The organism is Streptomyces sp. CNQ329 (genome assembly GCF_000482585.1).
In genome coordinates this window covers 1-57671 of sequence record NZ_AXVU01000034.1, presented here as the reverse complement: position 1 = coordinate 57671, position 57671 = coordinate 1, and the positions used below count along the sequence as shown (strand labels likewise).

General features: G+C 74.1%; 46 protein-coding genes and 2 pseudogenes (1 of these 48 running past the window's edge). 29 read left to right on the top strand and 19 right to left on the bottom strand.

Features of this window, described 5'->3' with window-relative positions; all coding sequences use genetic code 11:
• On the bottom strand, positions 1-1039 hold the 5' portion of the coding sequence (locus I003_RS0121910) for a PhoH family protein (protein ID WP_027773470.1). It extends 1013 nt beyond the left edge of the window; 1039 of the gene's 2052 nt are visible here — the first part of the coding sequence; its start codon is at positions 1037-1039; the stop codon falls past the left edge of the window.
• A gap of 245 nt (positions 1040-1284) precedes the next feature.
• Complete coding sequence (locus I003_RS0121905; RefSeq protein ID WP_027773469.1) at positions 1285-2193, bottom strand: LysR substrate-binding domain-containing protein; 909 nt, start codon at positions 2191-2193, stop codon at positions 1285-1287.
• A gap of 61 nt (positions 2194-2254) precedes the next feature.
• Here I003_RS0121905 and I003_RS0121900 point away from each other — a divergent pair, with 61 nt between their 5' ends.
• Both I003_RS0121900 and era read left to right on the top strand, forming a co-directional pair.
• Positions 2255-3265, top strand: coding sequence for an aldo/keto reductase (locus I003_RS0121900; protein ID WP_027773468.1), 1011 nt, complete (start codon positions 2255-2257; stop codon positions 3263-3265).
• A 121-nt stretch (positions 3266-3386) separates the two neighbouring features.
• Positions 3387-4316, top strand: coding sequence for a GTPase Era (gene era / locus I003_RS0121895; protein ID WP_027773467.1), 930 nt, complete (start codon positions 3387-3389; stop codon positions 4314-4316).
• Positions 4317-4355: 39 nt separating this feature from the next.
• Here the strand turns inward: era and I003_RS0121890 are convergent, their stop codons facing one another.
• Both I003_RS0121890 and leuA read right to left on the bottom strand, forming a co-directional pair.
• The gene (locus tag I003_RS0121890; RefSeq protein ID WP_078564251.1) at positions 4356-5105 is read right to left on the bottom strand and encodes a TerB family tellurite resistance protein; all 750 of its coding nucleotides are present in this window, start codon (positions 5103-5105) and stop codon (positions 4356-4358) included.
• Positions 5106-5212: 107 nt separating this feature from the next.
• The gene (gene leuA / locus I003_RS0121885) at positions 5213-6979 is read right to left on the bottom strand and encodes a 2-isopropylmalate synthase (protein WP_027773465.1); all 1767 of its coding nucleotides are present in this window, start codon (positions 6977-6979) and stop codon (positions 5213-5215) included.
• A gap of 286 nt (positions 6980-7265) precedes the next feature.
• Here leuA and I003_RS0121880 point away from each other — a divergent pair, with 286 nt between their 5' ends.
• The 9 genes from I003_RS0121880 to I003_RS0121840 all read left to right on the top strand — a co-directional run bounded on the left by I003_RS0121880 (position 7266) and on the right by I003_RS0121840 (position 17902).
• The gene (locus I003_RS0121880) at positions 7266-8393 is read left to right on the top strand and encodes a M4 family metallopeptidase (protein ID WP_027773464.1); all 1128 of its coding nucleotides are present in this window, start codon (positions 7266-7268) and stop codon (positions 8391-8393) included.
• Positions 8394-8403: 10 nt separating this feature from the next.
• Positions 8404-8670 (top strand): protealysin inhibitor emfourin, encoded by a 267-nt coding sequence (locus I003_RS0121875; protein WP_027773463.1) that lies wholly within the window; start codon positions 8404-8406, stop codon positions 8668-8670.
• A gap of 215 nt (positions 8671-8885) precedes the next feature.
• Positions 8886-10958 carry an MMPL family transporter gene (locus I003_RS0121870; protein WP_027773462.1) on the top strand — a complete coding sequence of 691 codons (2073 nt, stop codon included), beginning with the start codon at positions 8886-8888 and terminating at the stop codon, positions 10956-10958.
• 165 nt (positions 10959-11123) lie between these two features.
• On the top strand, positions 11124-12509 hold the full coding sequence (locus I003_RS0121865) for a histidine kinase (protein WP_027773461.1): 1386 nt from the start codon (positions 11124-11126) through the stop codon (positions 12507-12509).
• Entirely contained in the window at positions 12506-13210 is a 705-nt protein-coding gene (locus I003_RS0121860) for a response regulator transcription factor (protein ID WP_027773460.1), read from the top strand. The genes I003_RS0121865 and I003_RS0121860 overlap by 4 nt, the downstream gene beginning before the upstream one ends.
• A gap of 101 nt (positions 13211-13311) precedes the next feature.
• Positions 13312-14004 carry a FadR/GntR family transcriptional regulator gene (locus I003_RS0121855; RefSeq protein WP_027773459.1) on the top strand — a complete coding sequence of 231 codons (693 nt, stop codon included), beginning with the start codon at positions 13312-13314 and terminating at the stop codon, positions 14002-14004.
• Positions 14005-14180: 176 nt separating this feature from the next.
• Complete coding sequence (locus tag I003_RS32855; RefSeq protein WP_486584329.1) at positions 14181-16094, top strand: exo-alpha-sialidase; 1914 nt, start codon at positions 14181-14183, stop codon at positions 16092-16094.
• A 100-nt stretch (positions 16095-16194) separates the two neighbouring features.
• Entirely contained in the window at positions 16195-16941 is a 747-nt protein-coding gene (gene recO / locus I003_RS0121845) for a DNA repair protein RecO (protein WP_027773458.1), read from the top strand.
• 121 nt (positions 16942-17062) lie between these two features.
• Positions 17063-17902, top strand: a complete 840-nt coding sequence (locus tag I003_RS0121840; RefSeq protein WP_027773457.1) for an isoprenyl transferase — start codon at positions 17063-17065, stop codon at positions 17900-17902.
• Positions 17903-18012: 110 nt separating this feature from the next.
• Here the strand turns inward: I003_RS0121840 and I003_RS0121835 are convergent, their stop codons facing one another.
• The 4 genes from I003_RS0121835 to I003_RS0121820 all read right to left on the bottom strand — a co-directional run bounded on the left by I003_RS0121835 (position 18013) and on the right by I003_RS0121820 (position 21228).
• Positions 18013-18432: a Fur family transcriptional regulator gene (locus tag I003_RS0121835; RefSeq protein WP_027773456.1), complete on the bottom strand. Its 420-nt coding sequence runs from the start codon at positions 18430-18432 to the stop codon at positions 18013-18015.
• Between the two features lie 98 nt (positions 18433-18530).
• Positions 18531-19430 (bottom strand): metal ABC transporter permease, encoded by a 900-nt coding sequence (locus tag I003_RS0121830; protein ID WP_486584334.1) that lies wholly within the window; start codon positions 19428-19430, stop codon positions 18531-18533.
• Positions 19430-20203 carry an ATP-binding cassette domain-containing protein gene (locus I003_RS0121825; protein WP_027773454.1) on the bottom strand — a complete coding sequence of 258 codons (774 nt, stop codon included), beginning with the start codon at positions 20201-20203 and terminating at the stop codon, positions 19430-19432. The genes I003_RS0121830 and I003_RS0121825 overlap by 1 nt, the downstream gene beginning before the upstream one ends.
• A 26-nt stretch (positions 20204-20229) precedes the next feature.
• Positions 20230-21228, bottom strand: coding sequence for a metal ABC transporter solute-binding protein, Zn/Mn family (locus I003_RS0121820; protein ID WP_199784336.1), 999 nt, complete (start codon positions 21226-21228; stop codon positions 20230-20232).
• 197 nt (positions 21229-21425) lie between these two features.
• Between I003_RS0121820 and I003_RS0121815 the strand changes: the two genes are divergently transcribed.
• Complete coding sequence (locus I003_RS0121815) at positions 21426-22808, top strand: glycine--tRNA ligase (protein ID WP_027773452.1); 1383 nt, start codon at positions 21426-21428, stop codon at positions 22806-22808.
• 176 nt (positions 22809-22984) lie between these two features.
• A complete protein-coding gene (locus I003_RS0121810) occupies positions 22985-23221 on the top strand; it encodes a hypothetical protein (RefSeq protein ID WP_027773451.1) in 237 nt (78 codons plus the stop codon).
• On the opposite strand, the gene I003_RS0121805 is transcribed toward I003_RS0121810, so the two are convergent.
• Both I003_RS0121805 and I003_RS0121800 read right to left on the bottom strand, forming a co-directional pair.
• Entirely contained in the window at positions 23210-23929 is a 720-nt protein-coding gene (locus I003_RS0121805; RefSeq protein WP_027773450.1) for a TetR family transcriptional regulator, read from the bottom strand. The genes I003_RS0121810 and I003_RS0121805 overlap by 12 nt on opposite strands.
• A 182-nt stretch (positions 23930-24111) precedes the next feature.
• Positions 24112-25149: an aldo/keto reductase gene (locus I003_RS0121800; protein WP_027773449.1), complete on the bottom strand. Its 1038-nt coding sequence runs from the start codon at positions 25147-25149 to the stop codon at positions 24112-24114.
• Positions 25150-25270: 121 nt separating this feature from the next.
• Here I003_RS0121800 and I003_RS0121795 point away from each other — a divergent pair, with 121 nt between their 5' ends.
• From I003_RS0121795 to I003_RS0121775, 5 genes are all read left to right on the top strand, one after another.
• Positions 25271-26416 carry an MBL fold metallo-hydrolase gene (locus I003_RS0121795; protein ID WP_037721397.1) on the top strand — a complete coding sequence of 382 codons (1146 nt, stop codon included), beginning with the start codon at positions 25271-25273 and terminating at the stop codon, positions 26414-26416.
• A gap of 330 nt (positions 26417-26746) precedes the next feature.
• A complete protein-coding gene (locus I003_RS0121790; RefSeq protein ID WP_486584328.1) occupies positions 26747-28564 on the top strand; it encodes a protein kinase domain-containing protein in 1818 nt (605 codons plus the stop codon).
• Entirely contained in the window at positions 28548-28907 is a 360-nt protein-coding gene (locus I003_RS32850; RefSeq protein ID WP_486584327.1) for a hypothetical protein, read from the top strand. Before I003_RS0121790 ends, I003_RS32850 begins: the two co-directional genes overlap by 17 nt.
• A gap of 80 nt (positions 28908-28987) precedes the next feature.
• Positions 28988-30121: a tRNA dihydrouridine synthase DusB gene (dusB, locus tag I003_RS0121780; RefSeq protein ID WP_027773446.1), complete on the top strand. Its 1134-nt coding sequence runs from the start codon at positions 28988-28990 to the stop codon at positions 30119-30121.
• 57 nt (positions 30122-30178) lie between these two features.
• Entirely contained in the window at positions 30179-30655 is a 477-nt protein-coding gene (locus I003_RS0121775) for an NUDIX domain-containing protein (protein WP_027773445.1), read from the top strand.
• Here I003_RS0121775 and I003_RS32845 read toward each other — a convergent pair.
• The 3 genes and pseudogenes from I003_RS32845 to I003_RS0121760 all read right to left on the bottom strand — a co-directional run bounded on the left by I003_RS32845 (position 30652) and on the right by I003_RS0121760 (position 32267).
• Positions 30652-31215, bottom strand: a pseudogene (locus I003_RS32845) (dihydrofolate reductase family protein). The gene I003_RS0121775 and the pseudogene I003_RS32845 overlap by 4 nt on opposite strands.
• A 154-nt stretch (positions 31216-31369) precedes the next feature.
• Positions 31370-32005: a DUF6879 family protein gene (locus I003_RS0121765; protein ID WP_027773444.1), complete on the bottom strand. Its 636-nt coding sequence runs from the start codon at positions 32003-32005 to the stop codon at positions 31370-31372.
• The gene (locus I003_RS0121760; protein ID WP_027773443.1) at positions 31998-32267 is read right to left on the bottom strand and encodes a hypothetical protein; all 270 of its coding nucleotides are present in this window, start codon (positions 32265-32267) and stop codon (positions 31998-32000) included. Before I003_RS0121760 ends, I003_RS0121765 begins: the two co-directional genes overlap by 8 nt.
• Before the next feature lie 231 nt (positions 32268-32498).
• On the opposite strand from I003_RS0121760, the gene I003_RS0121755 reads away from it, so the two are divergent.
• A complete protein-coding gene (locus I003_RS0121755) occupies positions 32499-32909 on the top strand; it encodes a hypothetical protein (protein WP_027773442.1) in 411 nt (136 codons plus the stop codon).
• Between the two features lie 8 nt (positions 32910-32917).
• The gene (locus tag I003_RS0121750) at positions 32918-35059 is read left to right on the top strand and encodes a tetratricopeptide repeat protein (RefSeq protein WP_027773441.1); all 2142 of its coding nucleotides are present in this window, start codon (positions 32918-32920) and stop codon (positions 35057-35059) included.
• 29 nt (positions 35060-35088) lie between these two features.
• Here I003_RS0121750 and I003_RS0121745 read toward each other — a convergent pair whose 3' ends face one another.
• Positions 35089-37176: a glycogen debranching N-terminal domain-containing protein gene (locus I003_RS0121745; protein WP_027773440.1), complete on the bottom strand. Its 2088-nt coding sequence runs from the start codon at positions 37174-37176 to the stop codon at positions 35089-35091.
• Between the two features lie 620 nt (positions 37177-37796).
• Between I003_RS0121745 and ppdK the strand changes: the two genes are divergently transcribed.
• Positions 37797-40565 carry a pyruvate, phosphate dikinase gene (gene ppdK / locus I003_RS32840; RefSeq protein WP_486584333.1) on the top strand — a complete coding sequence of 923 codons (2769 nt, stop codon included), beginning with the start codon at positions 37797-37799 and terminating at the stop codon, positions 40563-40565.
• Positions 40566-40663: 98 nt separating this feature from the next.
• Here the strand turns inward: ppdK and I003_RS0121735 are convergent, their stop codons facing one another.
• Positions 40664-41395, bottom strand: coding sequence for an SDR family oxidoreductase (locus I003_RS0121735; RefSeq protein ID WP_027773439.1), 732 nt, complete (start codon positions 41393-41395; stop codon positions 40664-40666).
• A 308-nt stretch (positions 41396-41703) separates the two neighbouring features.
• On the opposite strand from I003_RS0121735, the gene I003_RS0121730 reads away from it, so the two are divergent.
• Entirely contained in the window at positions 41704-44046 is a 2343-nt protein-coding gene (locus I003_RS0121730) for a protein kinase domain-containing protein (protein ID WP_027773438.1), read from the top strand.
• Positions 44047-44200: 154 nt separating this feature from the next.
• On the opposite strand, the gene I003_RS0121725 is transcribed toward I003_RS0121730, so the two are convergent.
• On the bottom strand, positions 44201-45097 hold the full coding sequence (locus I003_RS0121725) for a CbiX/SirB N-terminal domain-containing protein (RefSeq protein ID WP_027773437.1): 897 nt from the start codon (positions 45095-45097) through the stop codon (positions 44201-44203).
• A gap of 159 nt (positions 45098-45256) precedes the next feature.
• On the opposite strand from I003_RS0121725, the gene I003_RS0121720 reads away from it, so the two are divergent.
• Positions 45257-47350 carry a molybdopterin oxidoreductase family protein gene (locus I003_RS0121720; RefSeq protein WP_027773436.1) on the top strand — a complete coding sequence of 698 codons (2094 nt, stop codon included), beginning with the start codon at positions 45257-45259 and terminating at the stop codon, positions 47348-47350.
• A gap of 36 nt (positions 47351-47386) precedes the next feature.
• Here the strand turns inward: I003_RS0121720 and cutA are convergent, their stop codons facing one another.
• Positions 47387-47707: a divalent-cation tolerance protein CutA gene (cutA, locus tag I003_RS0121715; protein ID WP_027773435.1), complete on the bottom strand. Its 321-nt coding sequence runs from the start codon at positions 47705-47707 to the stop codon at positions 47387-47389.
• Positions 47704-48483: a sulfite exporter TauE/SafE family protein gene (locus tag I003_RS0121710; RefSeq protein ID WP_027773434.1), complete on the bottom strand. Its 780-nt coding sequence runs from the start codon at positions 48481-48483 to the stop codon at positions 47704-47706. The genes cutA and I003_RS0121710 overlap by 4 nt, the downstream gene beginning before the upstream one ends.
• Positions 48484-48592: 109 nt before the next feature.
• Between I003_RS0121710 and I003_RS0121705 the strand changes: the two genes are divergently transcribed.
• The 6 genes from I003_RS0121705 to I003_RS0121680 all read left to right on the top strand — a co-directional run bounded on the left by I003_RS0121705 (position 48593) and on the right by I003_RS0121680 (position 57335).
• A complete protein-coding gene (locus I003_RS0121705; RefSeq protein ID WP_486584332.1) occupies positions 48593-49339 on the top strand; it encodes a SanA/YdcF family protein in 747 nt (248 codons plus the stop codon).
• A 321-nt stretch (positions 49340-49660) separates the two neighbouring features.
• Positions 49661-51085: an FAD-dependent oxidoreductase gene (locus I003_RS0121700; RefSeq protein ID WP_027773432.1), complete on the top strand. Its 1425-nt coding sequence runs from the start codon at positions 49661-49663 to the stop codon at positions 51083-51085.
• A gap of 2 nt (positions 51086-51087) precedes the next feature.
• Entirely contained in the window at positions 51088-53763 is a 2676-nt protein-coding gene (nirB, locus tag I003_RS0121695) for a nitrite reductase large subunit NirB (protein ID WP_027773431.1), read from the top strand.
• The gene (gene nirD, locus I003_RS0121690; protein ID WP_027773430.1) at positions 53760-54131 is read left to right on the top strand and encodes a nitrite reductase small subunit NirD; all 372 of its coding nucleotides are present in this window, start codon (positions 53760-53762) and stop codon (positions 54129-54131) included. The genes nirB and nirD overlap by 4 nt, the downstream gene beginning before the upstream one ends.
• A gap of 223 nt (positions 54132-54354) precedes the next feature.
• Positions 54355-55623 (top strand): deoxyguanosinetriphosphate triphosphohydrolase, encoded by a 1269-nt coding sequence (locus I003_RS0121685; protein WP_027773429.1) that lies wholly within the window; start codon positions 54355-54357, stop codon positions 55621-55623.
• 446 nt (positions 55624-56069) lie between these two features.
• Entirely contained in the window at positions 56070-57335 is a 1266-nt protein-coding gene (locus I003_RS0121680) for an FAD-dependent oxidoreductase (RefSeq protein ID WP_027773428.1), read from the top strand.
• A gap of 105 nt (positions 57336-57440) precedes the next feature.
• Here I003_RS0121680 and I003_RS0121675 read toward each other — a convergent pair.
• A pseudogene (locus tag I003_RS0121675) lies at positions 57441-57671 on the bottom strand (IS110 family transposase); the annotation flags it as partial.

Below are 57671 nucleotides of genomic sequence, written 5' to 3'. Positions count from 1 at the left end.
GCAGCGGGAGTTCGTACCGGCGGGCGTGCGCGCCGCGCAGGTTGCCGATCATCTCCCGGGTCTCCAGGACCCGCCACGGCTGGTTGCGACCCTTGTCTGCGGCCGTCCGGACCGTCCACAGGTGCTCGCCGCAGCACAGCGTCCACGCGCCGTCCTGTGCGGAAACACGGTAGATGTCCTTCTCACCCTGCGGGTAGACCCCGAGCACCGGAGTCGGCTCGCCATCGGAGCCGATCACCAGGTCGCCGACCTGGAGGTCGCCGATGGGACGCCAGCCCTCGGGCGTCAGCACGGGCGTGAAGACAGCGTGCGCGCGGCCACGCATGTACGCCAGCGGGGCCACCTCGATCGTGCCGGCGGCCATCAGCCGCGGGATCGAGTCGGGGTCCAGCATGTCGTGCAGCGCGTCGTAGAGCGGGCGCAGGTACGGGTCGATCTTCTCGTACAGCGTGCCGGGCAGGAAGCCGAGCCGTTCGCCGGCCTCGACCGCGGGCCGGGTCAGGATGATGCGGTTGACCTGCTTGGACTGCAGGGCCTGGACCGCCTTGGCCATGGCGAGGTAGGTCTTGCCGGTGCCGGCGGGGCCGATGCCGAAGACGATGGTGTGCTTGTCGATGGCGTCGACGTAGCGCTTCTGGTTCAGCGTCTTCGGGCGGATGGTCTTGCCGCGGTTGGACAGGATGTTCTGCGTCAGGACCTCGGAGGGGGCGTGGTGGCCGCCGGCCTCGTCGTCGCGGTCGGACTTGAGCATGGCGATCGTCCGCTCCACGGCGTCCTCCGTCATGGGGGCGCCGGTGCGCAGCACGAGCAGTATCTCGTCGAAGAGCCGCTGGACGAGGGCCACTTCCTCGGGGGCGCCGACGGCGCTGACCTCGTTGCCCCGCACGTGGATGTCGGTGCCGGGGAACGCCTTCTCGATGACCCGCAGGAGGGCGTCTCCGGAGCCCAGCACGGTCACCATGGGGTGCTTGGCCGGGATGGTGATGTGCGCGCGGGCCTGTCCCTCGTCGGGGGTGCGGCTTACGGGTGTCTGTGTCATGGGCCGGCCCTGGGGCCTGAATCTCATCCCACTTCTTCGCTCGCGGAACTGTGAGGGCCCGCCGGACGGACCACGCCCGGGGTCCCGGCGCCTGCTCCATACGCAGGCCCTGACGCCATCGTAACGGGGCGGGGTGCGGCTGTGGCCAGTGAGTTTCGAGGACGGTACGCCAGACGTGGAGGAGACGGCGCGGCGCCTGCTCACGGGCTACCGCGGTACCGGGGTAGCCCCGAGTGGCGGTGCCGTCACGCCGGCGGCGGGCCCCCGGCGTCCGTGCCGCCCTCCGCCTCCTCGAACGCCGCCGCGAACTGCGCGACCTCCCGGCGCCCGTCGTCCGTCCGCCACACCAGCGCCAGCTCGCACGGCGCCAGCCCCCGTACCGGTACGGACACCACGTCCGGCCGCGGGTACAGCTTGGCGTTGCCCTCCGCCAGCAGCACCACGCCCAGCCCCGCGCCCACCGCCTCGAAGACCTCCTCCGGCGACGACGCCTCCAGCGCCACCACCGGCTCCCGTCCGCCCCGCTCCGCCGTGGCCAGCCAGAAGTCGCGCAGCGGCCCCGCCGACCGCGGCAGCGCCACGAACGGCTCGCCGAGCAGCTCCTCGAACGCCACCTCCGCCCGGCCCGCGAACCGGTGCCGCCGCGGCAGTGCCACCCAGCGCTCCTCCCGGACGAGGACCTTCGCCGTCAGCTCCGCGCCCACCCCCGGCACCGGCAGCCAGCAGAACGCCGCGTCGGCGCCCCCGCCGGCCAGCCCCGCCGTGGGGTCCTCCCACGTGACCAGCCGCAGCGAGATCCGCCAGCCCTTCCGGCGGAACCGGCCCAGCACCTCCCGTTGCAGGTCACGCCCGACCGCCGTCTGCATGCCCACCGCCAGCGACTCCACCGGCCCGGCCCTGCGCGCGGCCCGTACCGCCTCCGCCCAGCCCGCCGCCAGCTCCCGGGCCGCCGGCAGCAGCGCCGCGCCCTGCGGGGTGAGGGCGATCGCCCGGGGCCGCCGCTCGAAGAGGGGGAAGCCGAGCTGCCGCTCCAGCGCCCGGATCTGCTTGGACAGCGCGGGCTGGGAGACGTACAGCCGCTCGGCCGCGCGGGTGAAGCTCAGCTCTTCCGCGACCGCCGTGAAATAGCGCAGATCGCGTACGTGGACGTCCATAGCCACTGGTTATAGCCGTAGGTCTTGGACGCCGCCACGCAATTCCGCGGAGGCTGCGGGCATGACCACAGCTTCGGACACCGCCCCCTTTCGCACCCTGGGCGCCCTCGCATCCCCGGCCATCGGCTACGGCGCGATGGTCCTCTCACCCGGCGTGTACGGCGAGACCGACGACGACCGCGGGGTCGCGGCGGTGCGCGCCGCGCTCGACGCGGGCGCCACCCACATCGACACCTCCGACGCCTACGGCCCCGACGGCCACAACGAGCGCCTGGTCGGCCGGGCCCTCACCGGCCGGCGCGACGAGGTGGTGGTGGCCACGAAGTTCGGGCTGCGCCTGCCCGAGGGCGCCCAGGGGCGTACGCATCCCGTCAGCTACGCCTTCGGCCACCTCACCGTCAACGCCGAGCCGCGGTACGTGCGCGGCTACGCCGAGAGCTCGCTGCGCAATCTGCAGACCGACCGCATCGACCTGTACTACATGCACTACCCCGACCCCGCGGTGCCGGTCGAGGACACAACCGGTGCGATGGCGGAGCTGGTCGCCGAGGGCAAGGTCCGTCACCTGGGCCTGTCCAACGTCACCGGGGAGCAGTTGCGCCGGGCGCATGCCGTCCACCCGGTCGCGGCGGTGCAGACGCAGTGGTCGATGTGGACGCCCGTCGACCCCGGCCTGTATGCCGCGGCGCGCGAGCTGGGTGTCGGTCTCGTCGCGTGGGGGCCGCTGGGCGCGGGCTTCCTCACCGGCTCCGTGACGGACGTCGCGGAAAGCGACTTCCGCCGCAACATCGGCGCCTTCGACGCCGCCAACCTCAGGACCAACCACGACCGCTTCGCGCCGCTGCGCGCGGTCGCCGCCGACGTGGGGCTCACGCCCGGTCAGCTCGCGCTGGCGTGGCTGCTGCACCAGGACGACCACGTGGTGCCCATCCCGGGAAGCAGGACCCCGGCGCACATCGAGGAGAACGTGGCGGCGGCCGGCGTCGAACTGCACCCGGACACCCTGGCGCGGATCGACAAGATCCTCACCGGTCTCACCCCCGAGGGCGGGGCGCGGCTGCTGGGCGGGTAGCGCCGCGGGCGCCCGGCACCGGGGCGGGGGCGCCGTCCGCGGGGACCCGCGGCGTGCGCCCGGGAGCGCGGGTGCCGGAGCGGCGGTCGGCGTCCGCCGGCGGTCGGGGAGAATGCTCCCCATGACCACCCCTGACACCGGGCACCGCTCCGGCTTCGCCTGCTTCGTCGGCCGGCCCAACGCCGGCAAGTCGACCCTGACCAACGCGCTGGTCGGCCAGAAGGTGGCCATCACCTCCAGCCGGCCGCAGACGACCCGGCACACCGTGCGCGGCATCGTCCACCGCCCCGACGCGCAGCTCGTGCTCGTCGACACCCCCGGCTATCACAAGCCGCGCACGCTGCTGGGCCAGCGGCTCAACGACGCGGTGCGCGCCGCCTGGGCCGAGGTCGACGTGATCGGCTTCTGCGTACCGGCGAACGAGAAGATCGGCCCGGGGGACCGGTACATCGCCGCGGAGCTGGCCGCCCTGCGGCGTACCCCGAAGGTCGCCGTCGTGACCAAGACGGACCTGGCCGACTCCGACACGATCGCCGCGCAGCTCATGGCCGCGGACCGGATGGCGAAGGACCTGGGCTTCGAGTGGGCGGAGGTGGTGCCGGTCTCGGCCGTCGAGGGCAAGCAGGTCGGCCTGCTCGCCGATCTGCTGGTGCCGCTGCTGCCGGAGGGCCCGGAGCTGTACCCGGACGGGGAGCTGACCGACGAGCCGGAGCAGGTGATGGTCGCCGAGCTGATCCGGGAGGCGGCTCTGGAGGGCGTACGGGACGAGCTGCCGCACTCGATCGCGGTGGTGGTCGACGAGATGGAACCGCGCGAGGACCGCCCGGAGGACCGGCCGCTGCTGGACATCCACGCCAACCTGTTCATCGAGCGCGACAGCCAGAAGGGCATCGTCATCGGGCCCAAGGGCAAGCGGCTGAAAGAGATCGGCACCCAGGCCCGCGGGCACATCGAGGCGCTGCTGGGCACGCCGGTGTACCTGGACATCCATGTGAAGGTCGCCAAGGACTGGCAGCGGGACCCGAAGAAACTGCGCCGGCTGGGCTTCTAGCCGGGGGCGCACGGGGGCACGCGGGTCCCGCGCGCCCCCTCAGGACGGCGTGCGCGCCGACGTCAGCAGCCGGTCGATGTCCGAGGCGGGCAGCAGCAGCGCGTCGCCGACGACGACCAGGGTCTCCCACTCCGGGGGCGTGTACGCCCCGTCCGCGAGGGCGATGCGCGCCCCGCTCAGCAGGATCGACTCCCGCCCCTCGGGCACCAGGTGCGGCGCGAGCGGCGCGAGCGTCTCGCGCAGCTCCGCCTCGAAGTTCCGCTGCTCGGGCGGCTGGTCGGGGCAGAGGTCGGGCATCCGCCCGGAGTCGGCCTCGATGGCGGCCAGCAGCGTGAGCAGTTGCTCCTCGGTGCAGTCGTCGTAGCCCGCGGTGCGCACCGCGGTGACGGCGGCGCAGCGGACGGCGGACGAGGAGGTGCCGCCGGCGTGCAGGACGGCGAGCGCGACGGCGTGGGTGGCGTCGCGCAGCAGCAGCGCGAAGCGCGTGGAGGTGGGCTCCGCCAGGGACGTGAGGCCGAAGTGCCCGCCGCAGTCGGCGCATGCGACGACGGGTCCCGCGGCGCCGCGCGGCAGCACCGGCACGCCCAGCACCGTGAACCGCCGTCTGCCGGTGCGCCGGCTGTAGTTGCGGTCGCCGCCGCAGCCGGGGCAGAAGAACTCACCGTCGGACTCGGTGTGCCAGGACGTCCGCACGCCGGCGAACCGGCGGAGGAATCGCGTCACGTCGACCTCCCTCACGCTTCGGCAACGCTGCCGCGCTGACGTGATGCTAACCACACCGGCCGACATCGTCAGCCCTCGTGCACGTCAAGACGGTGCGAACGAGCCGCGCCCCGCGCCCCGTCCGCGGCCGGACGGGGCGCGGTGCGGCGGGCGCTCCCCGGGTGCGGCGGGCGTCAGCGGGCGGCGCGGTTGACCGCGGACACGACGGCCTTCAGGGACGCGCGGGTGGTGTTGGCGTCGATGCCGATGCCCCACAGCACCTTGCCGTCGACGGCGACCTCGATGTACGAGGCGGCCTGCGCGCTGGCGCCCTCGCTCATCGTGTGCTCCTGGTAGTCCAGGAGCCGGGCGTCGATGCCGATGCCCTGCAGGGCGTGGAAGAACGCGGAGATGGGGCCGTTGCCGGTGCCGACGAGGGTCGTCCGGTCGCCGTCGACGTCCGCCTGGACGGTGAGGGTGTCGATGCCGTCGCGGTCGGTCGTCGTCTGCCCGCCGCGGAGCTGGATGCGGCCCCAGGCGTTGGCGGGGTTGGGAAGGTACTCGTCGCGGAAGACGTCCCAGATCTGCGCGGGGGTGACCTCACCGCCCTCGGCGTCGGTCTTGTTCTGGATGATCCGGGAGAACTCCACCTGCATGCGCCGCGGCAGGTCGAGGTGGTGGTCGTGCCGGAGCACGTACGCCACGCCGCCCTTGCCGGACTGTGAGTTGACGCGGATGACGGCCTCGTAGGAGCGGCCCACGTCCTTGGGGTCGATGGGCAGGTACGGCACCGCCCACTCCAGCTCCTCGACGGGCTTGCCGGCCTGCTCGGCCCGGGTCTCCATCGCCTCGAAGCCCTTCTTGATGGCGTCCTGGTGGGAGCCGGAGAAGGCGGTGTAGACGAGGTCGCCGACGTAGGGGTGGCGGGGGTGGACGCCCATCTGGTTGCAGTACTCGTAGGTGCGCCGGATCTCGTCGATCTCCGAGAAGTCGATCATCGGGTCGACGCCCTGCGAGAACAGGTTCATGCCCAGCGTGACGAGGTCGACGTTGCCGGTCCGCTCGCCCTGCCCGAACAGACAGCCCTCGATGCGGTCGGCGCCGGCCATCAGCGCCAGCTCGGCGGCGGCGACGGCGGTGCCACGGTCGTTGTGCGGGTGGACGGAGAGGCAGATGTGCTCGCGGCGGGTCAGGTTCCGCGACATCCACTCGAAGCGGTCGGCGTGCGTGGAGGGCGTGGAGCGCTCGACGGTGGCCGGCAGGTTGAGGATGATCTCGCGGCCGTCCTCGGGCTGCCAGACGTCCATGACGCCTTCGCAGACCTCCAGCGCGAAGTCCAGCTCGGTGTCGGTGAAGATCTCCGGGCTGTACTGGTAGCCGAAGACGGTGCGGTCGTCGAGCAGCTTCTCGGCGTACTCCACGACCAGCCGGGTGCCGTCGACCGCGATCTGCTTCACCGCGTCGCGCGAGCCGCGGAAGACGACCTCGCGCCAGACGGGCGCGGTGGCGTTGTACAGGTGGACGGTGGCGCGGTGCGCGCCCTTCAGCGACGCGACGGTGCGTTCGATCAGCTCCTCGCGCGCCTGGGTCAGGACGGAGATCGTCACATCCTCGGGGATGGCGCCGTCTTCGATGATCGAGCGTACGAAGTCGAAGTCGGTCTGCCCGGAGGAGGGGAAGCCGACCTCGATCTCCTTGTAGCCCAGGCGTACCAGGAGGTCGAACATGGCGCGTTTGCGCGCCGGCGACATGGGGTCGATCAGGGCCTGGTTGCCGTCGCGCAGGTCGGTGGAGAGCCAGCGGGGGGCGCGGGTGATGCGGTTGCCGGGCCACGTGCGGTCGGGGATGTCGACGGCGTCGTACGGGCGGTAGCGGTGCACGGGCATGCCGGAGGGCTGCTGGCGTACGGTCGCGGCGGTGACGGGCGTACCGCGGCCGACGGTGTTACCGGGGTGGGACATGGTGGCGTGGGCTCCTTCGCGCGAGCTGGTCGTCGACCGACGGGTGGCAGCACCGGACTCCGCGGGGAGGGGGTCGGTCTACGACAGCAGGCCCTCGCCGCGGCGGCTAAGAAGAAGCAGCCCGTAACGCACGATGCCGACCAATGTAGCCCAGCCGCGGTGCGCCGGCCGATCAGTATCACGATGCGAGATCCCGCGCCGGGCCCGTCCCGGGCCCTCCCACCCGAAATCGCGAACAATCGATGCGGGGAGTGACAAGTCGATTACTTAGTGCCACATTGCGGTCATGGACACCATCCCACGTACCCCCGTGTTCTGCACGATCGTGCCGCCGCACATGCTCGACAAGCTGGCGCGTACCGGCGACCCGGCGCTGTCCACCCGCGCCCGCCGCACCCTGGAGCGCGACGCGCTGCAGCGCACCCGCCGCCGTATCACCACCGTGCGGGGCCTGGTCGCCCCGCCGGCCGCACGCCCGGCGCGGGAGGACGCGAAGCCGGAGCGCACGGTCCACGACGCGGAGAAGACCCAGGACCTGCCGGGCACCGAAGTCCGCAAGGAGGGCGAGGAGGCCGTCGAGGACGCCACCGTCAACCGCGCCTACGACGGGCTCGGCGCCACCTTCGGGCTCTTCCTCAGCGGCTTCGCGCGCGACTCCATCGACGGCGCGGGCCTGCCGCTGGACGCCACCGTCCACTACGGCGAGGACTACGGCAACGCCTTCTGGGACGGCGAGCAGATGGTCTTCGGCGACGGCGACGGCGAGGTGTTCCTCGACTTCACCCTCGCCGTCGACGTCATCGGCCACGAGCTGACGCACGGCGTCACGCAGTACACCGCCAACCTGGAGTACTTCGGCCAGTCCGGGGCGCTCAACGAGTCGGTCTCCGACGTCTTCGGCTCCCTCATCAAGCAGTACGTCCTCGGCCAGACCGCAGCCGACGCCGACTGGCTCATCGGCGCCGAGCTCCTGGCCCCCGGCGTGTCCGGCGAGGCGCTGCGCTCGATGAAGGCGCCCGGCACCGCCTACGACGACGACGTCCTCGGCAAGGACCCGCAGCCGGCGACGATGGCCGACTACGTGCACACCTCCACCGACAACGGCGGCGTCCACATCAACTCCGGCATCCCCAATCACGCCTTCCACCTGCTGGCCACCGACCTCGGCGGCCACGCCTGGGAGCGCGCGGGGCGCATCTGGTACGACGTGCTGACCGGCGGCACCCTGACCGCCACGGCCGACTTCGCCGCGTTCGCCGCGGCGACCGTCGCCGCCGCCGAAGCCCGCTACGGCGACGGTGAGGAGCGCGCCGCGGTGCTCTCGGCGTGGTCGCGGGTCGGCGTGGACGCCGCCGGGGCCACCGTGCCGCGGCAGACCCCGGCCCGGGAGGGTGCCGCGCCGCAGGCGGGGTAGGCGTGGGGGCATGCGCATCACCGTCACCCGCACCGGGGGCTTCGCGGGCCTGACCCGCGAGGCGACCCTGGACACGGCCGGCCGCGCGGACGCGGCCGGCCTGGAGGCGCTGGCCCGCCGGGCGCTCGCGGAGGGCGGCGCCGACCCGCCCGCGGGCGTACCGGACGGCTTCGCGTACCGGGTCACGGCCGACGGCCGCACCGCCCACTTCGCCGATCCGCGGCTGACCGCCGCCCAGCGCGCGATCGTGCGGACCGTGCTGAAAGAGGGCGCGTGATACTCCCCGGGGAGCAAGGCCGGGCGAAGGACACCCCCCGCAGTAGGCGAGGTTTCGCACCCCGGAGCGAAGCACGGCGCCCGGGTCCCGGGGGAAGCTGGGGCGAGTCCAGTTGCTTCCCGGAGGGAGAGCCCGCCATGGGCGCCGTATCCGCACCACCCGATGCACCACCCGGCCCGGCGACGAGACCGGGGCGCCGCTGGCTGCCCTGGGCCCTGGTCGGCCTGTGGCTCGCGATCCTCGCCCTCGCCCTGCCGTTCGGCGGCAAGCTCGGCGACGTGACCCGCGACCGGGCCGTCGACTACCTGCCGGGCAGCGCCGACTCGACCCAGGTGTCGCAGATAGCCGAGGAGCTGCCCGGCGGCGACACCCTCGCCGGGATCCTCGTCTACCAGCGTGACGGAGGCATCACCGCGGCCGACCGCGAGCTCGCCGCCGAGCACGCCGGCGAGCTCGCCGACCGGTACGACCTGGCGAAGGACGGTACGCCGCAGGCCGTGCCCGCCGAGGACGGCAGCACCCTGATGGTGCCGTTCTCCGTCGTCGGGCTGCCGGACGAGGACGCCCAGCTGGAGGCCGTCGAGGAGATCCGCGAGCAGATCGTCGCGGATCCCCCCGAGGGCCTGTCCGTCGAGCTCGGCGGGCCAGCCGGCATCCAGGCCGACTCCGAGGCGGTCTACGAAGAGGTCGACGGCACGCTGATGTACACCACGGCGGGCATCGTGACGATCCTGCTGATCCTCACCTACCGCAGCCCGTTCCTGTGGCTGCTGCCGCTGGTCTGCGTCGGCGTGGCGTCGCTGAGCGCCATGGCCGTGGTCTACGGCCTCATCCAGGCGTTCGACCTGACGGTCAACTCGATGAGCTCCGCGGTGATGACGGTGCTCATCTTCGGCGCGGGCACGGATTACGCGCTGCTGCTCGTCGCCCGGTACCGCGAGGAACTGCGCCGCAGGACGGATCCGCAGGAGGCGATGCTGGCGGCCGTACGCAACTGCGGACCGGCGATCCTCGCCTCCTCCGGCACGGTCGCGGCGGGCCTGATCTGCCTGCTGGCCGCGGACCTCAACTCCAGCGCGGGCCTCGGCCCGGTCGGCGCGGTCGGCGTGGTGTGCGCACTGGCCGTGATGACCACGCTGCTGCCGGCGCTGATGGTGCTCTTCGGCCGCCGCATCTTCTGGCCGCTGGTCCCCACCTACGGCAGCGAACCCAAGCGGCGCGGCTTCTTCGACCGGATGGGCTCCTCGGTGGGCCGCCGCCCGGTGGCGATCCTCGCCGGCGGCGTGGTGCTGCTCGGCGCGCTGGCGCTCGGCGCGTTCAACCTGCCGGGCAACCTGAAGCAGGAGGACGCCTTCACCGACAAGCCCGAATCGATCACCGCGATGGAGAAGGTGAAGGACGCCTTCCCCGAGCAGAGCGCCCAGGCGATCGTCGTCGTCGCGAACGAGGCACGCGCGGACGCGGCGCTGTCGGCGGCGCAGGGCGTGGAGGGCGTCGCCTCGGCGGAGATCGCCCGCTCCGGCAACGGGTTCAGCGAGATCACCGTCTACGCCTCCGATCCGCCGGAGTCGGCGGGGGAGGACCGTACGATCGCGGGCCTGCGCTCGGAACTCGGCGCCCTCGACGGCGCGGACGCCCTCGTCGGCGGACCCAGCGCCGAGGCACTGGACCTGGCGGAGGCCAACTCCAGCGACCGCAAGCTCGTCATCCCCCTCACCCTGGCCGCCGTCCTCGTCATCCTCATCGCCCTGCTGCGCAGCCTCGTCGCGCCGCTGGTGCTGACGGTCGCCGTCGTGGCGTCGTGGGGCGCGGCGATGGGCATCGGCGGCCTGGTCTTCGAGCCGGTCATGGGCTACCCGGGCATCGGCGGCGAACTGGCGCTGCTGACGTTCGTCTTCGGCGTGGCCCTGGGTGTCGACTACGGGATCTTCCTGCTGCACCGGATGCACGAGGAGGCCACCAACGGCGCCGACACCCGCACCGCGTCGCTCACCGCGCTGCGCCGCACCGGCGGCGTCATCGCCTCGGCGGGCGTGGTGCTGGCGGCGACGTTCGGCGTGCTGATGACGATGCCGATGGTGACGATCTTCGAGCTGGGTTTCGTCGTCGCGGTCGGCGTCCTGCTGGATACGTTCCTCGTCCGCACCTATCTGGTGACGTCCGCGAGCTGGCTGCTGGGCAAGAAGGTCTGGTGGCCGGGGCCGCTGTCGAAACGCGAGGAGGCCCCGCCCGCGGCGGGGGAGGGGCAGCAGGAGCCGGAACCGGCGGGCGCGACGGCGGCGCGCTAGCACCGCACCGACACGGCCGTACCCGGCGTACGGCCCCCGACCCGGCCGGTGCGGCGGCGGCCTTCCCGCCGCCGCCCGGCCGGGCCCGGCCGTTGCGGCGCCCTCCGGGGGCGCGCGGACGGCCTGCCCGTACCGGGGATTCCGCCCCGGGAGCCGTAGGCGAGGATGGTTGTCATGCAGTCAGCGAGGATCCGGCTGGGAGGGCTGAAGAAGCCGACCCGCCGGGACGTTCTGGTCACCGCCGTCGTCGGCGCCGTCGTCGCGTGCCTGGCGCTGTTCGGCAGCGTCGAGAGCACCGCCCACCGGCCGGACACCGCGGGCTGGCTGCTGCTCTTCGTCATGGTGGCGGCGCTGGCCTGGCGCCGCCACTACCCGATGGGCGTCTTCCTGCTGTCCCTCGTCCCCGAGGCCCCGTACCACATCCTCGACAACATCCACAGCGCGCCGACGCCCGCGGTGGCGGTCGCCGTCTACTCCCTCGCGGTGGCCGGGCCCCGGCTGCGGACCCTGCTGGTCACCTGCGGTCTCGTCGTCGCCGGCGTCACGATGCTGACGCTGCGCAGCGCCGACCAGGGCGCTGAACTGCTGCGGACGTCCGGCTGGGTCATCTCGCTGGCGCTGCTGGGCGAGGCGGTGCGGGTGCACCGCAACTACGTCGGCGCCATCGTCGAGCGCGCCGAACGCGCCGAACGGACCCGGGAGGAGACCGCCGCCCGCCGGGTCGCCGAGGAGCGGCTGCGCATCGCCCAGGATCTGCACGACCTGCTGGCCCACAGCATCACCCTCATCGGCGTGCAGACGTCGGTGGCCGCCCACCTGCTGGTCGCCGACCCGGGCCGGCTGGACCGCGCGGCGCTCGCCGACGCCCTCGACGGCATCGCCGGCACCTGCCGCGACTCCCGCGCCGAACTGCGCACCACGCTGCAGGTGCTGCGCGGCGGCGACGCGCTGGACGGCACCCGGCCGCCCCCGGGCCTCGCGGGGCTGCCCGACCTGGCGGCGACGGCGCGCTCCGGCGGCGCCGAGGTGCGCCTCGACGTCGCCGACGCGGCCCTCGACGTGCCGCGGGGGGTGGGGGCGGCGGCGTACCGGATCGTGCAGCAGTCGCTGACCAACGCCGTGCAGCACGCCGGGTCCGCGGTGCACGTGCGGATCTGCGTCACCTACGACGAGGGGGCGGGCGCGCTGCGTATCAGCGTCGTGGACGACGGACCGGCCGGGGCGCCGGAACCGGCGGCGCCGGCGAAGGCCGCCGGGCCGGCCGCGGGCGGGAACGAGCGCCCCGGCTACGGCATCATCGGCATGCGCGAGCGGGCCCGCAGCGTCGGCGGCACCCTCCAGGCGGCCCCCCGCACGGACGCCCCCGGCTTCGCGGTCACCGCCGTGCTGCCGTGCGCACCCGCGGAGCCCGAGGACGTCGAGACCGTGGAGGCGGACCCGGCCCGCGCGGCCGGCCCCGCCGACCCGGCCGGCGCCCCCGCCGCCGACCCGTCCCCCGCCGACCGTCCCGGGGCCCGCCCGGCCCTCACCGACAGGAGCCGCACCGCATGACCGCGCAGCCCATCCGCGTCCTGCTCGCCGACGACCAGACCCTGGTGCGCAAGGCGTTCGCGATGCTCGTGGACTCCGCCGCCGACATGGAGGTCGTCGGCGAGGCGGGCAACGGACGCGAGGCCGTCGCGCTGACCCGCAGCGAGCGCGTCGACCTGGTGGTGATGGACCTGCGGATGCCCGAACTCGACGGCATCGAGGCCACCCGGCTCATCGCCGCCGACGAGGACCTGGCGGGCGTACGGGTCCTGGTGCTCACCACCTACGACACCGACGAGCACATCATGGCCGCGCTGCGCGCCGGCGCCTCCGGCTTCCTGGTCAAGGACACCCAGCCGGCGGCGCTCCTGGAGGCCATCCGCACCGTCGCCGCCGGTGACGCGCTGCTCTCGCCCGGCCCCACCGCCCGCCTCATCGAGCGGCTGGTGCGGCTGCCGGTGGCGCCGCAGCCGTCCGCGACGCAGGACGGCGGGGAGGCGCTGGACGCGCTGTCGGAGCGGGAGCGGCAGGTGCTGACGCTGGTGGCGCGGGGGCTGAACAACACCGAGATCGCCGAGTCGCTGGCCTTGTCGCCGCTGACGGCCAAGACCCATGTGAGCCGGATCATGGGCAAGGTGAGGGCGCGTGACCGTGCGCAACTGGTCGTCATAGGCTATGAATCGGGGCTCATCACTCCCGGATCTTCCTCTTCTTCCGGATGAAACCCCCGTACCACACGTAGGATGTCCCTCCTTGTGCGTACGATACCGCCATGCCCCAGGAGCTGAAGCACCCCCAGCCGCGTTCGGACCGCAGGAAGCGCATGGGCGGCCAGATCCAGCGCGAGATCATGCAGCTCATCCTCGACCGGGGGCTGCGCCCCGGCGCGGTGCTGCCCACCGAGACCGAGCTGATGGACGACCTGGGGGTGAGCCGCAACTCGGTGCGCGAGGCGCTCAAGGCGCTGCAGGCCCTCGACATCGTCGAGATCCGCCACGGCTACGGCACCTATGTCGGCGAGGCGTCGCTGACGCCGCTGGCCGACGGGCTGACGTTCCGCACCCTGCTGCAGCTCGGCGGCGACGACGCCCACGCCCTCACCGAGATCCTCCAGGTCCGCGAGATACTCGAAGAGGGCCTGGTCAGCCGAGTGGTGGAGAGCATCCCCGACGCCGACCTCGACGCGCTGGACACCATCGTCGCGCGCATGGAGGCCCGTGCCGGGCAGGGTGAGGTCTTCCCCGAGGAGGACCGCGAGTTCCACGAGGTCCTCTACCGCTCGACGGGCAACACCCTGGTCCCGCAGCTCCTCGGCGCGTTCTGGAACGTCTTCCACCGCGTCGCCGGCGCCCGCGGCTGGGCCGACGACCCCTCGCCCCTGGGCACCGCCCGCCGGCACAAGGAGATCGTCGCCGCCCTGCGGGCCCGCGACCGCGAGCACGTACGGGCCGCGATGACCACCCACTTCCGCGGCATCGAGGCGCGCGCGGGGAAGGCGATGCGCGGCGTCGGGTGAGCGGCGCACGCATGAGCCCCAGGTGAACCGCAGGTAGCTGCCGACGGAACCCTTGACCGCACGGAGGGCGGCCTCTACGTTACGCGATGGACATCCCACGTCCTACGTAGGACATGGGCTATCCAGCTCACGCCACCCCGTCTGCCCGACGTATCGCGACGAAAGCGAGACGCACCATGCAGCCACGCCTCGCACCTGCCCCAGGCCGCACGCGGCGAAGAAACCCCCGCCCCCGCCGCGCCACCGCGCTCGCGGCGTGCGCCGCGGTCCTCGGCGCCGGCCTGACCGCACTCGCCCCCCACGCCAGCGCACAGCACCCCGGGAAAGCCGCGGCGGCACCGGAGTTCAGCCAGGAAGTCCTCTTCCAGGGCGGCACCGGCGGCTACTTCTGCTACCGCATCCCCGCCGTCGTCGAAGCCGCCGACGGCACCCTGCTGGCCTTCGCCGAAGGCCGCGTCGACAGTTGCGGCGACAAAGGCGACATCGACATCGTGCTGCGCCGCTCCACCGACAACGGCGCCACCTGGACCGCCCCGCAGGTCGTCCTCGCCGGCGACGGCGACACCCGCGGCAACCCCGCCCCCGTCGTCGACCGCGACACCGGCCGCATCTCCCTGCTCAGCACCCACAACCCGGGCGACGACGACACCGTCCGCACCCCCTACCTCCAGCACTCCACCGACAACGGCCGCACCTGGAGCGCCGCCCGCAACATGGCCGGCGAGCTGTCCAGGCCCGCCTGGGACCGCTGGTACGCCACCGGCCCCGGCCACGGCCTCCAGCTCACCACCGGCGAGCACGCCGGCCGCCTCCTCGTCGGCGGCAACCACCAGGGCCTCGACGGCCGCCAGGGCGCCCACCTCGTCTACAGCGACGACGGGGGCCTGACCTGGCAGCTCGGCGCCGACGACACCCGCGCCACCCAGCCGCCCGACGTCAAGCCCCAGGAACTCAGCCTCTTCGAACGCCGGGACGGCTCCGTGTACGCCGCCGCCCGCGACGAACGCGGCACCGACCCCGGCAACCGCGCCGCCGCCGTCAGCAGCGACGGGGGCACCGGCTTCGACGCGCCCTTCGCGATCACGCCGGATCTCGTCAGCCCCGTCGTGCAGGGCGCCACCCTCCGCCACGGCGACCAGGTGCTCGCCTCCCTGCCCGCCCACCCGGCCGACCGCAAGGTCATGGCGGTACGCGCCTCCCGCGACGACGGCGCCACCTGGGAGCCCTGGCAGCAGGGCCGCGTCATCCACTGGGGCCCCACCGCCTACTCCGACATGGTCGGACTCGGCGAGGACCGCGTCGGCCTCCTCTACGAAGCCGGCACGGCAAGCCCGTACGAGACGATCCGCTGGGCCCGCTTCAACGACGCCTTCCTCGACCAGCCCAACGACGACCCGCCGCAGGCCCCGGCGCCCGACCCGGGAGCGACCACCCCCGACGTCTCCCGCAGCGACAACACCGCCTACGTCCGCGGCAGCTCCCACCTGCGGCCCGGCCGCTTCGGTCAGTCCCTCTTCCTCGACAACGCCGACGATCACGTCGACGCCCGCGTCGAGGTGCCCTGGAACGACTCCCTCGACGTCGGCGACGGCGACTTCACCTGGACCGGATGGTTCAAGTACGGCCGCACCAACGGCGCCCACGCGATCATGTGGGCCTACGGGGTCGGCAGCAACGCCCCTTCCGTCTGGCTGCGCGCCGAACCCGAACAGAACCGCATCATCGCCCGCATGCAGATGGAACAGGCCGCCGTCAGCGTCCAGACCACCGGCGCGTACAACGACAACGCCTTCCACTTCGTGAGCCTGAAGCGCGCCGGCGGCAGACTCACCCTCAGCGTCGACGGCACCTCCTACGCCGTCGACGCCCCGCCCGGCTCACCCACCGCCGGCAAGGAGTTCGGCATCGGCGGCATCGACATCGGCCAGCGCCTCGACGGTGCCAACCGTTTCCACGGCTACCTCGACGACATGCGCGTCTACGGCCGCGCCCTGAACGCCGGCGAACTCACCGCCCTCCGCAAGGACAACGCCGCCATCCCCAGGGGCCAGCGGCTCCGCCTGCCCCTCGACACCGTCGAGGGGCGGTAGCACCCCCCGCGACCGGCCGGCCCGGGCAGCCACGTCCCGGGCCGGCCCCCGTCCGCCCCGCGCCGGGCGCGACACCGGCGGCGTAGGCAAGAATGGGCCCATGACCCTGTTCCGCGACGACGGCATCGTGCTGCGCACCCAGAAACTGGGCGAGGCGGACCGGATCATCTCCCTGCTCACCCGCGGCCACGGCCGTGTCCGCGCGGTCGCCCGCGGCGTACGGCGCACCAAGTCGAAGTTCGGCGCCCGCCTCGAACCCTTCAGCCACGTCGACGTCCAGTTCTTCGCCCGCGGCAGCGACCTCGTCGGCCGCGGTCTGCCCATGTGCACCCAGACGGAGACGATCGCCCCCTACGGCGCCGCCATCGCCGGCGACTACCCCCGCTACACCGCCGGCACCGCCATGCTGGAGACCGCGGAGCGCTTCACCGACCAGGAAGGCGAACCCGCCACCCAGCAGTACCTGCTGCTCGTCGGCGCCCTGCGCACGCTCGCCGGCGGCGCCCACGCCCCCCAGCTCGTCCTCGACGCCTACCTGCTGCGCTCCCTCGCGGTCAACGGCTACGCCCCCAGCTTCGGCGACTGCGCACGCTGCGGCCTGGAGGGACCCCACCGGTTCTTCTCCGTCAACGCGGGGGGAGTGCTGTGCGGCGATTGCCGCGTGCCCGGTAGCGTCGTACCGTCACCCGAGGTACTCGCGCTGCTCGGCGCGCTCCTGACCGGCGACTGGCACACCGCCGACCGCTGTGGGGCACACCACACCAAGGAAGGCAGCGGCCTCGTCGCCGCCTATCTGCACTGGCACCTGGAGCGGGGCCTGCGCTCGCTGCGCCACGTCGAAAGGTAGCCGGCCGGAGAAGGACATACGGCCCGTCATGAGACGGGCCGTATGCGGGCAGAAGCCGGGCAGCAGACGAAAACGGACGGGAACGACACGGCCCACGCCGAGGAACGGGAGAGCACGGCACATGGCACGACGAGGGATCCGCGGCACCTCCCTGACGCGGCACCGCCGCTCCTACCAGGCCCCCGAGCCGCACCCCTCCGGCGCCCGCGCGCCGAAGCTGCCGGGCGAGCTGGTCCCGGGGCACGTCGCGATCGTCATGGACGGCAACGGCCGCTGGGCCAAGGAACGCGGCCTGCCGCGCACCGAGGGCCACAAGGTCGGCGAAGCCGTCGTCCTCGACGTCGTCAGGGGCTGCCTCGAAATCGGGGTGAAGAACCTCTCCGTGTACGCCTTCTCCACCGAGAACTGGAAGCGCTCACCCGACGAGGTGCGCTTCCTCATGAACTTCAACCGCGACGTCATCCACCGCCGCCGCAGCGAACTCGACGCCATGGGCGTACGCATCCGCTGGGCCGGCCGCATGCCCAAACTGTGGAAGAGCGTCGTCCAGGAACTCCAGGTCGCCGAGGAGCAGACCCGCGGCAACGACGCCATGACCCTCTACATGTGCGTCAACTACGGAGGACGCGCCGAGATCGCCGACGCCGCCGCCGGCATCGCCCGCGACGTCGCCGCCGGCCGTCTCGACCCCAAGAAGGTCAGCGAGCGCACCTTCGCCAGGTATCTCTACCACCCGGACATGCCGGACGTGGACCTGTTCATCCGGCCCTCCGGCGAGCGACGCACCTCCAACTACCTCATCTGGCAGAGCGTCTACGCCGAGATGGTCTTCCAGGACATCCTGTGGCCGGACTTCGACCGCCGCGACCTGTGGCGCGCCTGCGTCGAGTACGCCTCGCGCGACCGCCGCTTCGGCGGCGCCCTCCCCAACGACCTCGACCACGACACGCACACGAGCTGACAGGGGCCGCGGCCGGGCGCGGACGAAGGGCCGGACGCCTCCCGCGGCGGGTGCGCCCTCGCCCGGCGGGCCGCCGCGCACACGGCGCCCCCGGCCCGTACCGCCCCGCTTCAGTCCCGCTGCGCCGCGGCGCAGTCCGCGCAGGTGCCGAAGACCTCCACCGTGTGCGCCACGTCCACGAAGCCGTGCTCCGAGGCGATCGACTCCGCCCAGCGCTCCACCGCAGGACCGTCGACCTCCACCGCCTTGCCGCACACCCGGCACACCAGGTGATGGTGGTGCTCACCGGTGCTGCACCGGCGGTACACCGCCTCGCCCTCGGTCGTCCGCAGCACGTCGACATCGCCCGCGTCAGCCAGCGACTGCAGCGTCCGGTACACCGTCGTCAGCCCCACCGACTCGCCACGATGCCGCAGCATGTCGTGCAGCTCCTGGGCGCTGCGGAACTCGTCGACCTCCGCGAGCGCCGCGGCCACCGCCGCGCGCTGACGCGTCGACCGGCCGCGTACCGGGGGACCTGCGGTCGTCACCCTTGCCTCCTGCTGCTCGCTCGAAGCGCTGTCCGCCCCACGAGCGGCCATTGTGCCAGCAGCACCCCGGGAATCGGACACAGCCGCGAGAGCCGTCCTCACCGCGCCTCACCGCCCACCCGTTCACCGGCCCCCGCGGCCTGCGGTCCCCCGGATCCGGCGCCCGCGGCGGCGGCCGGGCGCGACCGCAGCCGCGCCAACGGCACCGCCAGCGCCGTGACCAGCAAGAACAACCCCAGAGCGAAGAGCACGATCGTCGCGCCCGGCGGCACGTCCACGTAGTACGAGAACACGGTTCCCGACAGCGTCGTCACCACCCCCATCGCCACCGCCGCCGCCAGCGTCGCGGCGAACGCGCGGGTCGCCTGCTGCGCCGCCGCCACGGGGATCACCATCAGCGCGCTGACCAGCAGCAGCCCGACCACCCGCATCGCCACCGTGACCGTCACCGCCGCCGTCACCGCCAGCAGCAGGTTCAGCGACCGCACCGGCAGCCCCATGACCTTCGCGAACTCCTCGTCCTGGCAGATCGCGAAGAACTGCCGCCGCAGTCCCAGCGTCACCAGCAGCACGAACACCGACAGCCACACGATCGCCACCACGTCGGAGTCCGACACCGTCGTCACCGACCCGAACAAATAGGTGGTCAGATTCGCCGTCGAACCGTTCGGCGCCAGATTGATCAGCAGCACACCCCCGGCCATGCCGCCGTAGAACAGCATCGCCAGCGCCAGATCACCGCGCGTGTGCCCGTACGAGCGGATCAGCTCCATCGCCACCGCGCCCGCCGCCGCCACCAGCACCGCCGTCCACACCGGGCTCGTGTTCAGCAGGAAACCCAGCGCCACGCCGGTCAGCGCCACGTGCCCGATGCCGTCACCCATGATCGCCTGCCGGCGCTGCACCAGGTAGATGCCCACCGCGGGCGCCGCGATCCCCACCAGCAGTGCCGCCAGCAGGGCCCGCTGCATGAACGGCGGCTCCAGGAACTCCAGCATCATGTCAGCAGCCCCGTCCGGTCCGTCGCGGCCGGTTCGCCCGCCCCGCCCGGGTGCGGATGGCACGCCAGATCGTGCACCCGTGCCGCCTCGTCGGTCTGCCCGCGCCCGTACTCCCGCGCCACCAGGCCGTCGCCGAGCACGACCGTGCGGTCGATCAGCGGCTGCATCGGCCCCAGCTCATGCAGGACCACCAGCACCGACGCACCGCCCTCGACCTGCCCGGCCAGCGCCTCCGCCAGAATCCGCTGGCTCGGCAGATCCACCCCGCCCAGCGGCTCGTCCATGATCAGCAACTCCGGCTCGGCCACCAGCGCCCGCGCGATCAGCACGCGCTGATGCTGTCCGCCGGACAGGCGGTTCACCGACTCCCCGGCCCGGTCCGCCAGCCCCACCACCGCAAGGGCCCGTTCCACCGCCGCCCGGTCCGCCCGCCCCAGCGGCAGCAACCGCGACCGCGACAGGCGCCCCGACGCCACGACCTCCCGCACCGACGCCGGCACCCCGGACGCGGCGGTCGACCGCTGCGGCACGTACCCGATCCGGTGCCACTGGCGAAAACGCCCCAGCGGCGTTCCGAACAGCTCCAGCTCACCCGAGGTGAGCGGCACGCGGCCCACCACGGCCCGTACCGTCGTCGACTTGCCCGAACCGTTCGCCCCCAGCAGCGCCACCACTTCACCGCGGCCCACCGTCAGATCCACGCCGCCCAGGACCGCGCGCCCGCCCAGCGCCGCGTGCGCGCCGCGCAGACTCACCACCGGCTCCGCCACGCCCGCTCCCTCGGCCGAGACCCCGCTCACTTCGCCCCCAGTGCCCGCTGGAGCGCCCCGAGGTTCGCCTCCATGACCGAGAAGTAGTCGTCACCCTTCGACTCGTCCGTCACGCCCTCGATCGGGTCGAGCACGTCCGTGCGAAGGCCCAGGTCACCCGCGAGAGTGCGGGCCGTTTTGTCGCTGACCAGCGTCTCGAAGAACACCGTCGTCACCCCGTCGTCCTCCGCGATGTCCTGCAACTGCTGCATCCGCGCGGCGCTCGGCTCCGACTCCGGGCTCAGCCCCTTGATCGACTCCTGCACCAGGCCGTAGCGGTCGGCGATGTAGCCGAAGGCGGCGTGCGTGGTGATGAAGGTGTCCGTCCGCCTGTTCTCCAGCCCCGCGGCGAACTCCCGGTCCAGCGTGCGCAGCCGCTCCGCCAGCTTCGCGGCGTTCTTCTCGTACGCGGCGGCGTGGTCCGGGTCCGCCTCGGCCATGGCCTCGCCGACGCCCTCGGCGACCTCCGCGTAACGCACCGGGTCCAGCCAGAGATGCGGATCCGGCCCGTCCTCGCCGCCGTGGTCGTGCCCCTCGTGGCCCCCGTCCGCCTCCTCCTGTGCGTGCCCGTCGGCCCCCTCCGCGCCGTGCTTCTCCAGCGACGTGAACTCCGACGCCTCCACGACGTGCTCCGCACCCGACTGCTCGATGGCCTCGTCGACCGCCGGCTGCATGTCCTTCAGGTAGACGATCAGTCCCGCGTCCGCCAGCTCCCCCGTCTGCCGCGGGCTCAGCTCCAGGTCGTGCGGTTCCGTCCCCGGCTTCGTCAGCGTGGAGACCTCCGCGTTCGCCCCGCCGATCTCCTCGGCCAGGAACTGCATCGGGTAGAACGACGCGGTCACCCGCAGCCTGCCGTCCTCCGTCGTGGTGCCCGAAGCCCCGTCGCCGCAGGCGGACAGGGTGAGCGCCGCGGCCGCGGACAGCGCCGCCGCGGCGATGGGGGTGAGACCGGATATCGACCGGCGGGAAGCTTTCATGACACTCATTTTCATCAAAGATGGAAACGATTGTCAAAATATATGTCCGGGTGCCGGCCCTCCGGTGACCCGGTACCCGCCCCCGTGCCACCCCGGGGCGAGCCCGCCGGCCCGCCTCCCGCCCCGCCCGCCCCCCGATTTGAAACCAGGGGCACCGCCGCCGGTAACCTGGAGCACCGCTTCGTCGTCGTAATGAAGAGAGCACCGTGGCCGCCGACAAGATCGACACCATCGTCAGCCTGAGCAAGCGCCGTGGCTTCGTCTATCCGTGCAGCGAGATCTACGGTGGCCAGCGCGCCGCCTGGGACTACGGCCCTCTCGGCGTAGAGCTCAAGGAGAACATCAAGCGCCAGTGGTGGCGCACCATGGTCACCTCCCGCGACGACGTCGTCGGCCTCGACTCCTCCGTCATCCTCGCCCGCGAGGTCTGGGAAGCGTCCGGCCACGTCGCCACCTTCACCGACCCGCTCACCGAGTGCACCTCCTGCCACAAGCGCTTCCGCGCCGACCACCTCGAAGAGGCCTACGAGGCCAAGCACGGCCACCCGCCGGCCGGCGGCCTCGCCGACATCAACTGCCCCCACTGCGGCAACAAGGGCGGCTTCACCGAGCCCAAGCAGTTCTCCGGCCTGCTCTCCACCCACCTCGGCCCCACCCAGGACGCCGGCTCGGAGACCTTCCTGCGCCCCGAAACGGCCCAGGGCATCTTCACCAACTTCATGCAGGTCCAGACCTCGTCCCGGAAGAAGCCCCCCTTCGGCATCGCCCAGACCGGCAAGTCCTTCCGCAACGAGATCACCCCCGGCAACTTCATCTTCCGCACCCGCGAGTTCGAGCAGATGGAGATGGAGTTCTTCGTCAAGCCGGGCGAGGACGAGACCTGGCACGAGTACTGGCTCCAGCAGCGCTGGAACTGGTACACCGGCCTCGGCATGCAGGAGAGCAACCTCCGCTGGTTCGAGCACCCCAAGGACAAGCTCTCCCACTACTCCAAGCGCACCGTCGACATCGAGTACCGCTTCGACTTCGCCGGCAGCCAGTGGGGCGAACTCGAAGGCATCGCCAACCGCACCGACTTCGACCTCAAGGCCCACTCCGCGGCCTCCGGCCAGGACCTCTCCTTCTTCGACCAGGAGGCCGGCGAGCGCTGGACCCCCTACGTCATCGAGCCCGCCGCCGGCGTCGGCCGCGCCATGCTCGCCTTCATGCTCGACGCCTACGTCGAGGACGAAGCGCCCAACGCCAAGGGCAAGATGGAAAAGCGCACCGTCATGCGCCTGGACCCCCGCCTCGCCCCCGTCAAGGCCGCGGTGCTCCCCCTCTCCCGCAACCCCGAACTCTCCCCCAAGGCCAAGGGACTCGCCGCCGATCTGCGCGGCCACTGGAACATCGAGTTCGACGACGCCGGCGCCATCGGCCGCCGCTACCGCCGCCAGGACGAGATCGGCACCCCCTACTGCATCACCGTCGACTTCGACACCCTCGACGACAACGCCGTCACCGTCCGCGAACGCGACACCATGAAGCAGGAGCGCGTCTCCCTCGACCAGGTCGAGACCTACCTCGCCGGGCGCCTCATCGGCTGCTGACCGACCCGCTCCACCACGACGGCGCCCCCGGCCGGGGGCGCCGTCGCCGTGTAACGAAGACCGCACGCAATACGCGCAGCGGGCTGCGGCAGGCGCGCACCTTGCTGCACACTGTGCCCCACCGCCAGGCCAGAAGGAGCCACGCACGGCACGAGGCAGAAGCAGCAGGAGGCGTCATGCACGCGAGGGCCACCAGCCGGGTCACCGCCACCGACCCCGACGGCCGCGAGCACACCGTTCACGTCACCGGCGCCGGCGCCCGGCGCACACTGCAGTGCGAAAGCTGTGACTGGAACAGAGCGGCCCAGTTCCTGCCCCGGCTCAAGGCCGAAGAGCACCTCGCGGAAGCACACCGGGCCGCCGGCGGCACCGGGCGCAGCGACTCCGGAACGGCGCCCGCCTCAGGGGCGTAGCCCCCGCACCACCACGTCCACCAGCAACGCGAACTCCCGCTCCACCCCCGGCGTCTGCCAGCCCGGCGCGAACGCCGGATCGTGGAACCTGCGCGTCGCGTCGAACACCGCCCGCGCCAGCCCCTCCACCGAGCGCCGTGCGGCGTGCGCCACCGCCGCTTCCTCCGCATCCCCCGCCGCCACCGCGGGCGGCACCGACAGCACCCCCTGGCGCACCCCGTCCTCCAGGATCAGCGTCAACTGCCCCGTCAGCTCCGCGATGTGCCGCGCCACCACCCCGGCCACCGTCGCGGAACCGGCTGCCGCGTCCGCTTCCGAGCCGGACGCCGCTCCCGCGGCCGTACCTGCGCGGGCCGCCCGGGCGCCGTCGCCTATCAGGTCCATGTACGCCGCGAACATCTCCGGATCGTCATGCGCCTTGTGCCGCTTGGCGTCGAACAGCTCGGCCAGCCACCGCCGCAACCGCACGTCCGCGGGCCCCTCCGCCGCCGTGATCCCCTCCAGCACCGCCGACGTCCGGTCCAGCCACCGCGCCGCCACCGCCGCGTGCAGCGCCGCCTTGCTCGGAAAATGCCGGTACACCGAACCGTGGCTGACACCCAGCACCCGCGCCACGTCCACCACCGTGGCCTTCGCCGGACCGTAGCGGCGCAGCACCTCCTCCGTGGCTTCGAGGATGTGCTCGGAGGTCAGGGTCTCGGGCGGCATCGGCGCTCTCCGGCTCTTCGGGCTCTCCCGACTGGCGTCGGCTCTCCTACCAGCTTCCCAGGCCCCGCCTGCAACGACACGGCCACCCGTCGGGGACGGCCCGGCCTGAACGGGCGGCCCGGGCGGGTGGCGCGGTACCGGCGGGTGCGCGGGCCGGGCCGCGCACCCGCCGTCGTCCCCCTTTACGCCGCGGACTTCCCGTCCGACCTCTCGCTGTCCAGCGTCGCCATCTGCTCCGGCGCGTACCGCTCGCCCGCCGCCGCGCCGGCCGGCACCGCCTCTTCGATCGCGGCCAGATCCGCCGCGTCCAGCTTGACGTCCAGGGCGCCGAGGGACTCGGCCAGCCGGTCGCGGGTCCGCGCGCCCACGAGCGGCACGATCTCCTCGCCGCGGCCGAGCACCCAGGCGATGGCGATCTGCGCGACCGTCACACCCTTGCCGTCGGCCACCTGCCGCAGGGCGTCGACCAGCGCCAGGTTCCGGTCGATGTTGCCGGCGGCGAACCGCGGGCTGTGCGCCCGGAAGTCCTGCGCGCTCAGCTCCCGGACACGCTCACGGGTCATGTGCCCGCTGATCAGACCGCGGGAGAGCACCCCGTACGCGGTGACGGAGATGCCCAGCTCACGGCAGACGGGCAGGATCTCGTCCTCGATGCCGCGGGAGATCAGCGAGTACTCGATCTGCAGATCGGTGATCGGTGCCGTGGCCGCGGCCCGGCGCAGGGTCTCCGCGCCGACCTCGGAGAGCCCGATGTGCCGCACGTGGCCGGCGTCGATCAGCTCCTGCACGGCGCCGACGGTCTCCTCGACGGGGACGTCGGGGTCGAGCCGGGCGAGCCGGTAGACGTCGATGTGGTCGGTGCCGAGGCGCTGCAGCGAGTACGCGGCGAAGTTCTTCACGGCGGCGGGACGGCCGTCGACGCCGAGGAAGCCGCCGTCCGGGTCGCGCAGAGCGCCGAACTTCACACTGACGACGGCCTGGTCGCGGCTGCCGGGGCGGGTGTCGAGGGCCTCGCGGATGAGCAGTTCGTTGTGGCCCATGGCGTAGAAGTCGCCGGTGTCGAGGAGCGTCACGCCGGCGTCGAGGGCGGCGTGGATGGTGGCGATGGATTCCGTGCGGTCCGCGGGCCCGTAGAGCGCGGACATGCCCATGCAGCCGAGGCCGAGGGCGGAGACGCGGGGGCCGGAGGTGCCGAGAGGGCGGGTCGGAAGGGTAGTCATGGCGACAAGTATGGAATGACGAATGACAGATGTCAAAATCTGTCAGCACAATAATCCCGCGCGGCGGAACACCGCCGTCCCCGCCGCCGTTCACCTCACAGTCCGAGACCAAGGAGTAGCCATGCGTCGAGTTCGTCCCGCGTCCTTCGGTGCCGAGCCGGCGGGAGCCCGGCTGACGCGGATTCTCCACTCGCCGAACTACGACCCGGAGGCCGGCGCGTTCCGCAACCCGGTCCCCGCCGCCATCAGCCCGCAGCCCGGCGGCGGCTCCCGCGGCGAGATGATCCGCGCCCTGCTCCGCCGCGACGGCCGCAGACCCGCGGGAGCCGTCCCCGTGCAGCGCCCGGACCTGTCCGCCCCGCCGGCCGACGGGCTGCGCCTGACCTGGCTGGGCCACGCCACCGTGCTCGCCGAGATCGACGGCCGGCGGGTCCTCTTCGACCCGGTCTTCGGCGAGCGCTGTTCGCCGTTCTCCTTCGCGGGCCCGCGCCGCTTCCACCGCGTACCGCTGCCGATCGGCGAACTCGGCCCGCTCGACGCGGTCGTCATCTCCCACGACCACTACGACCACCTCGACATGGGGACCGTCCGCGAGCTCCGCAGGGCGGTCGCCCCCGACGTGCTCTTCGCCGTGCCGCTCGGCGTCGGGGCCCACCTGGAGCGCTGGGGCGTGCCGCAGGACCGCATCGCCGAGCTGGACTGGCACGAGTCGGCCGAGGTCGCCGGCCTGACCCTCACCGCGACGCCCGCCCGCCACTTCTGCGGTCGCGGCATCCGCAACAAGCAGCGCACGCTGTGGGCCTCCTGGGCCGTGCGCGGCCCGGAGCACCGGGTGTTCCACAGCGGCGATACCGGCTACTTCCCCGGCTTCGCCGACATCGGCGCCGGACACGGCCCGTTCGACGCGGCGATGGTGCAGATCGGCGCGTACAGCGACTTCTGGCCGGACATCCACATGACCCCGGAAGAAGGCGTCCAGGCCCATCTCGACCTGCGCGGCGGGGTGCTGCTGCCCATCCACTGGGGCACGTTCAACCTCGCCCCGCACCGCTGGGAGGAGCCCGCGGAGCGCACCGCCGCCGCGGCGGCGGCAGGCGGCGTGCGCGCCGCGATCCCCCGGCCGGGCGAGCCCTTCGAGCCGTCGGCGCGGACGCTGCCGACGAGGCCGTGGTGGCAGGAGATCGCCGCCCCCGAGCGCAGCCCGCAGCCGGGGGGAAGCGGCGGCCGGCGGGCCCCGGCGAAGCCGAGCCCGGCCACGGAGCAGTAGCGGCGCCGGCGCCGGCACGGCGTACGCCGGCGGGCCCGCGGGCCTGCGCCCGGGGGAGCGCACTCCGTGGGCCCGCGGGCCCGCCTTCGCGGTGCCACGGGGCGGCGGTCGCCGGAGGCGGGTCGGGCCGCGTTTGCCGGAGCATGGGCGCACGCCCGGCGCGTGTGCCCGCGCGCCGGGGCACCGCCCCGCCTGCGCCCCCGCCGTGGGTGCCCTGCACCGTGGGCGGATGCGACTCCCTTGTCACCGGGGCCCGTTAGGCTGCCCTTGAGGCACGGACAGAGCGTGCGCATCGGACACGGTGCGTGCGGCGAACGGCAGAGGGCGGCTGTGGGGGAGAGCGAAGCGGGGGTCGGCCGGCGGCTCGCCGGGCGGTATCGCGTGGTGGGGCGGCTCGGGCGGGGCGGCATGGGCACGGTGTGGCGTGCCGTGGACGAAGTCCTGGTCCGCGAGGTCGCGGTGAAGGAACTGCGCGCGTTCGGGGAGGGCGTGGCGCACGACCCGGCGGAGCTGCGACTGCGGATGCAGCGGGAGGCGCGGGCCGCGGCCCGGGTCGGCCACCCGGGCGTGATCGCCGTGCACGACGTCACGGAGCACGAGGGCCGGCCGCTGATCGTGATGGAGCTGGTCGACGGGCCGTCGCTGGATGACGTGATTCGTGAACGGGGCGTGCTGGACCCCGCGGAGGCCGCCGGGATCGGCGCGAAGGTCGTCGACGCGCTGGCCGCGGCGCACCGCGCGGGGATTCTGCACCGGGACGTCAAGCCCGCGAACATCCTGCTGGCCCGCGGGGGCCGCGTCGTCCTCACCGACTTCGGCATCGCCGCGATGGACGACCCGGGCGACGACGGTACGACGCGGCTGACGGCCCCCGGCGAGATGGTTGGCTCCATCGACTATCTGTCGCCCGAGCGGGCCCGCGGTGACCTGCCGGGGCCGCCGTCGGACGTGTGGTCGCTGGGCGCGACGCTGTACGCGGCGGTGGAAGGCATCTCGCCCTTCCGCCGGTCGTCGACGTGGTCGACGATCAGCGCGATCGTGGTGGATCCGCTGCCGGAGCCGCGGCGTGCGGGCCCGCTGGCAGGCGCGCTGCGGGAGTTGATGGACAAGGACCCGGGGCGCCGCGCGGACGTGCTGCGCGCCGGGCGGCTGCTGGCGGCGGTGGCGGCGGGCGAGCCGCCGCCGGACGCGGCGGAGACGATGCGGCTGGGCGGCGCGGGCCCGGGCGCGGCTGCCGCGGGGGCGGCGGCCGGTGCGGGCACGGGGGCGGGCGGGTTCGGTCCGGCGCCGGAGTCGCACACGCCGTCGATGCCGCCGGAGGCGCTGAACGCGGCGGCGGGGCTCGCGCCGGGCCCCGCGGGCGGCCCCGGTGGCGCGGCCGGTGCGGCCGGACCGGGAGCACCGGGGGCGGCGGGCCCGTACGGGCCGGGCGGACGGCCGCCGGGAGCGCCCCCGGGACAGGCCACGCCGCAGGGGGCGTTCACCCCGTATGCGCAGGGCTCTCCCGGCCCCGCCGGGACTCCGTCCGCCCGCCCTCCGTCGCGGCGCCCCCGCCCGCTGATGCTTGCCGGTGCCGCGGTCGCGGTGGCGGCCGTGGCGGCGCTGGCGTTCACCGTGCCGGGGTGGGTGGGCGACGGCGACGGCGACGAGGCGAACGCGCGCGGGGCGGACCGGAGTGCGAGCGCCCCGGCCGGGCAGAGCGGACAGCCGGGCAGCGTGAAGCCGTCGAAGGAGAAGGACGACGGCGAGGAGAGCGCCGCGTCGTCCCCGAGCCCCACCGTCGCGGGCACCTCGCAGCCGGCCGGGAGCCCCGGCGGGAGCGCCCGCGCCACCCCGGAGCCCACCCGCCCCGACGCCACGTCGGCGAAGCCGACGACCCCGGCCACGACGTCGGCGCCGCCCGCGGAGCCGTGGAAGTCGTGCACGTACTACTCGGGCACCGCCCTCACCCAGAGCGGCGACACCGGCGAGCGCGTGGTCCAGGTCCAGTGCATCCTCCGCGCCCGCGGCTACGACCTCGGCGACGGCGGTGTCGACGGCATGTTCGGTCCGAGCACGGAGGCGGCGGTCAAGACGTTCCAGTCCGCGAAGGGGCTGGCCGTCGACGGTCAGGTGGGCCCCGACACCTGGGGTGCGCTGCGGAGCTGACGCCGCGCCCGGGAACCGGCTGACCGGCGGTGGCGCCGGCGACCGCAACGACCGGCTGCGGGAGCTGGTGCGGTCGATGGACGACGAGGCGGTGGAGGCGCCGATCGTGGAGCTGTTCCGCCACCCGCACCTGGGCAACGGGCTGCGCGCCATGCGTTACTTCACCGACTCGGACGACGGCACCCTCGGCTGCTCCCTGAACTACGCCTTCCGCTCCGAGCCGCACGGCGTGGACGTGCTGGTCCGCGCCGTCAGCTCCGACGTGGGCCGGCTCGCGGCGGCGGCGCAGGACATGGACGAGCTGACGCTGGCGGTCCGGGTCCGCCGCGACGAGGACCGCTGAGGGCGCAGCGGTGCGCGACCGCGCCCGGGGTGAGGGACAATGGACGGTCCGTCCCCGTACGCAACGAGGTAATCCGCCGCATGTCCGAGCTGCAGATCGGCCCGCACACCGTCTCCCCGCCCGTGGTGCTCGCGCCCATGGCGGGGATCACGAACGCGCCGTTTCGCACGCTGTGCCGCGAGTTCTCCGGCGGCCGGGGCCTCTTCGTCAGCGAGATGATCACGACGCGGGCGCTGGTCGAGCGGGACGCGAAGACGATGCGGCTCGTGCACTTCGACGGCACGGAGAAGCCGCGGTCGATCCAGCTCTACGGCGTGGACCCGGTGTACACCGGCCGCGCGGCCCGCATGATCGCCGACGAGGACCTCGCCGACCACATCGACCTCAACTTCGGCTGCCCCGTCCCCAAGGTGACCCGCAAGGGCGGCGGCTCGGCGCTGCCGTACAAGCGGAACCTGCTGCGGGCCCTCCTCCGCGAGGCGGTGGCCGGCGCGGGTGACCTGCCGGTGACGATGAAGATGCGCAAGGGCATCGACGACGACCACCTGACGTACCTGGACGCCGGCCGGATCGCCGTCGAGGAGGGCGTCACGGCCATCGCGCTGCACGGCCGCACGGCGGCCCAGCACTACGGCGGCACCGCGGACTGGGACGCGATCGCGCGGCTGAAGGAGCACGTGCCGGAGATCCCGGTGCTGGGCAACGGGGACATCTGGTCGGCGGACGACGCGCTGCGGATGGTGCGCGAGACGGGCTGCGACGGGGTGGTGGTCGGGCGCGGCTGCCTGGGGCGGCCGTGGCTCTTCGGCGACCTGGTGGCGGCGTTCGGTCCGGAGCCGGAGGCGTCGTACGCGCGCCCCGCGCTGAAGGAGGTCGCGGGCGTGATGCGGCGGCACGCGGAGCTGCTGGGGCAGTGGCTCGGCGACGAGCGGCGGGGCGTCATCGACTTCCGCAAGCACGTGCCGTGGTACACGAAGGGTTTCGCGGTCGGCAGGGAAGTGCGCCACCGGATGGCGATGGTCGGCTCCCTCGCGGAGCTGGACGACCTGCTGGGCACCCTGGACCTGGACCAGCCGTGGCCGCCGGGTGCCGACGGCCCGCGGGGGCGCACGGCGGGCCGGAACAAGGTGGTGCTGCCGGAGGGCTGGCTGGCGGACCCGTACGAGCGCCCGCGGGTGGACGCGGACGCGGAACTGGACACGTCGGGCGGCTGAGGGAGCCCGCCACCCCCGGTGCTTTCTGCCCGCACCCCCGCGGCTAGCCTCGGAGCGGTGGACACGACGCACCGGCCCGCCGCGCGGGTCATCTGTCTCGACGCCGCCGAGCGCGTGCTGCTGCTGCGCTGGCGCGACCCCTTCGACGGCGCGCTGATCTGGGAGCCGCCCGGCGGCGGCGTGGAGCCGGACGAAACCCCGCTCGCCGCCGCCCGCCGCGAACTCGCCGAGGAGACCGGCCTCGACCCCGCCGCGGTCCAGGACCGCGGCGTGCCCGTCGCACGGGACTTCCACTGGAAGGGCACCCACTTCGTGGGCACCGAGCACTTCTTCCTCGCCCGCTACCCCGCCGAGCGCCCTCCGCTGCGCCGCACGGGCCTCCTCCCGGACGAGCAGGTCACCCTCACCGGCCACGCATGGGTCTCCTGGTCCGGGATCCCCGCCCTCCCGGACCCGCTGGAACCCCCGCACCTGAGGGCCGTCCTCACCGAACTCGCTCCGGACGGCCCCTGGGCCACGGCCGCGGACGGCTAGCGCACCACGCGGTGCCGGAGGAAGACGACTCCCGAGGCGAAGGTGCGGGTCTCGACGAGTTCGAGGTCCACCCGGCGCTCGTTCCGGGCGAAGTACGGAGCGCCGCCGCCGAGCAGCACCGGGCACACCCTGGCCCGGTACTCGTCGATCAGCCCGAGCTCCGCCGCCTCGGCGGCGAGCACCGCGCCGCCGATCGCGATGTCGCCCTCACCCGGCTCCTCCCGCAGCCGCCCGATCTCCTCGGCCAGACCGCCGGAGGCCAGGCGTGCGTTGCCCTCGACCGCGGTGAGCGTACGGGAGAACACCACCTTCGGCAGGGGGTTCCACAGCCCGGCCCACTCCCGCTCGGCGTCGCGCAGCGACGGGTCCTGCACGGCGGTCTCCCAGTACAGCATCGTCTCGTACAGCCGCCGCCCCATGACATAGACGCCGACGCCACGGATCTCCTCGATGGAGAACCGGAAGACCTCCTTACTCGGCACCGTTTACTGGAAACTGCCGTCCGGGTCGGTGACGAAGCCGTCGAGTGAAGCGGCCATCGAGTAGGTCACGCTGCGCATGGGAAGTCCTCCTGGCTGGGGTCCGACGACGGTAAGACCGGCGCCCCCCCCCGAAACTCATCGCCCCCCGGCCCTCACCCTCCGCCGCCAGCCGACCGCCCGCCCCCAGCCCGCCAAGCCCCGCCCCTGAGGGTCCGGAAGTCCTCCGCGGCCGCTACCGCGTGGAGAGCCCGCCGTCTCCGTAGGCGACTGCGGGCGGGGCGAGAGGGGCGATCTCCCTGCCGAAGAACCCGTGGAAGTCCTCACCGCGTTCGTACAGTGCGTCGAACCCGGCCGAGGTCTCCTCGATCAGGGCACGGTCGGTGAAGCGGTGGGACCCCCTCGCATTCCCGTCGTCGTCATAGAGAACCTCGTACATGGCGACGTCGCCGAGAATGACCACTTCGGGAACGGGACGGTCCTTTTCGATGTCCGAGATCTCACGAGCGTCCAGCACTCGGATCGGGTCTCCCAGTTCCACGCGTACGCGCAGGACGTGAAACTCCCACTGCACGTACGGGGTCACCGGAAACTCCACTACACGAAGGCGGCGCTGCGCAATCCCGAGCTGGGCGGCCTGCTGGAACTGCTGCGCATAGGAGTCGCGTCTTTCGTCGGCGAGGGAGAGCGCACGGTCCCATTCACCTGCCGCGAACGCTTCCCAACTGGCGAATCCGCGCTCTTTGAAGTTCTGTCCGCGTTCGAGCTTGTTCATGTGACGGATTCCGCTGGCGAAGACCCGGCGAAAGTCAGCGTGGTACGTGGGCCGGTCCAGGCGTTCCGAGACGCCGGAGGGGAAGGAGTCAAACACTCGGGATGTCCTGTTTCGCGGCGATCAGCATGTTCCTGGGGATGACGACGAGGCGCTCGTCCGCACCGACGGAGACGCCCGACGGCAGCTTTCGGCCCAGTGCCCCCGTGAGGTCGCGGCCGATGACGACGATGTCGCCGTTCTCGAGTTCCCAGATGTCGGGGCAGTCAGGACTGTCGGTCGTATGACCTAACTCCTGCGGCGATTTCCCCAGACGTCGTTTGAACGTCGTCCCCGGATCGGCTTCCCACGGCCTGGCCATGACGATCTCCCCTCGCTGTACCGGAGTCGAGCGAAGGGATCTTAGCACCGGACGCAAGGGCCCAGTGAGGCTGTAACCGGACAAATGAACGGCGCCTGGTCGGTCTCCTGTTGCCCCGTACGGTCAAGGCGCGCGATGATGAATGCTCGGGAAAACGGCACGGCCCGCGACCGCAACTATCTGCTATTTGTCATAAAGTCCCAAGGCTTGACGTCCGAGGCAGGGAGAACTGTGGACCCGGAGGCAGCCTTACTCGCACAGAGCGCCGGAATCACGCTGGTCACGCTGATGACGACCGACGCCTGGCAGCGCACCCGCGAGGGGATCACGCAGCTCTGGCGCCGCCTGCAGCCGCACCGTGCCGAGACCGTGGCCGCCGAACTCGAAGCCGCCCGTGACGACGCCGTCGCCGCCGAGGCGGCCGGGGACCAGCAGACCGTCGGCGAACTGCAGGCCGAGTGGCAGGGGCGGCTGCGGCGCCTTCTTGTCGCTCACCCCGGCGCCGTCGCGGAACTGCGCGCGCTTCTCGACGAGCTCGAACCCACGGGCGGGACGGGTCCTGTGACCCACCTGCACGCCCGGGCGTCCGGGAGCGCCCGTATCCAGCAGGCAGGACGCGACCAGCACCTCACAGAGCGATGACAGGCGGCATGGACGGCCGCGCCGAGGACCGTGGCCGGGTCTACCAGGCGTCAGGTGATCAGCACATCACCGAACACCACCACCACGGGGGCGGGACCGCCGTGCCCGGCGGCCCCGACTCCGTCCGCCGGCCGGCGGTCGGCCGTCCTCCGGCCGTCCTGCGTGACCGTGCCGAGGTGCTCGCGCGGTTGCGTACGAGTGTGGAGGGGGAGCGGGGCGGCGAGCTCTACGTGCTGTACGGCATGGGCGGGTGCGGCAAGACGGCGGTCGCGTACACGCTCTTCCAGACGGCCACCGGCGAATGCGGCCGGGTCGGCCTGTGGGTCAGCGCCTCCGACCGGTCGAGCCTGCGCGCCGGGATGCTCGCCGTCGCCGCCGACCGGGGCGCCGCCGACGGCGAACTGCTGGCCGCCCGCGGCGGTCTCCGCCCGGCCGCCGACCTCGTCTGGCAGTACCTCGACCGCTCCGCGGAGCCCTGGCTGCTCGTCCTCGACAACGCCGACGAACCCGACATCCTCCGCGACGGCAGTTGGCTGCGCACCAGCCCCCGCGGCACGGTCGTGGTGACCACGCGCCGGTCGGCCGCCCGGTGGTGGCCGGGGGCGGAGTTGCAGCACATCGGCGTGCTGCCGCGCGCGGATGCCGCGCGGGTGCTGCGGGACCTCGCCCCGCACAGCGGCACGCAGCAGGAGGCCGACCGGATCGCGGAGCGGCTCGGCCGGCTCCCGCTCGCCCTCACGCTGGCGGGCGGTTTCCTGTCCCAGCAGGTCCTCGACCCCTGGTCGATGGAGACGTACGGGCGTCGCCTCGACGAAACGGAAGGAGTCGATCTCATCGACGAGGGCGCTGATCCCCTGTCGCCGGAGGACCCCCGGCACCTGGTGGGCCTCACCTGGCAACTGACACTCGACGCCTTCGAGGCCCGGGGCCTGCCGGAGGCGACCGCGCTGTTGAGGCTCCTCGCGCGGTTCTCGCCCGATCCGCTGCCGCTGTCCCTGCTCGACCGCGGCGAGATCGGCGGCGTCCTGCCCCGTGACCGCTGCGAAACCGCGCTGAGGGCGCTGCTCGACCAGTCGCTGACCGAACTCGTCGATGTGGGCGTGCGCTGTACGCAGAGCCACGGAGTGCTGCTCGACAGCGTCGCCGCGGCGACCCCGGCGGAGAAGCTGCCGTCCCTCGACGCCACGGCGGTCCGGCTGCTGGACGCGGCCGTGCCCGTGGTGCCCGACGCGGGCCCGTACGAACCGCGTTACCGGCTGCTGGTGCCCCACGCCCTCGCCCTGCCGCGGCGTGTCGGCGACCCGCGCACGTCCGCGCACGCGCTGGCCGCGGCGACGCGGTTGTCCGTCGCCCTGCACCGCACCGGCGACTACCAGGCGGCCTGGGAAGCCGCCCGGACCGCCGCGGACCTCGGCGAGCGCCGGCTCGGCGCGGGCCACCGTCTCGTTCTGGCGGCCCGCTCCCGGTCCGGCCGGGCGCTCTTCCGGCTGGGCCGCTATGCCGAGGCCGAGCGGCTTCTCAGCCGCATCCGTGCGGCCCAGGAGGTGCTGCTCGGAGCCGATGACCCCGACACCCTCGACAGCGGCCACGGCCTTCAACTCGTCCTCGGCAATCTCGGGAGACGCGACGAGGCCGTCTCCCTGCTGCGCTCCACGGCGGCCGGCAGGCGCCGGGTCCTGGGTCCCGAACATCCCCTGACACTGCGCTCCCGCGCAAGCCTTCTGGTCCTGCTGCCCGCAGTGGACGTCGCCGCCGAGGACGACGGCTCGCTGCCCGCCCTGCCCGAGGAGTGCACCCGGATTCTCGGCCCCGATCACACCGTGACGCTCGGTGCCCGCCAGAACCACGCCTGGGTGCTGTACCGGCTGGGCCGTCTGGACGAGGCGGAGCAGCAGATACGGGCGGTTACCGAGGCGTACCTGCTGCGCTTCGGGCCCGACTACCCGATCACGCTCTCCGCCCGGCAACTGCTCTCCCGGACCCTGACCGCACGCGGCCGCGTGGACGCGGGCATCGAGATCATGACGGATGTGCTGGCCAGGCGGGAGCGCAGCCTGGGGGCCGACCACCCGTTCACGGTCGCAGGCCGGCACCTGCTCGGCGAGTTCGTGGCGGGCCGGGAGCACCCGCCCGAGGCGTACGGGGACTGACCCGTCCTCTGCGGTATGCGGGCGTGGGGTCATTCCTCCGCGGATGTGACCGCCGTCAGCAGGGCCAGGGGGGTCGCCGCCGACCATGACTGCGGCGAGCAGGCGTGGGGGAACGGGACCGGGGTGGGCTGGGTGGTGCGGGGGTAGCCGGCGATGGCCTCCGGGAGGCGGTACGCGGCGTGGACGGCCAGGTCGGTGAGGGCCGCGGCCACCTGGCGGGCCTCCTCGTGGAGGCCGTAGCGGGCCAGGCCGAGGGCCAGGAACGCGTTGTCGTGCGGCCAGACGCTGCCGCGGTGGTACGCCATCGGGTGGTACGCCCCCTGTCCGGCGGCCATGGTCCGTACGCCCCAGCCCGAGAAGAAGTCCGGCTCCAGCAGCCGCCGTCCCACCCGGTGTGCGCGGTCCCGGTCCAGCAGCCCGGACCACAGCAGGTGTCCGGCGTCGGAGGAGAGCGCGTCGGCGGGGTGCCCGGTGCCGTCGAGGGCCAGGGCGGGGAAGTCGGGGCCGGGGAGCCAGAAGTCGGTGAGGAAGCGGGTGCGCAGGTCGCCGGCCGCGGTGGTGAGGCGGTCGGCGAGCGCCGGGTCGGCCCAGGCGCCGGCGGCCAGGCGGGCGGTGTGGGTGAGGGCGGCGTAGGCGTAGCCCTGGGGTGCGGCGGTGGCGATCGCGCCGGTGGCGCGGGTGCCGTCCGCGGCGCAGAGGGCGCCGGGGGAGTCCCGCCAGCTCTGGTCGGCCTGGCCGCCCTCGTCGGCGCGGTGGCGGAGGTAGCCGGTGTCGGCCAGGCCGCCGTCGCGGAACATCCACTCGACGGCGGCGCGGGCCTGATGCTCCAGGAGGCGGGCAAGCTTGTCGTCGCCGGTGTGCCCGGTGAGCGCGCCGAGGAGGACGAGGAAGAGCGGGGTGGTGTCGACCGCGCCGTAGTAGCGCCCGTACGGCACCTGGCCGAAGTGCGCCAGCTCGCCGTGGCGTACCTCGTGCACGATCTTCCCCGGCTCGCCGTCCGCCTCGCCGGCCTGGGTCGCGGCGAGCGCGAGGAGCGTGGCGTGGGCGAGGGCCGGACGGTGGTGGAGCGCGAAGAGGGAGGTCACGAGCGCGTGCCGGCCGACGAGCGCGAGGAACCACGGGACGCCCGCGGCGGGCACCTGAAGCGCCTCGCCGGCGGGTCCGGTGGCGGGGACGAGGAGGCCGTCGAGGTCCGTGAGCCCTTGCTCGGCGGCGCGGGTGAGGTGCGGCCAGGCAGTGGTGGGGGGTGGGGCCGTGTCCCCGGCGGGGGTGTGCGCGGCCGGAGTGGGGGGCGCCGCGGTACGGGCCGGGGGCGCGCTCGCGGCGCCGGGCGCCGGGGGCGGGGCGGTGTCCGCGTCGGGCGGAGGCGGCGGGATGGTTGCGGTGCCGTGGTCCGCCTCGGCGGCACCGGGCGCCCCGGTCCGGACCTCACCGGCCGCCGCGTTCCCGGCCTCCGTCGCCGCGCCCGGGTCCGCCGCCCCCGGATCCACCGCTGCCGCGGCACGCAGTGTCACCTCTATCGTCTCGTGTGGCTCCAGCGCCAGCCGCCACACCAGCCGCCGTGCGCCGCTCCCCGTCTCCTCCACCGCGTCCGGCGGCGGGTCGGCCGTGACCGTCGTGCGGGCCCGCCATCCACCGCGGCGATAGCGGAACTCCACCCCCGCGGGCAGGACTTCCCGGGTCCGTACCGCGTGGGGCTTGTCGTAGGCGCGGTGGTCGGCCCGTAACTCGAACTGGTCGGCGAAGTCCGCGTCGACCGTCAGCGCGAGCCACAGCTTCTCGGGCTCGGCGCGGTTCCCGGTGATGCGCAGGGTGTCGAACAGCGCGCCCTCCGCGACGCGCTGCGCGCGGAAGACCGTGTGCGGCGGCGGTTCGTCGCGGCCGGTGGGCGGTACGAGGACGGCGTGGGCCCAGGCCGGGCCGGTGGTGGCCGGCTCGGCGGCCAGCAGGGTGGGGACCGCGCCGTCCACCGTCAACTGCCAGCGGCTCAGGTGCCGGGTGTCCCCGTGGAAGAAGCCGTCCGGCCGGGTCCCCCGGGCCCCGGTGACGTCGCCGGAGCGGGTCACCGAGGCGAACGCCCCGCCGTGGAAGAGAAGCCGGTGTTCCGCGCCGCTCATGCGAGCGCCTCCCCTGCGAGGTGTCCTCGCTTCATTACGTCTGGTTGGCACGCAAAACTAGCGCGGTGTTGTCGGGCCGACAAGCAGAACCGGGGGCGCACGCACGCACGTTGCGGGAGCACGGCCCGTGTCCCCCCGGATGCCCTCCGGGCGCCCTCGTGTCCACATAGTGAGATTTCCCGCACCCGATCGCGTGATTCTCCCCACGCTTGATACCTATCTTGCTCAGATGAGCGCTCACATGTGGACATCATCTCTCGTATGCGCGGCACTGAGTGCCATTCGCATCCCTTCACCACTCGAAGCCACCGCTGCGCTCCGTCACGCGGATGACCCGCCCGGCTTGCCGATGCCCGCCCGTCCGGGATCGTCGTTAAGAGAAGTGAAGAAGGGGCGCGGCTCCCGGTCGCCAACAGGATCCCAGGCATGAGGGCCGAACCCCCTCGTGATCGTCTACGGCTCATCCCCTGGAGCCTTCGATCTGGGTATGTTCCTCGCCGTCAGGGCAGCTCCCCGCCAGGGGTCCCACACGAGGAGTCGATCCCGTGCCGGAAACGAAGCCGGAGAAGAAGAAGGCAGCGAAGAAGTCCCCGGGGAACGGGGCCGCGTCCGCGCCGGAGGTGGCCGGGGGCACGTTCGTCTACGACTTCCACGAGGGCAACAAGGACCTCAAGGACCTGCTCGGCGGCAAGGGCGCGAACCTCGCCGAGATGACCAACCTCGGCCTGCCCGTCCCGCCGGGCTTCACCATCACCACCGAGGCGTGCAAGGTCTACCTCGCCACCGGCGCCGAGCCGCCCGCCCTGCGCGACGAGGTCGGTGCGCACCTCGACGCCCTCGAACGGCGCATGGGCAAGCGGCTCGGCCAGGCGGACGGCCCGCTGCTGGTCTCCGTACGCTCCGGCGCCAAGTTCTCCATGCCCGGCATGATGGACACCGTCCTCAACATCGGCCTCACCGACGCGTGCCTCCCCGGGCTGGCCGCCCAGGCAGGCGACGAACGGTTCGCCTGGGACTCCTACCGCCGCCTCATCCAGATGTTTGGCAACACCGTGCAGGGCATCGACGGCGAGCTGTTCGAGAACGCCATCGAGAGGGCCAGGCGCGCCAAGGGCGCCGCCACCGACGTCGAGCTGGACGCCGCCGACCTCGAAGCCCTCGTCGGCACGTTCAAGGACATCGTCGCCCGGGAGACCGGCCACCCCTTCCCGCAGGACCCGCGCGAGCAATTGGACCTGGCCGTACGGGCCGTCTTCGAGAGCTGGAACGGCGAGCGCGCCAGGCTCTACCGCCGCCAGGAGCGCATCGCCGGCGACCTCGGCACGGCCGTCAACATCTGCTCCATGGTCTTCGGCAACCTCGGCCCCGACTCCGGCACCGGTGTCGCCTTCACCCGCGACCCGGCCAGCGGCCAGCAGGGCGTCTACGGCGACTACCTGCAGAACGCGCAGGGCGAGGACGTCGTCGCCGGCATCCGCAACACCGTGCCGCTCGCCAAGCTCCAGGACCTCGACGAGAAGTCCTACGACGAGCTGCTGCGGATCATGGAGACGCTGGAGACGCACTACCGCGACCTGTGCGACATCGAGTTCACCATCGAGCGCGGCAAGCTGTGGATGCTGCAGACGCGGGTCGGCAAGCGCACCGCGGCGGCGGCGTTCCGTATCGCCGTGCAACTCGTCGACCAGGGGCTGATCACCGAGGCCGAGGCGCTGCAGCGCGTCACCGGGGCGCAACTGGCGCAGCTCATGTTCCCCAGGTTCGACAACGGCCACAAGGGCGAGCTGCTCGCACGCGGCATCGCCGCCTCGCCGGGCGCCGCCGTCGGCAAGGCGGTCTTCGACTCGTACACGGCCGTGAAGTGGTCGCGCTCCGGCGAGAAGGTCATCCTCATCCGCCGCGAGACCAACCCCGACGACCTCGACGGCATGATCGCCGCCGAGGGCATCCTCACCTCCCGCGGCGGCAAGACCTCGCACGCCGCCGTGGTCGCGCGCGGCATGGGCAAGACGTGCGTGTGCGGCGCGGAGGAACTGGAGGTCGACACCAAGCGCCGGCAACTGACCGCGCCCGGCGGCGAGGTCATCGACGAGGGCGACGTCGTGTCCATCGACGGCTCCAGCGGCAAGGTCTACCGCGGCCGGGTGCCGGTCGTGCCGTCGCCGGTCGTGGAGTACTTCGAGGGCCGCATGCACGCCGGCGCCGAGGACGCCGACGAACTCGTCGTCGCCGTGCACCGCCTCATGTCCTACGCCGACCGCATCCGCCGGCTGCGCGTCCGGGCCAACGCCGACAACTTCGACGACGCCGCCCGCGCCCGCCGCTTCGGCGCGCAGGGCATCGGGCTGTGCCGTACCGAGCACATGTTCCTCGGCGAGCGGCGCGAGCTGGTCGAGCGGCTGATCCTCGCCGACACCGAGGGGGAGCGCGACGCGGCCCTGAAGGAGCTTCTGCCGCACCAGCAGCGGGACTTCGTCCAGCTCTTCGAGGTGATGGACGGGCTGCCGGTCACGGTGCGCCTCCTCGACCCGCCGCTGCACGAGTTCCTGCCGGACATCACGGAGCTGTCGGTGCGGGTCGCGCTCGCCGAGTCGCGCAAGGACCACAACGAGAACGACCTGCGCCTCCTCCAGGCCGTCCACCGGCTGCACGAGCAGAACCCGATGCTCGGCCTGCGCGGGGTGCGCCTCGGGCTGGTGATCCCCGGACTGTTCACGATGCAGGTACGGGCCATCGCGGAGGCGGCGGCGCAGCGGCGCGCGGCGAAGGGCGACCCGCGGGCGGAGATCATGATCCCGCTGGTGGGCACGGTGCAGGAACTGGAGCTGGTGCGCGACGAGGCGGAGACCGTCATCGCCGAGGTGGAGGCGGCGCACGGCGTGGAGCTGAAGCTGACGCTGGGCACGATGATCGAGCTGCCGCGGGCGGCGCTGACGGCGGGCCAGCTCGCGGAGTCGGCGGACTTCTTCTCCTTCGGCACCAACGACCTGACCCAGACCGTGTGGGGCTTCTCGCGCGACGACGTGGAGGCGAGCTTCTTCACCGCCTACCTGGAGAAGGGGATCTTCGGGGTCTCCCCGTTCGAGACGATCGACAAGGACGGCGTCGGCGCGCTGGTCCGCGACGCGGTGAAGGCGGGGCGCGCGACGCGGCCGGACCTGAAGCTGGGGATCTGCGGCGAGCACGGCGGCGACCCGGAGTCCGTCCACTTCTTCCACGAGGTGGGGCTGGACTACGTCTCGTGCAGCCCGTTCCGTATCCCGGTGGCCCGGCTGGAGGCGGCCCGGGCGGCGGCGAACGGGACCGCCCGGAACGGGGCGTCCCCGCACGGCAGGAAGGCCGCGGGCGCCGCGTCCGCCGCGAACGGCGGGCCGCAGCCGGCCGCCTGAACCACCGGCCACCGTCGGCGTTCGCCCTGACCCTCACCCGACGGCAGACCGGTTCCAGAGGGGCGGCGCCCGTGCGGGGGCGCCGCCCCTCGCACCCGTCAGGCGAGCCAGTCGCGGTAGCGGGTGAGGGCGATGCGGGCGTCCGCCGGGGGGAGGAGGACGTCGCCGCGGGCCGCGGCGAACATGCCGGCGGACTCGTCGGTGACGACCGAGCGGCCGTCGGGGCGGGCGTTCAGGGTGATCCGGCCGAGTTCGTCCAGGGGGTGGACGTCCGGACCGGCGATGTTGACCGTGCCGTTCAGGGGAGGGCCCGCGGCGACCTCGGCGACCAGGTCGGAGACGTCCTGGGCGGCGACGGGCTGCACCGGGGTGGACGGAAGGCGGACGGTGTCGCCCTCGGTGGTCATGGCCAGGGTCGGCTGGATGAACTCCATGAACTGGGTGGCACGGACGATGGAGTACGGGATCGGGCCGGCCTTGAGGATGTCTTCCTGGAGGGTCTTGGCCCGGTAGTAGGCCAGGTCGGGCACGAGGTCGACGCCGACGATCGACAGGATGACGGCGTGCCCCGCCCCGCCCTCCCGGCTCGCGGACAGCATGTTGTCCATCGAGGTCTGGAAGAACGCCGGGGAGGCGTCGTCGAAGGTCGGCGAGTTCGTCAGGTTGACGACGACGTCGGCGCCCGCCACCGCCTCCGTCAGCCCCTGGCCGGTGATCAGGTCCACGCCCGTGGACGGGGAGAGCGGCACGGCGTCGTGTCCGGCGGCGTCGAGCTTCTTCACGACCTGCGACCCGATCAGGCCGGTTCCGCCGATGACTGCGATCTTCATGGGTCACCTTCCGTCGGGCGTGCGACGTACCGGCCGCCGCGCTCACGGGGAGTCCGGGTTCGCGAGACGTACCCCTCCCGATCACCGTATATGCGCAGGAATCGACCCGCCCGCCGAGAGGGACGGCGTGCCGTCCGGCAGGGGGACCGGCCGCTCACCTCAGGGTGCGAACCCGCGGGCCCTGCCCCCGCACTCCTGCTGCCCGGCGTACGCGGGTTCGTTACGCTGTCGCTCGCTCGAACGGGACCGCCGGTGGCGGCCCCGATGAGGCGGCGTGGTCGGGCAGACCACCGGGGACGAGGGGGACGATGTCCGGACCTGACGACGGCCGTCCGGCCGTGCCGCGGGCCCGTGCGGGGGAGCCGGACCGGCCCACGGCCGCACCGCCGCACCGGCCGCTGGGGGCCTCCGACCCGGCGGTGGCAGGCCCGTACCGGCTGGAGGCGGTGCTCGGCACGGGCGGGATGGGCCGCGTGTACCTGGCGCGTACGCCGGCGGGCAGCGCGGTGGCGGTCAAGGTCGTCCACCGCGCGTACGCGGGGGACGCGGCGTTCCGCACCCGCTTCGCGCAGGAGGTCGCCGCCGCCCGGCGGGTGCAGGGGCTGTACACCGTGCCCGTGGTCGACGCCGACCTCCGGGCCGACGAGCCGTGGCTGGCCACCGCGTACGTGCCTGGCCCCTCTCTCCAGCACGCCGTCGCCGAGAGCGGGCCGCTGCCCGCCGGCGCGGCGCTGTCCCTGATCGCGCGTGTGGCCGAAGCGCTCCAGTCCATCCACGCCGCCGACGTCGTCCACCGCGACCTCAAGCCCTCCAACATCCTGCTGGCACCCGACGGGCCCAAGGTCATCGACTTCGGCATCGCCCGCGCCGCCGACGTCACCGCGGTGACCGCCACCGGCCTGCGCACCGGCACCCCCGCCTACATGGCGCCGGAGTACATCCGGGGCCAGACCGTCACCGAGGCCGGCGACGTCTTCGCCCTCGGCGGGGTCGCCCACTTCGCCGCCACCGGCGGGCACGCCTTCGGGGGCGGCACGGACCACGGCGTCGTCTACCGGATCCTGGAGCAGGCCCCCGGCCTCGACGGCTGCCCGGAGCCGGTACGGGCCGTCGCCGCCGCCTGCCTGGCCAAGGACCCCGAGCGGCGGCCGACGCCCGCCGAGGTCATCGGGATGTGCCGCCGGGCCGCCGCGGACGGGGGGCACCCGGAGACGGCCGTGGCGCTGCCGGCGCCGGGTGCGGTGTACCCCGCCACGGAGGCGGGCGGCGCACCGGGGCCGGCGGACGACCCGGCCACGGCGCCGGCCGGACTCGCGGCCACCGCCGAGCGAACGGTCCCCGCCGGTCCCGGCGCACCCCCGGGTCCCGGCGACCCCGCCGGGCCCGGCGCGCCCGACCTCGTCACCCGCACCGCCGCCGCCCCCGCGCCGATCCTCCCGGCGGCACCCTCCGACGGCACCCCCGCGACGCCCGCCCCGGACCCGGACGCCCGGACCGTCACCGCCGGCGTCCCGTTCGTGGCCCGCCCCCCGGACGTCGTCCGCGGAGCCCCCGCCTCCCGGGCCCTGCTGCTCGCCGGGGCCGGCGCCGTCATCCTCATCGTCGTCCTGGCCGCCGTGCTCCTGCCCTCCTCCGGCTCCGACCCGCGGCAGCAGTCCGAGGCGCCCTACAAGACGTACGAGCCCACCGGCAGCCTGGCATTCCCCGCCCGCACCGCCGGCCCCGCCGGCATCGCCTTCAGCCCCGACGGCAGGACGCTGGCCACCGGCGGCGACGACGGCGAGATCCGGTTCTGGTCCGTGGCGAGCCGCAAGCAGAGCGATACCGTCACCCAGGAGAACACCGTCAGCAACTACGTGCCCGGGGTGGCGGGTGTCGCGTTCAGCCCCGACGGCACGCTGCTCGCCACCGGCACCGACAACGGCGGGACCGGCCTGTACGACGTGGCCGGCGGGCGGTGGCTCACCTTCCTCCCCCAGGGCGGCGAGAGCGTGGCGTTCTCCCCGGACGGCACGCTGCTCGCCATCGGCAGCAGGACGGGCTCGGTGTACTTGTTCGACCCCGACGAGCGCGGCGACGACGTCGCCGCGTACTTCGACCACAGGCACGACGTCACGGCCGTCGCCTTCAGCCCGGACGGCAGGACGCTGGCCTCGGCGGGCGACGACTCCGGGAGCAACTCCGGCCGGAACGACACGACCCTGCTCTGGGACGTCGCCGGGCGCGACCCGGAACCCTACGGCCAGGGCGGCCCGGCCAAGGTCCTCGACCAGGCCCGCGAGGCGACGGCCCTGGCCTTCGGCCCCGACGGCACGACCCTCGCGGTCGGCTACCCGGACGGCAAGGTGTGGCTGTGGGACGTGGCCACGGGCCGCAGGAAGGCGACCCTGAGCGACCCGTACCTCACCGATGTCGCCGACCTGGAGTTCAGCCCCGACGGGAAGACGCTCGCCACCACCGCGGAGAGCGACGGCGGCGTGCTGCTGTGGGACGTGGCCCGCGGCCGGCCGGCCGCCCGGCTGGCGACCGGCGAGGAGGACGGCCGGGGCAGGGGCCCGGTCGAGGAGGTGACGTTCAGCGGGGACGGGAAGCTGATCGCGGGCGCCGATCGCAGGGACCGCGCCGTACGGCTGTGGCGGAACCCCCGGTGACGGGTGCGCGCGGACTCATCCGCGCAACGGGCCCGTTGCCCCGTGCGTGACGCCTCCCCGGGGGGACTGCCGGAGGTGCCGCAACGGCGGGAGACGTACGGGCGGTGCCGTCCGGGGTGAAGGCCGGCCGCGGACCCGGGCGGGGCGGGAGTGTTCAGGCCGCGCTGCGGGTGGGGGAGCCGAGAGCGGTGAGCCGCTCGTCGTAGCGGTGGAGGACGAGCCGCGCGAGCGCCGGGTGGGCGCCGAGCGGCGCCGCGACGGGCACGCCGAGCGCGCGGGCCGTCGCCGCGGTGCGGCGGGCGAAGAGGCCCGGGGCCGTGAAGCAGCAGGCCACCCCGACACGGCGGCAGCCGCGGGCGCCGAGGGCGCGGACCGCCTCCGCCACGGTCGGCGCGGCGGCCGAGGCGTACGCGGGCACCACCGGCACCCCGAGCCGGGCGGCCAGCAGCGCCGCGGTGGCCTCGGTGTCCGCCGCCGACCGGGCGGCGCGGGACCCGGCGGCGGTGAGCACCACCCCGTCGCCGTGGCGCCAGCCCGCCTCCGCCAGCCGCGCGGCGAGCGCCTCGGCGAGGAGGGGGTGCGGGCCGAGGGGCGCGGCGATGCGGGCGGAGAGCGAGGGCGCGGGCGTGGCGGGCCACCGGCCGGGCGCCGGGCGGGGGACCGGACCGGGTCCGGTGCGGGCGGAGCGAGCCGCCGCCCGCAGCGTCTGAGGGATGTCCCGCGTCACGTGATGGCCCCGGCCGAAGAGCAGCGGCACCAGCACCGCCTCGCCCCGCAGCGTGCCCAGCGTGTCCCGCAGCAGCGGCTCGTTCAGTTCCACGTGCCCCAGCCGCACCGGCAGCCCCGGCCGCAGCCGCCGTACCTCCGCCAGCAGCGCGCGTACGGTACGCACCGCCTCCGGATCCCTGCTCCCGTGCGCCACCGCCACCAGCACGGGAACCCCCGGGCGCCCGCGCCCCCTGCCCACCGCCGCCAGCCGCGTGCTCAGCTCGGCGGTGATCCTGGTCATCAGCTCTGCCGCGGTCCCCGGAGGCGGTGAAGTGGCCGTCATGCCGCGAGCCTGCCCCACCGCCGTTGCGCCCCTGTTTCGCCGCCGGGTCGTTGTGTTGACGGCTGCTCACGCCCGTACGCGCCGCCCGCTGAGGACGGCGAACCTCTCCCGTAATACCCCCGTCCACCAGCGGTGACATCCGTCCCGCACCCTCACCCCATGAACGTCGACACCCACTGCCCCTACTGTTCGCTCCAGTGCGGCATGACGCTCGGACCCGGCGGCGCCGCGGAGGACGGGGGCCTCGACGTGCTGGAGCGCACGGCGTTCGACGTCAACCGCGGCGCCCTGTGCGGCAAGGGCCGTACCGCCCCCGCCGTCCTCGCCTCCGCCGCCCGCCTGACCGAGCCCCTCGTACGCGACGAGCCCGGCGCCCCGCTCCGCCCGGCCTCCTGGCCCGACGCGCTCGACCGGGTCGCCGCCGGCCTCGGCCGCGCCCGGGACGCGCACGGGGCGGACGCCGTGGGGGTCTTCGGCGGCGGCGGGCTGACCAACGAGAAGGCGTACGCGCTCGGCAAGTTCGCCCGCATCGTCCTCGGCACCTCCCAGATCGACTACAACGGCCGCTTCTGCATGTCCTCCGCCGCCGCGGCGGGCACCCGCGCCTTCGGGCTCGACCGCGGCCTGCCCTTCCCCCTCGCCGACATCCCCCGCACCGGCTGCGTCATCCTCGTCGGCGCCAACCCCGCCGAGACCATGCCGCCCGCCCTGCGCTACTTCACCGAACTGCGGGCGAACGGCGGCACCCTCGTCGTCGTCGACCCGCGCCGCACCCGCACCGCTGAACAGGCCGACCTGCATCTCGCGCCCCGCCCCGGCACCGACCTCGCGCTCGCCCTCGGCCTGCTGCACCTCGTGATCGCCGAAGGCCGCACCGACGACGCCTACATCGCCGCCCGCACCACCGGCTGGCCCGCCGCCCGCGCCGCCGCCATGGCCCACTGGCCGGAGCTGGTCGAACGGATCACCGGCGTGCCCGTACCGCAACTGCGCGAGGCCGTCGCGCTGTTCTGCGACCCCGAGGCGGCCATGGTCCTCACCGCCCGCGGCCCCGAGCAGCAGGCCAAGGGCACCGACACCGTCGGCGCGTGGATCGACCTGTGCCTGGCCACCGGCCGCCCCGGCCGCCGCTACTCCGGCTACGGCTGCCTCACCGGCCAGGGCAACGGGCAGGGCGGCCGCGAACACGGCCAGAAGGCCGACCAGCTCCCCGGCTACCGGCTGCTCACCGACCCGGACGCCCGCGCCCACGTCGCCGCCGTCTGGGGCGTCGACCCCGGCACGCTGCCCGGCCCCGGGCGCAGCGCGTACGAACTGCTCGACGCCCTCGGCGCCCCCGGGCCCGACGGCGTACGGGCGCTGCTGCTCATGGGCTCCAACCCGGTCGTCTCCGCGCCGCGCGCCGCGCACGTCGAGGAGCGGCTGCGGTCGCTGGACTTCCTGGCGGTCGCCGACGTGGTGCTGTCGGAGACGGCGGCGCTCGCGGACGTCGTGCTGCCCGTGGCGCAGTGGGCCGAGGAGACCGGCACGCTGACGAACCTGGAGGGCCGGGTGCTGCTGCGCCGGCGCGCCGTCGACCCGCCCCCCGGCGTACGCGGCGACCTCGACGTGCTGCGCGGGCTGGCCGAGCGGCTGGCGCCGGCGCGGGCGGCGGGGTTCCCGGTGGCGGCGGAGGAGGTCTTCGCGGAGCTGCGGCGCGCGTCGGCCGGGGGGAAAGCGGACTACTCGGGGATCACCTACGCGCGGATCGAGGCGGAGGACGGCGTGTTCTGGCCGTGCCCGGAGGGCGGGGAGCCGGTGCCGCGGATGTTCCTCGACCGGTTCGCGACGCCGGACGGGCGGGCGCGGTTCGCCGGGGTGCAGCACCGGCCGGCGGCGGAGGAGACGGACGCGGAGTACCCGGTGTGGCTGACGACGGGCCGGGTGCTCGCCCAGTACCAGTCGGGCGCCCAGACGCGCCGGGTACCGGAGCTGACGGCGGCCTCCCCGGGCCCGTACGTGCAGATGCACCCGGAACTCGCCGCCCGCCTGGGCACCGCCGAGGGCGACCCGGTCGCGGTCGTCTCGCGCCGCGGGAGGGCCGTGGCACCGGCCCGGATCACCCCGGCGATCAGGGCGGACACGGTGTTCATGCCGTTCCACTGGCCGGGTGCGGGGCGGGTGAACACGGTGACGAACCCGGCGCTCGACCCGGTGTCGCGGATGCCGGAGTTCAAGGTGTGCGCGGTGCGGGTGGAGCCGGCGGGGGAGTAGCGGGGGAACCGGCCGCCGTCCGGGGCGGGCGGGGTGTCAGGTCGTCGTCTCCTGCGTCACCCAGGTCAGGTATCCGGTGCTTCCGTGGGTGACCGGGGTGGCGATGATCTCCGGTTCGTCGTAGTCGTGCGCCGCACGCAGGTGGGCCTCCAGCTCCGCGTAGCGGGCGGTCGTCGTCTTGAGCAGCACCTGCCACTCCTTCGTCTCCTCGACCGCGCCCTCCCAGCGGTAGACCGACGTGACGGGAGAGCTCACCTGCGCGCACGCCGCCAGCCGCGCCTCCACCGCCCCGCGGGCCAGCCCTTCGGCCTTCTCCCGGGCGTCCGTCGTCGTCAGTACCGTCAGGAAGTCCGTCATGCCCACTGATCGTAGGCGAGCTTGGCGACCAGTCCCACGACCGTCACGACGAGGACACCCCGGACGAAGCCGCTGCCCTTCTTCAGCGCCATGTGCGCGCCGAGCCAGCCGCCGCCCAGGTTGAAGACCGCCAGCAGCGCGGCCAGCGACCACAGCACCGTGCCCTGGGCCGAGAACATCACCAGCGCGCCGACGTTGGTGCAGACGTTGACGATCTTGGCGGTGGCGGACGCCTGCACCAGGTTCATCCGGAGCACGGCGGTCAGCGCGAGCACCAGGAACGTGCCCGTACCCGGGCCTATCAGCCCGTCGTAGAAGCCGATGCCCAGCCCCGCCAGCGCCACCGCGGCGGCCACCCGGCGGGGCGTCACCGGGCCGGTCGCGGGCGCGTCCGTGCCGAACGACGGGCGCAGCGCGACGAAGGCCAGCACCGCGAGCAGCACCCCCATGATCACCGGCCGCAGGACGTCACTGCCGACTCCCGCGGCGAAGAACGCCCCCAGCGCGGAACCGGCGAGCGCCGCCGCCCCGATGCGCACCGCCAGCCGCACGTCGACCGGGGACCTGCGCGCGTACGTCACCGCCGCGGCGGAGGTGCCGACGATGGCCACGGCCTTGTTCGTACCGAGAAGGTACGCGGGCTGCAGATGCGGGTGGCCGAGCAGCAGCGCCGGCAGCAACAGCAGCCCGCCGCCCCCGACCACGGCGTCGATCCAGCCCGCCGCCGCGGCGGCGACACACAGCATGACCAGGGTTGACAGGGGTATGTCGGGCATCGTCGGGCGAGCGTAACCCGGGGCCGGGGGCCGCCCGGACGGCAGGGTGGAACCGCGGATCGCGGCGGATGCGTTCCAGGGGAGGGGAGGGGAGTGCTTCGTGGGGATCGTGTGGGGGGACCGGGCGGTGCGGACGGCGGCGCGTGTACGGGCGCGGCTGCCGCGGGGGCGGCGGCTGCGGGCCGGGCTGCGCCCGCGGTGGCCGCGGACGCGTCGGGGACGGCGGCGGGCACTGCGGGCCGCGGTGCTGGCGTGCGCCCTCGCCCTGCTGCCCTCGGCGTGGCTGTTCGTCGCCGCCGGCGATCGCGTCGTGGCCGCCGAGCGCGCGCCCCGCGCGCCCGTGGCCCTCGTCTTCGGCGCCGGCCTGTGGGGCGAGGAGCCGTCGCCGTACCTCGCGCACCGGCTCGACACCGCCGCCGGGCTGTACCGGCTCGGCAAGGTCGACGCCATCCTCGTCAGCGGCGACAACAGCACCCGCGACTACAACGAGCCCACCGCCATGCGGCGCTACCTCGTGGACCTCGGCGTCCCCGCCGGGGCCGTCGTCCGCGACCACGCCGGCTTCGACACCTGGGACTCCTGCGCCCGCGCCCGCCGCGTCTTCGGCGTCTACCGGGCGCTGCTCGTCAGCCAGGGCTTCCACATCCGCCGGGCGCTGGCGCTGTGCCGGGCGGCGGGTATCGACGCGTACGGGGTCGGGGTGGACGAGCCCCGGCGCGGGGCCTGGTACTACGGCGGGCTGCGGGAGATCCCCGGCGCGGTGAAGGCGGCGTTCGACGCGGCGTTCACGCCGGACCCGCGCTTCCTGGGACCGCGGGAGCGGGGCGTGGACGAGGCGGTGGCCGCGGCGCGGTAGCCGGGACCCGGAGGACTCCGGCGGTCGGATACGGGGGCGGACGGGGCCGCCACCGTCGGGGCGCGGGCCTGTTCGTGCACCGCTCGGGAGGCGTGGCGCGACCGCCGGGATGCGGAGTCGGCCCGGGTGCCGGCGGGGTCGCTGACTCCGCCGGTGGGGCGACCGACCGCGCGAGGACCGCTCGCCGACGGCCCCCCGGGCGGCGAAGCCCCGGCGGCGCCCGGTCGCTCACAGCCCCGCCCCGTCGCCGCTGAGGGCAGCGTTTCGCGGCGGAAACCGGCGTGATGCGGCGGGGTAACGGCGCCGCCGGAAGGTGGGCGCATGAACCTGCCCGTGCCCGCAGCCGCCGGCCCCGCCGAGGGGCGCCGCGTCGTGATCGTCGGCGGCGGCATGGCCGGTACGCGGCTCGCCCGGCAACTCGCCTCCGCGGGGGCGCGGGTGACGCTCGTCGGGGAGGAGCCGCACGCCGCGTACAACAGGGTGCTGCTCGCCGACGTCCTCGCCGGGCGCTACGCCCCGGACGTCATCCGCCTCCCCGACCTCCCGGCACCCCCGGCCGTCCGCGCGCTGCGCGGCGTGCGCGCGGTGCGCGTGGACCGCGCCGCGCGCCGGGTGCAGTGCGACGACGGAACGGCGGTGCCCTACGACGTGCTGGTGCTCGCCACCGGCGCCGCGCCGGTGCTGCCGCCGCTGCGGGGGCTGTTCGACGGCACGGGCGGCGGACTGCCCGCGGGGGTGCACGCCTTCCGCACGATGGACGACTGCCTCGCGCTGGCCGGGGCGGCGACGAGCGGCACCGCGGCGGTCGTCGTGGGCGGCGGGCTGCTCGGGGTCTCGGCGGCGCGGGCGCTGGCGCTGCGCGGCGCGCGGGTGGTGCTGGCGCAGCAGGGAGAGCGGCTGATGGAGCGGCACCTCGACCCGGCCGCGGCGCGGCTGCTGCGGGCACACCTGGAGGAGCTGGGGGTGGAGGTGCACACGGAGTGCCGGGTACGCGGGGTGCGTACGAGCCCGGCACCGCCGGGCGGCACGGGCCGTACGCCGGCGTCCCCGGCGGACGCCGGCCCCGCCGCGCCTCCGGTCCGCGCTGCCGCCGGCCCCGCCGACGACGCTGCGCGCCCGCTCCGCCCCGCCCGGGACGTCGAGCCCGGCGCCGCCGCCCGCACCGTCACCGGTGTCGAACTCGCCGACGGCTACGTCCTCGACGCCCACATCGCCGTCCTCGCCTGCGGCGTCCGCCCCCGGGTCGGGCTCGCCCGCGCCGCCGGGCTCGACGTCGCCAAGGGCATCGTCGTCGACGACGAACTGCGCACCGGCGACCCCGCCGTCCACGCCATCGGCGACTGCGCCGAGCACGCCGGCATCCTCTACGGCCTCGCCACCCCCGCCCTCGAACAGGCCGACCTGCTCGCCCGTGTCCTCACCGGCGCCGGCGGCGACCGCGCCCACCGCTACGCCGGCACCCGGGCGCTGACCCGGCTCACCCTTCCGGCCACCGACCGGCCCCTCGACCTCGCCGCCTTCGGCGAGACCGAACCCGCGCCCGGCGACGACGTCGTGCACCTCGCCGACGCCACCCGCCGCGTCTACCGCAAGGTCGTCGTCCGCGCCGACCGCCTCGTCGGCGGCATCCTCCTCGGCGACCTCGGCGCGGTCGGCACCCTCGCCCGCGCCTGGGAGGGCGACGAACCGCTGCCCGACGGCACCCCGCTGCACCACCTGCTCACCGATCACCTCGGAGGCTCCTGACGATGGCGACCACCACGACCCACCCGCCCCGCACCCTCGTGCTCGTCGGTCACGGCATGGTCGGGCAGCGCTTCCTCGAAGCCCTCGCCGAGCACCGCGTCACCGGCAGTGCCCGCGTCGTCGTCTTCTGCGAGGAGCCCCGCCCCGCCTACGACCGCATGCACCTCACCTCCTACTTCTCCGGCACCGCCCCCGACGGGCTCTCCGTCACCCCGGCCGGCTTCATGGCCGAACACGGCATCGAACTCCACGTCGGCGACCCGGTCGTCGCCGTCGACCGCGCGGCGCGCACCGTCACCTCCGCCGCCGGCCGCACCGTCGCGTACGACGTGCTGGTGCTGGCCACCGGTTCGTACCCCTTCGTCCCGCCGGTCCCCGGCAAGGACGCCCGCGGCTGCTTCGTCTACCGCACGGTCGAGGACGTGCTCGCCATCGAGGCGTACGCGCAGGGGGCGAGCGCCGGAGTCGTCGTCGGCGGCGGACTGCTCGGGCTGGAGGCGGCGGGCGCGCTGCGCGGGCTGGGGCTGCGGACGCACATCGTGGAGTTCGCGCCCCGGCTCATGCCGGTCCAGGTCGACGAGGGCGGCGGCGCCGCGCTGCGCCGCACCATCGGCGACCTGGGACTGGAGGTGCACACGGGCGTCGCGGGAAAGGAGATCCGCACGGACGCCGCGGGTGCGGTGGCGGGGATGGAGCTGTCGGACGGCTCGGCGGTCGACGCGGACCTCGTCGTCTTCTCCGCCGGCGTACGCCCCCGGGACCGGCTCGCCCGCGAGGCGGGCCTGGAGGTCGGCGAGCGCGGCGGCATCGCCGTGGACGAGCGGTGCCGCACCTCCGATCCCGCCGTCTTCGCCATCGGCGAGTGCGCGCAGGCCACGGACGGCCGGGTGTACGGGCTGGTGGCCCCGGGGTACGAGATGGCGGAGACCGCCGCCGCCGCGATCGCGGCCGAGCCGCCCGGCGCCCGGCCCGCGGCCGGCGGCACCGCGGCCGGCGGCAAGGGGACAGGCGGTACCGCGGGCGACGGCAAGACCTTCACCGGCGCCGACACCTCCACCAAACTCAAGCTCCTCGGCGTCGGCGTCGCCTCCTTCGGCGACGCCCTCGGCACCGCCGAGGGCTGCCTCGACGTCGTCTACTCCGACTCCCGCGCCGGCCTGTACAAGAAGCTCGTCGTCGCCCCCGACGGCACCCTCCTCGGCGGGGTCCTCGTCGGCGACACCGACGACTACGGCGTGCTCCGCCCACTCACCGGCAGCGTGCCGCCCGTACCGCCGGAGCAGTTGGTGCTGCCCGCGGGCGCCGGAGCCCCCGCCGCCCTGGGGCCCGCCGCGCTCCCCGACGACGCGGTCGTCTGCAACTGCCACAACGTCACCAAGGCCACCATCCGCGGCGCCGTCGCCGACCACGACTGCACCACCGTGCGCGAGGTGGAGAAGTGCACCCGCGCCGGCTCCGGCTGCGGCTCCTGCGAGAAGGTTCTCACCGCCCTCGTCAACGACGAGCTGGAGGCCCGCGGCGTCGCCGTCGACAAGGGCCTGTGCCGCTGCTTCGCGCACACCAGGACCGAGCTGTACGAGATCGTCCGCGTCACCCGCATCAGCTCCTACGTCCGCCTCCTCGACGAACACGGCCGCGAGGAGGCCCGCAACGGCGACGGCTGCGAGGTCTGCAAGCCGGCCGTCGCCTCGATCTTCGCCTCCCTGGCGCCGGTCATCGGCGCCGACGGCTACGTCCTCGACGGCGAACAGGGCGCCTTGCAGGACACCAACGACCACTTCCTCGCCAACCTCCAGCGCAACGGCTCGTACTCCGTCGTGCCGCGCGTGCCCGGCGGCGAGATCACCCCCGACAAGCTCATCGTGCTCGGCGAGGTGGCGCGCGATTTCGGGCTCTACACGAAGATCACCGGCGGCCAGCGCATCGACCTCTTCGGCGCCCGCGTCGACCAGCTCCCGGCCATCTGGGCCCGCCTGGTCGACGCCGGGTTCGAGTCCGGGCACGCCTACGGCAAGGCGCTGCGTACCGTGAAGTCCTGCGTGGGGTCGACCTGGTGCCGCTACGGCGTGCAGGACAGCGTCCGCATGGCCATCGACCTGGAGCTGCGCTACCGCGGGCTGCGCTCGCCGCACAAGCTGAAGGCCGCCGTCTCCGGCTGCTCGCGGGAGTGCGCCGAGGCGCAGGGCAAGGACTTCGGCGTCATCGCCACCGCCAACGGCTGGAACCTGTACGTCTGCGGCAACGGCGGCGCCACCCCCCGCCACGCCGACCTCCTCGCCCAGGACCTCACCGACGACGAGCTGATCCGGCTCATCGACCGGTTCCTGATGTTCTACATCCGCACCGCCGACCGGCTGGAGCGCACCTCGGTGTGGCTGGAGCGGCTGGAGGGCGGCCTCGCCCACCTGCGGGACGTCGTCGTCGACGACTCGCTGGGGATCGGGGCCGAGCTGGAGGAGCTGATGGCCGCGCACGTCGCCCACTACCGCGACGAGTGGGCCGCGACCCTGGCGGACCCCGAGCGGCTGGCGCGCTTCGTCTCGTTCGTCAACGCGCCGGGCGTGCCGGACCCCACCGTGCGCTTCGTCCCCGAGCGCGACCAGGTCAAGCCCGACCTCACCCTGCTGTCCGGCCCCGCCATCCCGGTGCGCGGGGCACTGGAAGGAGCATCCGCATGACGACGACGGCCTACGCGCCGGCCCCGGCCGTGCAGCGCGTCGAGATCCGCACCGCGGCCGGCTGGCACTCGGTGTGCGAACTCGGCCTGCTCACCCACGGCCGCGGCGTGGCGGCGCTGCTGCCCGACGGCACCCAGGCCGCGGTCTTCCTCGGCCGCACCGGCGACACCTACGCGATCGGCAACCGCGACCCGTTCACCGGCGCGTACGTGCTGTCGCGGGGGCTGCTGGGGTCCGCGGGCGGGCGGCCGTTCGTGGCCTCGCCGCTGCTGAAGCAGCGCTTCGACCTCGTGACCGGGCGGTGCCTGGACGACGAGGAGGTGGCGGTCGCGGCGTACGCGACGCGGATCGCGGCGGTGCCGGCGTAGCGGAGGGCGTGGCGCGGGGGTGACACAGGGCGCCGCGCAGGGTACGAACCGGAGGCCCGGCGCGCGGCGAACCGGAGGCGGGGCCCGGCCCGTACGGGAGGCGTGGCCGGGCCCGACCGGAGGCCGCACGGGGCACGAAGCGGGGGACCGGTCCCGGCCGGTACGGGCGTCCGGCCCGTACCGGCCCGGACCGCCGCAACCCGCCCGTACTACCGTTCGCCCCATGGGGTACACCGACGCCGACCTGGAACGCTGGGCCCCCGAGCCCGACAAGCGCCCCGGCCGCACCGCCTTCCAGCGCGACCGTGCCCGGGTGCTGCACTCCGCCGCGTTGCGCCGGCTGGCGGGCAAGACCCAGGTGGTCACGCCCGGCGTCGGCGACGAGCGGGCGGTGACGTTCGCGGACGCCACGCCCCGCACCCGCCTCACCCACTCGCTGGAGTGCGCCCAGGTCGGCCGCGAGCTGGGCGCCGCCCTCGGCTGCGACCCCGACCTCGTCGAGACCGCGTGCCTCGCGCACGACCTCGGGCATCCGCCGTTCGGGCACAACGGCGAGCAGGTGCTCGACGAGCTGGCCGGGCCCTGCGGCGGCTTCGAGGGCAACGCCCAGTCGCTGCGGCTGCTCACCCGGCTGGAGCCCAAGCGGTTCACCGACGGCGGCCGGCCCGTCGGGCTGAACCTCACCCGGGCGGCCCTGGACGCCGCCACCAAATACCCCTGGCCGCGCGGCGGCCACCCGGCGGGGCCGGACGCGGTGAAGTTCGGCGTCTACCCCGACGACCTGCCGGTCTTCGACTGGCTGCGCGCCGGTGCGCCCATCGGGCCCGAGGGCCGCACCTGCTTCGAGGCGCAGGTCATGGACTGGTCCGACGACGTGGCGTATTCCGTGCACGACGTCGAGGACGGCCTGCACGCCGGCCACTTCGGCCCCGCGGTGCTCCTCTCCGGACCGGAGCGCGCCGACGTCCTCACCGTCGCCGCCGCACGGTACGCCCCGGGCACGGACGCGGCCGAACTCGCCGAGGCGCTCGACCGGCTTCTCGCCCAGGAATGGTGGCCGCACGGCTACGACGGCACCGCCGCCGCGCAGGCCCGCCTCAAGGACGCCACCAGCCAGCTCATCGGCCGCTTCTGCCTCGCCGCCGAGGGCGCCACGCGCGCCGCGTACGGCACGGGCCCGCTGTCCCGCTACGCCGCCGAGCTGATCGTGCCGCGGGCCGAGCACCTGGAAGTCGCGGTGCTCAAGGCCGTCGCCGACCGGTTCGTGATGCAGCGGCCGGACCAGGAGCGGCTGCGGGCGGACCAGCGCGTCGTGCTGGGGGAGCTGGCCCAGGCGCTGACGGCGGGGGCGCCGGCGGGCCTGGACCCGCAGTTCCGGGCGCTGTACGAGGAGGCGGCGGACGAGGCCGGGCGGCTGCGGGCGGTGGTGGACCAGATCGCGGCGCTGACGGACGCGGCGGCGCGGGGGCTGCACGCGCGGCTGACGGGGTAGGGCGGGGAGCCGTACACCGGCGTACCAGGCCGGACGGCCCGGTACGCCGCCGCGCCGCGCCACCGTACGCGGCAGCAGTCCGCCCGGCCGTGTCACGACCGCCGCCGGAGTGAACGGCGATATCCGGCCACCGGCGCGTCGTCGGGCGCGCGGGCGGGCGGCGGGCCCCGAGCGCCCCCGGCCGGGTACCGGGGTGCGACCCCGCCCTCGTACCCGCCCATCACAGCCCCCACCAGCCCGTTTCCCCACCACCCGCCCCGGTGCCGCCGCCGTGCCCGCCCCGCCTGATTGTCCGCCCGCCCCGCCCGCCACCCGCCCGGCCACCCAGCCCTGGCGCGCCTGCGTCTTCCGCGCCCACGTCCCGGTGCGGGAGGCTCACGGTGCGGCAACGCGGCCGGGGACACGGCAAAATGGATGGTCGGGGCCAGGGAGCTAGGAGGCGTGAAGTGGTCGACGCACATCAGACGTTCGTCATCGTCGGAGGAGGACTGGCCGGTGCGAAAGCAGCAGAGACGCTGCGATCGGAAGGATTCACCGGCCGGGTCATCCTCATCGGTGACGAGCGCGACCACCCGTACGAGCGACCGCCGCTCTCCAAGGGCTACCTCCTCGGCAAGGAAGAACGCGACAGCGTCTTCGCACAGCCGTCCGGCTGGTACGCGGAGGCGGAGATCGAACTGCACCTCGGGCAGACCGTCACCGCGCTGGACCGCGCCGCCAGGACCGTGACCCTCGGCGACGGCACCCGGGTGCACTACGACAAGCTCCTCCTGGCCACCGGAGCGGAGCCGCGCCGCCTCGACATCCCCGGCACCGACCTCGCCGGCGTCCACCACCTGCGCCGCCTCGCCCACGCCGAGCTGCTGCGCGGCGTCCTCGCCGCCCTCGGCCGCGACAACGGCCAGCTCGTCATCGCCGGTGCCGGCTGGATCGGCCTGGAGGTGGCCGCGGCGGCGCGCTCGTACGGGGCGGAGGTCACGATCGTCGAGCCGGAGCCCACGCCGCTGCACGGTGTCCTCGGCCCGGAGATCGGCCAGGTCTTCGCCGACCTGCACGGCGAGCACGGTGTGAAGTTCCACTTCGGCGCCCGGCTGACGGCCATCACGGGCAGGGACGGCATGGTGCTGGCCGCGCTCACCGACGACGGCGAGGAGCACCCGGCGCACGACGTGCTCGCCGCCATCGGTGCCGCCCCGCGCACCGCGCTCGCCGAGGCCGCCGGGCTCGACGTGGCGCCGCGCGCGGAGGGCGGCGGCATCGCCACCGATGCCTCGCTGCGCACCTCGGACCCCCACGTCTACGCCACCGGCGACGTCGCTTCCTTCGTGCACCCGGCCGCCGGCGGCGGCCGGCTGCGGGTGGAGCACTGGGCGAACGCGCTCAACGGCGGCCCGGCCGCGGCCCGCGCCATGCTCGGGCAGGACGTGACGTACGACCGGGTGCCCTACTTCTTCTCCGACCAGTACGACATGGGCCTGGAGTACTCGGGGTACGCGCCGCCCGGCTCGTACGACCAGGTGGTGTGCCGCGGGGACGTCGGGCGGCGGGAGTTCATCGCCTTCTGGCTGAAGGAGGGCCGGGTGCTCGCGGGGATGAACATGAACGTGTGGGACGTCACCGAGGGCATCCAGAACCTCGTCCGCTCCGGCGCGCGGGTCGACGCGGAGCGGCTGGGCGACCCGGCCGTGCCGCTGGCGGACCTTATCCCGTAGCGCGTCCTGCGACAGCGGCGGGCCCGCGACCACCGAACCGGCGGTCGCGGGCCCGCGGCGCGTACGCGGGGGGTGCCTCTATGTCCTTCGTCAAGCCTGAACTGGTCATGCGATGGCTGCTGCGGGGGTGCGTGGTTCATAGAAGGTGCCGTCGCGGAGCATGGCGAAGAGCACGCTGATGCGGTGGCGGGCGAGGCGGAGGAGGGCTTGGGTGTGGGTCTTTCCCCGGGCCCGGCATTTGTCGTAGTAGGTGCGGGAGGCGGGGTCGTGCAGGGCGGCGAAGGCCGAGAGGAACATGGCCCGTTTGAGCTGCCGGTTTCCGCCTCGTGGTGCGTG

Excerpts from the sequence above, each read along its gene's own strand:
- I003_RS0121905 (WP_027773469.1), bottom strand. The coding sequence starts at position 2,193 with ATGGACGTCCACGTACGCGATCTGCGCTATTTCACGGCGGTCGCGGAA.
- I003_RS0121900 (WP_027773468.1), top strand. The coding sequence starts at position 2,255 with ATGACCACAGCTTCGGACACCGCCCCCTTTCGCACCCTGGGCGCCCTC.
- era (WP_027773467.1), top strand. The coding sequence starts at position 3,387 with ATGACCACCCCTGACACCGGGCACCGCTCCGGCTTCGCCTGCTTCGTC.
- I003_RS0121890 (WP_078564251.1), bottom strand. The coding sequence starts at position 5,105 with ATGTCGGCCGGTGTGGTTAGCATCACGTCAGCGCGGCAGCGTTGCCGA.
- leuA (WP_027773465.1), bottom strand. The coding sequence starts at position 6,979 with ATGTCCCACCCCGGTAACACCGTCGGCCGCGGTACGCCCGTCACCGCC.
- I003_RS0121880 (WP_027773464.1), top strand. The coding sequence starts at position 7,266 with ATGGACACCATCCCACGTACCCCCGTGTTCTGCACGATCGTGCCGCCG.
- I003_RS0121875 (WP_027773463.1), top strand. The coding sequence starts at position 8,404 with ATGCGCATCACCGTCACCCGCACCGGGGGCTTCGCGGGCCTGACCCGC.
- I003_RS0121865 (WP_027773461.1), top strand. The coding sequence starts at position 11,124 with ATGGTTGTCATGCAGTCAGCGAGGATCCGGCTGGGAGGGCTGAAGAAG.
- I003_RS0121860 (WP_027773460.1), top strand. The coding sequence starts at position 12,506 with ATGACCGCGCAGCCCATCCGCGTCCTGCTCGCCGACGACCAGACCCTG.
- I003_RS0121855 (WP_027773459.1), top strand. The coding sequence starts at position 13,312 with ATGGGCGGCCAGATCCAGCGCGAGATCATGCAGCTCATCCTCGACCGG.
- I003_RS32855 (WP_486584329.1), top strand. The coding sequence starts at position 14,181 with ATGCAGCCACGCCTCGCACCTGCCCCAGGCCGCACGCGGCGAAGAAAC.
- recO (WP_027773458.1), top strand. The coding sequence starts at position 16,195 with ATGACCCTGTTCCGCGACGACGGCATCGTGCTGCGCACCCAGAAACTG.
- I003_RS0121840 (WP_027773457.1), top strand. The coding sequence starts at position 17,063 with ATGGCACGACGAGGGATCCGCGGCACCTCCCTGACGCGGCACCGCCGC.
- I003_RS0121830 (WP_486584334.1), bottom strand. The coding sequence starts at position 19,430 with ATGCTGGAGTTCCTGGAGCCGCCGTTCATGCAGCGGGCCCTGCTGGCG.
- I003_RS0121820 (WP_199784336.1), bottom strand. The coding sequence starts at position 21,228 with ATGAGTGTCATGAAAGCTTCCCGCCGGTCGATATCCGGTCTCACCCCC.
- I003_RS0121810 (WP_027773451.1), top strand. The coding sequence starts at position 22,985 with ATGCACGCGAGGGCCACCAGCCGGGTCACCGCCACCGACCCCGACGGC.
- I003_RS0121805 (WP_027773450.1), bottom strand. The coding sequence starts at position 23,929 with ATGCCGCCCGAGACCCTGACCTCCGAGCACATCCTCGAAGCCACGGAG.
- I003_RS0121800 (WP_027773449.1), bottom strand. The coding sequence starts at position 25,149 with ATGACTACCCTTCCGACCCGCCCTCTCGGCACCTCCGGCCCCCGCGTC.
- I003_RS0121795 (WP_037721397.1), top strand. The coding sequence starts at position 25,271 with ATGCGTCGAGTTCGTCCCGCGTCCTTCGGTGCCGAGCCGGCGGGAGCC.
- dusB (WP_027773446.1), top strand. The coding sequence starts at position 28,988 with ATGTCCGAGCTGCAGATCGGCCCGCACACCGTCTCCCCGCCCGTGGTG.
- I003_RS0121760 (WP_027773443.1), bottom strand. The coding sequence starts at position 32,267 with ATGGCCAGGCCGTGGGAAGCCGATCCGGGGACGACGTTCAAACGACGT.
- I003_RS0121750 (WP_027773441.1), top strand. The coding sequence starts at position 32,918 with ATGGACGGCCGCGCCGAGGACCGTGGCCGGGTCTACCAGGCGTCAGGT.
- I003_RS0121745 (WP_027773440.1), bottom strand. The coding sequence starts at position 37,176 with ATGAGCGGCGCGGAACACCGGCTTCTCTTCCACGGCGGGGCGTTCGCC.
- I003_RS0121735 (WP_027773439.1), bottom strand. The coding sequence starts at position 41,395 with ATGAAGATCGCAGTCATCGGCGGAACCGGCCTGATCGGGTCGCAGGTC.
- I003_RS0121730 (WP_027773438.1), top strand. The coding sequence starts at position 41,704 with ATGTCCGGACCTGACGACGGCCGTCCGGCCGTGCCGCGGGCCCGTGCG.
- I003_RS0121725 (WP_027773437.1), bottom strand. The coding sequence starts at position 45,097 with ATGACGGCCACTTCACCGCCTCCGGGGACCGCGGCAGAGCTGATGACC.
- I003_RS0121720 (WP_027773436.1), top strand. The coding sequence starts at position 45,257 with ATGAACGTCGACACCCACTGCCCCTACTGTTCGCTCCAGTGCGGCATG.
- cutA (WP_027773435.1), bottom strand. The coding sequence starts at position 47,707 with ATGACGGACTTCCTGACGGTACTGACGACGACGGACGCCCGGGAGAAG.
- I003_RS0121710 (WP_027773434.1), bottom strand. The coding sequence starts at position 48,483 with ATGCCCGACATACCCCTGTCAACCCTGGTCATGCTGTGTGTCGCCGCC.
- I003_RS0121700 (WP_027773432.1), top strand. The coding sequence starts at position 49,661 with ATGAACCTGCCCGTGCCCGCAGCCGCCGGCCCCGCCGAGGGGCGCCGC.
- nirB (WP_027773431.1), top strand. The coding sequence starts at position 51,088 with ATGGCGACCACCACGACCCACCCGCCCCGCACCCTCGTGCTCGTCGGT.
- nirD (WP_027773430.1), top strand. The coding sequence starts at position 53,760 with ATGACGACGACGGCCTACGCGCCGGCCCCGGCCGTGCAGCGCGTCGAG.
- I003_RS0121685 (WP_027773429.1), top strand. The coding sequence starts at position 54,355 with ATGGGGTACACCGACGCCGACCTGGAACGCTGGGCCCCCGAGCCCGAC.